General features: G+C 52.3%; 51 protein-coding genes (2 of these 51 cut by a window edge). 31 read left to right on the top strand and 20 right to left on the bottom strand.

What is annotated here, in order from left to right; translation table 11 throughout:
• Together GO013_RS02830 and GO013_RS02835 are read right to left on the bottom strand one after the other, a co-directional pair.
• Window positions 1–1,233, bottom strand: partial view of a sigma-54 dependent transcriptional regulator gene (locus GO013_RS02830; protein ID WP_163808535.1) — the 5' portion only. 162 nt of this gene lie to the left of the window's left edge; only the first 1,233 of its 1,395 coding nucleotides appear in the window; its start codon is at window positions 1,231–1,233; its stop codon lies beyond the left edge, outside the window.
• A complete protein-coding gene (locus tag GO013_RS02835; RefSeq protein WP_163808536.1) occupies window positions 1,233–3,659 on the bottom strand; it encodes a DUF3365 domain-containing protein in 2,427 nt (808 codons plus the stop codon). The genes GO013_RS02830 and GO013_RS02835 overlap by 1 nt, the downstream gene beginning before the upstream one ends.
• 269 nt (window positions 3,660–3,928) lie before the next feature.
• Between GO013_RS02835 and GO013_RS02840 the strand changes: the two genes are divergently transcribed.
• The 7 genes from GO013_RS02840 to GO013_RS02865 all read left to right on the top strand — a co-directional run bounded on the left by GO013_RS02840 (window position 3,929) and on the right by GO013_RS02865 (window position 10,339).
• Window positions 3,929–5,569 (top strand): putative sulfate exporter family transporter, encoded by a 1,641-nt coding sequence (locus GO013_RS02840; protein ID WP_163808537.1) that lies wholly within the window; start codon window positions 3,929–3,931, stop codon window positions 5,567–5,569.
• A 15-nt stretch (window positions 5,570–5,584) separates the two neighbouring features.
• A complete protein-coding gene (locus tag GO013_RS16970) occupies window positions 5,585–5,749 on the top strand; it encodes a hypothetical protein (protein ID WP_203529350.1) in 165 nt (54 codons plus the stop codon).
• Window positions 5,750–5,830: 81 nt separating this feature from the next.
• Window positions 5,831–6,274 (top strand): universal stress protein, encoded by a 444-nt coding sequence (locus GO013_RS02845; RefSeq protein ID WP_163808538.1) that lies wholly within the window; start codon window positions 5,831–5,833, stop codon window positions 6,272–6,274.
• On the top strand, window positions 6,271–6,879 hold the full coding sequence (locus GO013_RS02850; protein ID WP_163808539.1) for a hypothetical protein: 609 nt from the start codon (window positions 6,271–6,273) through the stop codon (window positions 6,877–6,879). The genes GO013_RS02845 and GO013_RS02850 overlap by 4 nt, the downstream gene beginning before the upstream one ends.
• Before the next feature lie 8 nt (window positions 6,880–6,887).
• Entirely contained in the window at window positions 6,888–7,184 is a 297-nt protein-coding gene (locus GO013_RS02855) for a hypothetical protein (RefSeq protein ID WP_163808540.1), read from the top strand.
• 292 nt (window positions 7,185–7,476) lie between these two features.
• The gene (locus GO013_RS02860; RefSeq protein WP_163808541.1) at window positions 7,477–8,517 is read left to right on the top strand and encodes a linear amide C-N hydrolase; all 1,041 of its coding nucleotides are present in this window, start codon (window positions 7,477–7,479) and stop codon (window positions 8,515–8,517) included.
• 169 nt (window positions 8,518–8,686) lie between these two features.
• Window positions 8,687–10,339: an FG-GAP-like repeat-containing protein gene (locus GO013_RS02865; RefSeq protein ID WP_163808542.1), complete on the top strand. Its 1,653-nt coding sequence runs from the start codon at window positions 8,687–8,689 to the stop codon at window positions 10,337–10,339.
• Window positions 10,340–10,446: 107 nt separating this feature from the next.
• On the opposite strand, the gene GO013_RS02870 is transcribed toward GO013_RS02865, so the two are convergent.
• Complete coding sequence (locus GO013_RS02870) at window positions 10,447–10,923, bottom strand: methylglyoxal synthase (protein WP_163808543.1); 477 nt, start codon at window positions 10,921–10,923, stop codon at window positions 10,447–10,449.
• 364 nt (window positions 10,924–11,287) lie between these two features.
• Here GO013_RS02870 and GO013_RS02875 point away from each other — a divergent pair, with 364 nt between their 5' ends.
• From GO013_RS02875 to rsgA, 4 genes are all read left to right on the top strand, one after another.
• The gene (locus tag GO013_RS02875; protein ID WP_163808544.1) at window positions 11,288–12,115 is read left to right on the top strand and encodes a class I SAM-dependent methyltransferase; all 828 of its coding nucleotides are present in this window, start codon (window positions 11,288–11,290) and stop codon (window positions 12,113–12,115) included.
• A 157-nt stretch (window positions 12,116–12,272) separates the two neighbouring features.
• The gene (locus GO013_RS02880) at window positions 12,273–12,749 is read left to right on the top strand and encodes a MarR family transcriptional regulator (protein ID WP_163808545.1); all 477 of its coding nucleotides are present in this window, start codon (window positions 12,273–12,275) and stop codon (window positions 12,747–12,749) included.
• Window positions 12,750–12,912: 163 nt separating this feature from the next.
• Window positions 12,913–13,533: a class I SAM-dependent methyltransferase gene (locus tag GO013_RS02885; protein WP_163808546.1), complete on the top strand. Its 621-nt coding sequence runs from the start codon at window positions 12,913–12,915 to the stop codon at window positions 13,531–13,533.
• A gap of 336 nt (window positions 13,534–13,869) precedes the next feature.
• Entirely contained in the window at window positions 13,870–14,976 is a 1,107-nt protein-coding gene (gene rsgA, locus GO013_RS02890; RefSeq protein WP_239057713.1) for a ribosome small subunit-dependent GTPase A, read from the top strand.
• 83 nt (window positions 14,977–15,059) lie between these two features.
• Here rsgA and acs read toward each other — a convergent pair whose 3' ends face one another.
• Window positions 15,060–17,021, bottom strand: a complete 1,962-nt coding sequence (gene acs / locus GO013_RS02895) for an acetate--CoA ligase (RefSeq protein WP_163808547.1) — start codon at window positions 17,019–17,021, stop codon at window positions 15,060–15,062.
• A 103-nt stretch (window positions 17,022–17,124) separates the two neighbouring features.
• The gene (locus tag GO013_RS02900) at window positions 17,125–17,997 is read right to left on the bottom strand and encodes a LytTR family DNA-binding domain-containing protein (protein WP_163808548.1); all 873 of its coding nucleotides are present in this window, start codon (window positions 17,995–17,997) and stop codon (window positions 17,125–17,127) included.
• A 286-nt stretch (window positions 17,998–18,283) separates the two neighbouring features.
• Between GO013_RS02900 and GO013_RS02905 the strand changes: the two genes are divergently transcribed.
• Together GO013_RS02905 and GO013_RS02910 are read left to right on the top strand one after the other, a co-directional pair.
• A complete protein-coding gene (locus tag GO013_RS02905; protein WP_163808549.1) occupies window positions 18,284–19,270 on the top strand; it encodes a glycosyltransferase family 4 protein in 987 nt (328 codons plus the stop codon).
• Window positions 19,271–19,277: 7 nt separating this feature from the next.
• Window positions 19,278–20,096, top strand: coding sequence for a TatD family hydrolase (locus tag GO013_RS02910; protein ID WP_163808550.1), 819 nt, complete (start codon window positions 19,278–19,280; stop codon window positions 20,094–20,096).
• Window positions 20,097–20,298: 202 nt separating this feature from the next.
• On the opposite strand, the gene GO013_RS02915 is transcribed toward GO013_RS02910, so the two are convergent.
• Window positions 20,299–21,255 carry a LysR family transcriptional regulator gene (locus GO013_RS02915; RefSeq protein ID WP_163808632.1) on the bottom strand — a complete coding sequence of 319 codons (957 nt, stop codon included), beginning with the start codon at window positions 21,253–21,255 and terminating at the stop codon, window positions 20,299–20,301.
• Window positions 21,256–21,383: 128 nt separating this feature from the next.
• Between GO013_RS02915 and GO013_RS02920 the strand changes: the two genes are divergently transcribed.
• A complete protein-coding gene (locus GO013_RS02920; RefSeq protein ID WP_163808551.1) occupies window positions 21,384–22,094 on the top strand; it encodes a 5'-methylthioadenosine/adenosylhomocysteine nucleosidase in 711 nt (236 codons plus the stop codon).
• Window positions 22,091–22,570: an S-ribosylhomocysteine lyase gene (locus GO013_RS02925; RefSeq protein WP_163808552.1), complete on the top strand. Its 480-nt coding sequence runs from the start codon at window positions 22,091–22,093 to the stop codon at window positions 22,568–22,570. The genes GO013_RS02920 and GO013_RS02925 overlap by 4 nt, the downstream gene beginning before the upstream one ends.
• A 100-nt stretch (window positions 22,571–22,670) precedes the next feature.
• Here GO013_RS02925 and GO013_RS02930 read toward each other — a convergent pair whose 3' ends face one another.
• The 14 genes from GO013_RS02930 to GO013_RS02995 form a co-directional block, all read right to left on the bottom strand.
• Window positions 22,671–23,261 carry a DUF4125 family protein gene (locus GO013_RS02930; RefSeq protein WP_163808553.1) on the bottom strand — a complete coding sequence of 197 codons (591 nt, stop codon included), beginning with the start codon at window positions 23,259–23,261 and terminating at the stop codon, window positions 22,671–22,673.
• A gap of 661 nt (window positions 23,262–23,922) precedes the next feature.
• Complete coding sequence (locus GO013_RS02935; protein ID WP_163808554.1) at window positions 23,923–25,191, bottom strand: DUF362 domain-containing protein; 1,269 nt, start codon at window positions 25,189–25,191, stop codon at window positions 23,923–23,925.
• 18 nt (window positions 25,192–25,209) lie between these two features.
• On the bottom strand, window positions 25,210–26,676 hold the full coding sequence (locus GO013_RS02940; RefSeq protein ID WP_163808555.1) for a DASS family sodium-coupled anion symporter: 1,467 nt from the start codon (window positions 26,674–26,676) through the stop codon (window positions 25,210–25,212).
• 207 nt (window positions 26,677–26,883) lie between these two features.
• Window positions 26,884–28,029: a (Fe-S)-binding protein gene (locus GO013_RS17495; protein ID WP_163808556.1), complete on the bottom strand. Its 1,146-nt coding sequence runs from the start codon at window positions 28,027–28,029 to the stop codon at window positions 26,884–26,886.
• A 1-nt stretch (window position 28,030) separates the two neighbouring features.
• Window positions 28,031–29,404: an FAD-linked oxidase C-terminal domain-containing protein gene (locus tag GO013_RS02950; RefSeq protein WP_163808557.1), complete on the bottom strand. Its 1,374-nt coding sequence runs from the start codon at window positions 29,402–29,404 to the stop codon at window positions 28,031–28,033.
• A gap of 173 nt (window positions 29,405–29,577) precedes the next feature.
• A complete protein-coding gene (gene sucD, locus GO013_RS02955; protein ID WP_163808558.1) occupies window positions 29,578–30,465 on the bottom strand; it encodes a succinate--CoA ligase subunit alpha in 888 nt (295 codons plus the stop codon).
• Window positions 30,462–31,634: an ADP-forming succinate--CoA ligase subunit beta gene (gene sucC, locus GO013_RS02960; protein ID WP_163808559.1), complete on the bottom strand. Its 1,173-nt coding sequence runs from the start codon at window positions 31,632–31,634 to the stop codon at window positions 30,462–30,464. Before sucC ends, sucD begins: the two co-directional genes overlap by 4 nt.
• 68 nt (window positions 31,635–31,702) lie before the next feature.
• The gene (locus tag GO013_RS02965; RefSeq protein WP_163808560.1) at window positions 31,703–32,254 is read right to left on the bottom strand and encodes a 2-oxoacid:acceptor oxidoreductase family protein; all 552 of its coding nucleotides are present in this window, start codon (window positions 32,252–32,254) and stop codon (window positions 31,703–31,705) included.
• A gap of 5 nt (window positions 32,255–32,259) precedes the next feature.
• Window positions 32,260–33,060 carry a 2-oxoacid:ferredoxin oxidoreductase subunit beta gene (locus tag GO013_RS02970; protein ID WP_163808561.1) on the bottom strand — a complete coding sequence of 267 codons (801 nt, stop codon included), beginning with the start codon at window positions 33,058–33,060 and terminating at the stop codon, window positions 32,260–32,262.
• 2 nt (window positions 33,061–33,062) lie between these two features.
• The gene (locus GO013_RS02975; RefSeq protein ID WP_163808562.1) at window positions 33,063–34,220 is read right to left on the bottom strand and encodes a 2-oxoacid:acceptor oxidoreductase subunit alpha; all 1,158 of its coding nucleotides are present in this window, start codon (window positions 34,218–34,220) and stop codon (window positions 33,063–33,065) included.
• Window positions 34,217–34,438 (bottom strand): 4Fe-4S binding protein, encoded by a 222-nt coding sequence (locus GO013_RS02980; protein WP_163808563.1) that lies wholly within the window; start codon window positions 34,436–34,438, stop codon window positions 34,217–34,219. Before GO013_RS02980 ends, GO013_RS02975 begins: the two co-directional genes overlap by 4 nt.
• A 572-nt stretch (window positions 34,439–35,010) precedes the next feature.
• Window positions 35,011–35,754, bottom strand: a complete 744-nt coding sequence (locus GO013_RS02985; RefSeq protein ID WP_163808564.1) for a FadR/GntR family transcriptional regulator — start codon at window positions 35,752–35,754, stop codon at window positions 35,011–35,013.
• Window positions 35,755–35,947: 193 nt separating this feature from the next.
• Complete coding sequence (locus tag GO013_RS02990; RefSeq protein WP_163808565.1) at window positions 35,948–36,310, bottom strand: diacylglycerol kinase; 363 nt, start codon at window positions 36,308–36,310, stop codon at window positions 35,948–35,950.
• Between the two features lie 66 nt (window positions 36,311–36,376).
• A complete protein-coding gene (locus GO013_RS02995; protein WP_163808566.1) occupies window positions 36,377–38,020 on the bottom strand; it encodes a sulfatase-like hydrolase/transferase in 1,644 nt (547 codons plus the stop codon).
• 357 nt (window positions 38,021–38,377) lie between these two features.
• Between GO013_RS02995 and GO013_RS03000 the strand changes: the two genes are divergently transcribed.
• The 16 genes from GO013_RS03000 to GO013_RS03075 form a co-directional block, all read left to right on the top strand.
• On the top strand, window positions 38,378–39,823 hold the full coding sequence (locus GO013_RS03000) for an amidohydrolase family protein (protein ID WP_163808567.1): 1,446 nt from the start codon (window positions 38,378–38,380) through the stop codon (window positions 39,821–39,823).
• A 690-nt stretch (window positions 39,824–40,513) separates the two neighbouring features.
• Window positions 40,514–41,233, top strand: a complete 720-nt coding sequence (locus GO013_RS03005) for a TetR/AcrR family transcriptional regulator (protein WP_163808568.1) — start codon at window positions 40,514–40,516, stop codon at window positions 41,231–41,233.
• A 131-nt stretch (window positions 41,234–41,364) separates the two neighbouring features.
• The gene (locus GO013_RS03010; RefSeq protein ID WP_163808569.1) at window positions 41,365–41,985 is read left to right on the top strand and encodes an MBL fold metallo-hydrolase; all 621 of its coding nucleotides are present in this window, start codon (window positions 41,365–41,367) and stop codon (window positions 41,983–41,985) included.
• A 507-nt stretch (window positions 41,986–42,492) separates the two neighbouring features.
• The gene (gene caiT / locus GO013_RS03015) at window positions 42,493–44,007 is read left to right on the top strand and encodes an L-carnitine/gamma-butyrobetaine antiporter (protein ID WP_163808570.1); all 1,515 of its coding nucleotides are present in this window, start codon (window positions 42,493–42,495) and stop codon (window positions 44,005–44,007) included.
• 61 nt (window positions 44,008–44,068) lie between these two features.
• Window positions 44,069–45,202, top strand: a complete 1,134-nt coding sequence (caiA, locus tag GO013_RS03020; RefSeq protein ID WP_163808571.1) for a crotonobetainyl-CoA dehydrogenase — start codon at window positions 44,069–44,071, stop codon at window positions 45,200–45,202.
• A gap of 39 nt (window positions 45,203–45,241) precedes the next feature.
• The gene (gene caiB / locus GO013_RS03025; protein WP_163808572.1) at window positions 45,242–46,477 is read left to right on the top strand and encodes an L-carnitine CoA-transferase; all 1,236 of its coding nucleotides are present in this window, start codon (window positions 45,242–45,244) and stop codon (window positions 46,475–46,477) included.
• 194 nt (window positions 46,478–46,671) lie between these two features.
• Complete coding sequence (caiC, locus tag GO013_RS03030; protein ID WP_163808573.1) at window positions 46,672–48,264, top strand: crotonobetaine/carnitine-CoA ligase; 1,593 nt, start codon at window positions 46,672–46,674, stop codon at window positions 48,262–48,264.
• Window positions 48,265–48,390: 126 nt separating this feature from the next.
• Complete coding sequence (locus GO013_RS03035; protein WP_163808574.1) at window positions 48,391–49,242, top strand: MaoC/PaaZ C-terminal domain-containing protein; 852 nt, start codon at window positions 48,391–48,393, stop codon at window positions 49,240–49,242.
• 115 nt (window positions 49,243–49,357) lie between these two features.
• Window positions 49,358–50,131, top strand: a complete 774-nt coding sequence (fixA, locus tag GO013_RS03040; protein ID WP_163808575.1) for a putative electron transfer flavoprotein FixA — start codon at window positions 49,358–49,360, stop codon at window positions 50,129–50,131.
• An 11-nt stretch (window positions 50,132–50,142) separates the two neighbouring features.
• Window positions 50,143–51,087, top strand: coding sequence for an FAD-binding protein (locus GO013_RS03045; protein ID WP_163808576.1), 945 nt, complete (start codon window positions 50,143–50,145; stop codon window positions 51,085–51,087).
• A gap of 762 nt (window positions 51,088–51,849) precedes the next feature.
• Window positions 51,850–53,469, top strand: a complete 1,620-nt coding sequence (locus GO013_RS03050; RefSeq protein WP_163808577.1) for a sodium:solute symporter family protein — start codon at window positions 51,850–51,852, stop codon at window positions 53,467–53,469.
• A 134-nt stretch (window positions 53,470–53,603) separates the two neighbouring features.
• Window positions 53,604–54,887, top strand: coding sequence for an FAD-dependent oxidoreductase FixC (gene fixC, locus GO013_RS03055; RefSeq protein ID WP_163808578.1), 1,284 nt, complete (start codon window positions 53,604–53,606; stop codon window positions 54,885–54,887).
• The gene (locus tag GO013_RS03060; protein WP_163808579.1) at window positions 54,884–55,171 is read left to right on the top strand and encodes a 4Fe-4S dicluster domain-containing protein; all 288 of its coding nucleotides are present in this window, start codon (window positions 54,884–54,886) and stop codon (window positions 55,169–55,171) included. The genes fixC and GO013_RS03060 overlap by 4 nt, the downstream gene beginning before the upstream one ends.
• A 259-nt stretch (window positions 55,172–55,430) precedes the next feature.
• Entirely contained in the window at window positions 55,431–55,742 is a 312-nt protein-coding gene (locus GO013_RS03065) for a YhdT family protein (RefSeq protein WP_163808580.1), read from the top strand.
• Window positions 55,743–57,209 (top strand): sodium/pantothenate symporter, encoded by a 1,467-nt coding sequence (gene panF, locus GO013_RS03070; RefSeq protein WP_163808581.1) that lies wholly within the window; start codon window positions 55,743–55,745, stop codon window positions 57,207–57,209.
• A gap of 97 nt (window positions 57,210–57,306) precedes the next feature.
• Window positions 57,307–57,671: the 5' end (the start) of an SGNH/GDSL hydrolase family protein gene (locus GO013_RS03075; RefSeq protein ID WP_163808582.1), read on the top strand. 385 nt of this gene lie beyond the right edge of the window; the window shows 365 of its 750 coding nt (coding positions 1–365); the start codon lies at window positions 57,307–57,309; the stop codon falls past the right edge of the window.

The following is a 57,671-nucleotide window of genomic DNA, read 5'->3' on the forward strand; positions in this document are numbered from 1 at the left end:
GGCATCCTTGTACGGGGTCAATCCCGATGTTTCTTCACCCGGCACACCATCAAGCCCTTCCACCAAACGAAGGTGCACCAACTCCAGGGATTCGCTGGAAGAAAAAACCGCCAAACGACGTATGAAATTTTGCAATTCCCGAACATTGCCGGGCCAGGCCTTGGTGGACAAATAGGCCACGGCATCCGGTGACATATTTTTGGGCGCGACCTTCATTTCTTCGCAGGAAATGGTCAGGAAATGCCGGGCAAGCAACGCGATGTCGTCGCTCCGATCACGCAGGGCCGGAACATTCAAGTTCAAAACGTTGAGCCGATAATACAGATCCTCGCGAAAACTGCCGTCCTTGATCTTGTCTTCGAGCGGCTGATTGGTGGAGGCGAGAATCCGCACATCCACGGGAAGAGTCGTGCTTGACCCCACAGGACGAATTTCCCCTTCTTGAAGGGCGCGTAACAACTTGGTCTGAATTCCCGGAGAAATATCACCGATTTCATCCAGTAATAACGTCCCGCCATCCGCTGACACGAAAATTCCCTTGCGATCACGGTCCGCACCCGTGAACGCGCCCTTGACATGGCCAAACAACTCGCTTTCCAACAGTTGGTCCGGGATGGCCGGACAGTTGACCGTGAGCATGGATTTTTCACGACGCCCACTCAATCGATGAATGGTCCGCGCCACCAATTCCTTGCCCGTACCGGATTCACCCCGGATCAGGACGGTGTATTCGGACTCGGCAACAGCGGCAATGCCCTCTTTGAGTCGCCGAATGGCAAGGCTGTCGCCCACCAATTCGTTGGCCCCTTTCTGCTCGGCGAGCAATTCCTGAAGACGGGCATTCTCACCGAGAAGACGGCTGCGCTCAATCCCTCGATCAACAACGTGAAACAGGTCTTTGGGGTCAACGGGCTTGGTCAAAAAATCGTATGCCCCCTTTTTAAGCGCATCCACAGCCGTGGCAACCGTACCATAAGCGGTCAACATGACCACGCTCATGTCTGGCGCGATTTCCCGCGCGCGCCGAAGCAATTCAACGCCATCCATATCCGGCATGTTCAAATCGGTCAGCATCAAGCCAAACACATCGTTTTGCAATGCGGCGAGGGCCTCGGAACCGGACAAAACCGCCATGATATGTTCGTCGGGATAATGCCGCCCCAGCAAACGGGCCAGACCTGTGGCAAAATCCTTTTCATCATCCACTATGAGTATGCCAATGGCATGTGTCATCATTCACTCCGTTCCACGTCGGTATTCACAGGCAGGCGAACGGTAAACACCGCGCCGTTGTCGTTCTCCATCTCGATGGTTCCGCCGATTTCCTGCGCCAGTCCATAGACCACGGCCAGCCCGAGTCCGGTCCCCTTGCCCACATCCTTGGTGGAGAAAAACGGATCAAACAATTTCAACATGTCTCCTTCCGGGATACCCGGACCATTGTCCGCCACCAGAATATTCAGGGTATCGGTCCTTCTGACATGATGGACTGATACAATAATATGTCCCGTCTGTTCCGCAACAGCATCCAGCGCATTTTTCAACAAATTGGCGAGAATTTGTTCAATGGGTTGCTCGTTGGTCACAATCGACGGCAGGTTAGGCGCAACGTCCGCTTCGACGGCAACCCCTTTTTTCTCGGCCTGCACACGGAAAATATTGATGGCATCGCCCACCACTTTGCCCACATCCAGATTCACTGGTTCCAATTGCTTTGGCCGGGCAAAATTCAATAAATCCTGCAACACGCTTTCCGCCTGGGATGCGTGTTTGATGATCACTTCGGCATCCGAAGCGATTTCCTGCGGGGATTCTGCACCGCGCAATAATTCAGCATAGCATTTGATAACACCCAACGGGTTATTGATCTCATGGGCAAGCCCTGCGGCAAGCTGGCCGACCGTGGCCAACTTTTCACTCTGCTGCATGGAAACAAGCATCTGTTTCTCTTGGGTAATATCACGAACGTACACAACTCCTCGCGCCTCATCCGCCACCCCTTCGGCAACAGGAAAAACACTCAGTGAAAACGACCTGCCATCAGCAGTTTGCACCTCGCGAGCCAGAGTGGAACCTTGCTCCAAAGACGATTTCAACGGACAGGTTGAAAAAACGCCACCCCGTCGAAACAGGGAAGAACACGCGGCATCGGTCACATCGCCGCCAAAAGAAAGACACAGGTCCCGAGCGGCCGCATTGGCCAGCACCACGCCACACCCGCCATCCATCAGCAAGAGCGGATCACTGATTCCTTCGACAATGGCCTGCAACATGTCCTTTTGCCGCAACAGATTGTGCAATGCCGCAAGATTTTCCATGGCAATGCCAAGCTGTTGCCCCAAGGCCCGTAACACGTTGCGGTCCTGATTCGTTATCCGAGCACCCGCATCCCAATGCAAGCACAGGATACCCTCGGACGAAGCGTCACTCGCCCACACCGGAATGTACGCCTTACCGGATTCGTAATACGGTTCGACTTCCGTGATGATCTCTTTCCAATTGGCCGGCAACTTCGGCCTGCCCGTATTCTCCGGCCAGGTATAATATGTCTGAGACGCGAGCATACAGATGAACGCCCCACTTTTGGCCCGGAAGCGTTGAACAATAAGCGGCAACGAATAATGCCACATCTGCCGCCGGGTATGACTCTTGTTCAACCCATCCAGCAACTGGACAAACAACCCCACATCCGACCGCCGTTCTTCGGCCTCCAAGGTCAATTCACCAGTACGGACCTCGACCATCTGCTCCAAATTTTCGGAATGTTGCCGCAACTGGTCATTCATCTCATGGACATGGTCTCCGAGTTCTTCCAACCCCTGCACCACCTCTTCGATCTCATCGACATTATCGAGTTTCTTCATGAATCCCAGTTCTTCGTCATCATGAAATAGCGTCCGAAACTTGCCGCTCAAACGATGCAGATTCGTCATGATAAGTCGATTGAAAAACATCTGGACCAGGGCGTAAAAAAGCAACATGCCGCCGCCATACAATGCGGCGTATCCAATCGTGGCCTCACGGATTTTCCCGACAGCCCCATCCACCGGCACGCCCACCACCACCAGCCCGGCAATATCGCCCAGGGTGTGCCCGAATCCACGTTCGGAGCCGTACCGTTCCAGCAGGATCGGCGGGGAGTCTTCCGGCACGCCATGACACATCAGACAGGATTGTTTGAACTCCACGGGCCGTGCCTTGACGAAAAAATCCGTGTTGTTGATCTTACGATACCCTTCCCAATACTCGGAACCGGGATTATGTTTGAAATAGGTCAGAATCTCCCGCTCATCATCATTGATTTCAAACAGAGGGTTCCGGGCATTATCCGCCACCCGACGATAATAGTATTCGGAATGACGCAGGTTGAGCCGGTCCATGATCGCCCGAGAGATATAAGACGACGACATGGCCTCGATCACGAATTCCCCTTCAGGGAGCGTCTGATACATTTTGGGTCGAAGGATCTCCCGAACATATCCCTGCACACTGGAGACCTGATTGAGTACGAGATCCGCTTTGTCCCTGACCTGCGTATCCAGCAATGAGCTTAGATGGAAATAGAGACTTGAGGCAAAAAACAGGCCAAGCAGCAAGACGATGCTCCCCAACCCCACAAGAAATTTTGCCTGAAGATTCTTTGGTCCGAACTTCCCCATATATCACTCCGGGCCTCAGGCCCATGTCATCCACGTTTTCCCTCCCACAACAGGCAGGTCGCTGAATCGTAGCGCACTTTTCATCTTTTGAACAACCCGGATCATCACGCGACACAAAGTGCATACCCCACGATCACAACTGCAAACTCTGGTTGGCATTTTTCACCAGAGACCTAAACAAAAATCATATAAAATCAAGCAGTTCGCATTTGGCACAACCTTTGCCTTAAGACGACCAAACCCAAAAAAACTCAAAGGAGAGGTTTGGTATGGCTCAAGCAACTGTCGGACGTCCCGACAACACCCCCGTATGGATCATCAGTGGTCTACTGCTGGCATACGGTGTTCTCGTTTCTTCAGGAGCACTGACTGGTCTTCTGACCACATTCAAGGTTCATAAGGCAATGGACCTGATGCAAACGATGGCTTTTGTCGGTGGCGGACTCGGAATCGCGACCGCAATGCTCCGTAAAGCTCGCTGGAATAAACCCCTGAACAACTTTGATACCTTTGTTCTGGAAACCATTCCCGGAATCCTGTTCATCGTGGCCCTGGCCATGGGCATCCGCTGGTTTGCGGAGCCGATGGTCAAGATCATGAGTTCCGCATTGGTCCCGGTCCTCGGTTTCAAAATCTACAAAGTCCTGAACCTGAACTACGTTGTTCTCGGTATCCTTGTCGGTATCATCATCACCAATAGCTGGGGTATCCCCAAATTTGCGGCATCCGGTGTCAAAACGGCCCGTTTTGTCCTGAAGATGGGTGTCATCCTGCTGGGTGCCCGGTACTCCTTCGCCGAACTGGCAAAGCTGGGCATGGTCTCCATCTGGATGATCGGCTTCTTTGTCCTCGGCACCGTGTTCTTCGTCCTCTTCCTGGGCAAAATCTTCAAGCAACCCAAAACCATGACAGGCGTGTTATCCGCCGGTATGGGCGTGTGCGGTGTCTCCGCCACTGTCGCTTGTGCCCCGGTCGTCAAGGCCAAATGCTCCGAGATGGCCTACACCATCGGAACCATCCTCGGTTTTGGTATCCTGTGCATGTTCGCCTTCCCGACCATCGGTAAGATGGCCGGCATGAACGCAACCCAATTCGGCGCATGGGCCGGAACCGGCATCCTGAACTCTGCTCAAGTCGCCGCAGCCTGCCTCGCCTTTAACGCCGTTGACATCAAAACCCTGAAAGTCGGTGAGATCTTCAACATCACCCGCGTTCTGTTCCTGCCCGTGATCGTTCTGGTGCTCGCCACCTGGTTCGGCAAACAGTCCGGCCAGAAATTGAGCTTCAAGGAAGTTGTCATCGACAAGTTCCCCATCTTCATCATCGGCTTCCTGATTCTGTTCTTCATGTCCTCCATGGGCCTGTTCTCCCCTGCCGGTCACTACAAGGGCAAATACCTCGACTTCAGCTATAACGAACGCACTGAAGTCACACCAGAAGAACTGACACTTCTCACAGGCGTCGCTGCCGCAGGTATTCCAGGACTCAACCCGCTGGAAGCAGCTGCCCTGAATGACCTTGTCAAACAGCATCAGATCGCCGGTAACTTCGATGATCGTGCCGACAAGGATACCTTCGACACCACGGCCCGTGAACGTATGGCCGGTCTGGAATCCATGATCGCCCGAGCCAAGGGTGGTGAGCTGACCATTTCCAAGGACGTCAAGTCCGCTGTCACTCACGCCTTGAAACAGGTTCACAAGAAGTCCAAGACCATCGTCACGCTGACCAATGCCATGATCTGGTTCTTTGCCTACGGCCTGATTGGTTTGGGTATGCAGATCACCCGCAAGTCGCTGGCACAGGCTGGTGGCTGGCCGCTGGTCATGGGTGGTATCTCCGGCGTAGCCAAGGCGACCTTGTCTTTCATCGTCGTCATGTACTTCGTCAAAGACGTCGTCCTTCACTAAAAGGAGCAATAAGAAATGGCTGAAGATATCAAATGCACTGTCGATAAAGACGACCAGGCGGAAAACGAAGAACGCGCATTGTCCGTTTTCGCATCCGAAAAAAGTGAAGACCTGACCGCCCTCGTGCTCGTCATGGTCGTGACCTTCCTGGTCCTGCTGTTCACCAAGTGGATGGCTTAACGTAAGACTCCATAAACCTCGCCGTATCAGGAGGGGGACCCGCGTCCCCCTCCCATACGGAGATCAACACGGTACTTTGTCATGAAGCATATACTTCTCGCAACACACGGCACCCCCGGCGCACGCAAGGCTGAAGTCCTGGCCCGTCAATGGGCCGAGAACTACGGCGCACGCGTCACGGTTCTTTCAATCATCAATGAAGCGTGGGGCGACATGACCTGCGACGACTGGTTGAATACCTCGACCACACGCAATGCGTTCGGTTCATACGTCGCCAGTGAAATCGCCAAGGAAATCGATGCGGTCTGGAACCGTGTTCGCTCCGACTTCGACGGAGTCGAAATCGACTTTCTGAGCAAGGGCGGCACGCTTGAAGACGTGCTCGTCGAAGCGGCAACCACAGTCAATGCCGATGTCGTGATAATGGGAGCCTGGCAAAAAGAGCAGGCCCCCGGCTTCAGAGACCGTTTTGAAAACAAGCGTCTGCACCCGCAGATGCCATGCCCACTGGTGGTGGCACCATGACTTTATCAGAGACCATAGATCGTCGAAAGCGCGTCCACGCGGACGTGGAAGAACTGCCCAGACCAGGTGTCTGGATGGAAACCAACTTGCCGTGGAATACCGCTTTCTGGGACGACCTCAAGGCAAAGACCCTGATGCGCCTCAACCCGCATTGGCATATTGAAAAAAACAAGAACATGACGGGATTCCCTGTCGAAGACGTGCTTGTCGAAGCCGAATTCAAGACTGCGCCCGAACTCATCGTCACCGACGAATCATTTCAGGCAACATTCCCGGAAATCGGTCTGACTCTGTCCGCCAGGAAAAGTGAAAACGGGGCCAATACCGCACTCTCTTTCACCATGGACGAGATTGAAAACAGCCCGTTCTCAACAGAAGATGCCGGACGCACCATGCAGTATTGGCTGCCCAGTCTGCGTGAATACTATCGCCTGCACGAATCCAACTCTTTCAAGCACCGCGCCTGGCGATTCTTCATGGACAAGATCATGCTGACCATGAATCCCACCCAACGCAGAATCAGCGGATTCATGTTCAAACTCACGGTGCTGGAATGCCTGTTCATCGTCATTCTCGGCGTGGGCTGGTTCTATTACGGAGCTTAGGAGGAACCATGTTCAAGAATTTCATCCATCATTTTTGTGTCGGTCTGGGCGCACTCGGCTACCTGCTCGCTGTCCCGATCCTGCTCTATCAATATCTCGGGCTGATCAATGACTGGCCCTACCTCTTTCTGAGCACGGTCCACGATGCCGCCGGAGACTGGTGGCTGGACGTCAACTGGCAGGCCCCGGCCCTCTGGATAGCTGTCGGGGTCATCATACTGGCCGCCGCAACCCACGGTTTCATCCGTCGTCACGACACACGCGGCTACAGAGAAGCCGAAGTCCAAAGCGCATCGGGCTTCTGATTTTCCAGTTTGAAAGAATGGCCTCCTCCTTCTTTTGAACACTCCATACCTCATTGCCCTGAGGGTGGCCCCCCGGAAAAGTTGCGGTATCCTCAACCCCAAAACCGCAACTTTTCCGGAGCCTTTCCCTATACCCGCATTTTCATGACAACATCGCACATTCCCCGCACATCAGGTGCGACTTTCTGCGTCTCTTGACTTTCTGAACTGGGCATCGCCCCATACCCCTATTGCCTCTCCCTCCAAGACATTGTATATTCCTGCGAAATTACCCACAATACAAGGAATATTCATGCGACCAAAAGCTCTTCTCTTCTCACTGCTTCTGCTGCTAATCGTCCTGCTCCAGGTCTCCCCGGCGCAGTCCTGCACACGCTTCATTTACACGGCTGGAAACGATCAGGTCCTGACCGGACGCTCCATGGATTGGCTGGAAGATCTGAAAAGTGATTTCTGGATTTTTTCACGGGGAATGCAGCGTGACGGCGGTGTCGGCAAGGATTCGATACAATGGACAGCCAAATACGGCAGCGTCATCATTTCAGGCTATGACGCGGCTTCGGCTGATGGCATGAACGAAAAAGGGCTGGTCGCCAATCTGCTCTATCTGGCCGAATCCGATTATGGACACCGCAACGGCAAACCGGGACTGTCCGTCGCGGCCTGGGTTCAGTATGTGCTCGACAACTATGCGACCGTCAACGAAGCTGTTGCCGACCTCCGCACCGAACCATTTCGCCTCGTGGCCGCGCATCTGCCAAACGGGTCCGCGCCAACGCTGCATCTGGCCATATCCGACCCAACCGACGATTCCGCCATCTTCGAATACATCGACGGCACCCTGACCATTCATCATGGCAAGAAATTCAAGGTCATGACCAACTCTCCGATCTACGAGCGGCAACTTGCCCTGGATGATTATTGGCAGGAAATCGGTGGACTGACCATGCTGCCCGGCACCAATCGGGCCAGCGACCGCTATGTCCGTGCCAGTTTCTATGTCGATGCGTTGCCCAAATTCAAAGATACCCGCATGGCTGTTTCCGCTGCATTCAGCGTCATCCGCAATGTGTCTGTCCCGCTTGGCATCACCACACCAGGACATCCAAATATTTCCACCACCATCTGGCGGTCTGTTTTCGATCAAAAGAATCGAATCTACTATTATGAATCCGCAATCTCTCCCAACATTTTCTGGGTCGAGCTGAAAAACATCGATTTCAGCGCATCACAACCGCCCAGAAAACTGAGCCTGAAAAAACACCCCGTCTTTGCCGGTGACGTTTCCGGAAAATTTCTCCCGGCCACCCCGTTCACCTGGTTGGCTCCCTAAAACAACGACATCCCATGGCGAGTCCCGGCCATCCGGTTCGGGACTCGGACTTCATTCTTACCGTAAACCAGTCAACAAACAACGCATCCCCCCTTGTCGGCATGGGAAAGGCAGTGTAGACAGACAATCATCTCTTCGATTTTCTGTCACCCACTCCCCGGAGGAACTCATGCGTCGCCTCAGTCTCCAGATCGTCCTTGCCTTGATCCTCACAGGTTTATTGCCTTCATGGGCCTGTGCCCAAGACTCCCCGGTCATCCCGTATCAAACCACGCCTAATTTTTCCACGGACCCTTTTTTTGAAGGACAGGAAGGGGGTGATTTCGGCACCGGCCTGGCATTGGCCGATATCAACGGTGACGGCTTCAAGGACATGGTCGTTTCCAGCGGCAACGACAAGGCCCTGCAACACGTCACCGTCTATTTGAACCGTCAGGATGGGACCTTTCCCGAAACACCCGACTGGTTGTCCGGTGACACCGACCATCACGGCACACTGGCTGTCGGCGATATCGACGGCGATGGAGACAATGATGTCGCTGTCTCGGTTTTTCTCGGCAAAGATCTCGAATATGAAAAAGGCGGAATCAAGGTCTACGTCAATCACAACGGCACGTTGGAAAGCCTACCGTCATTCACGGACACAGGTTACCCATCCTTTGGTTGTGCTCTCGGTGATATCGATGGTGACGGCGACCTCGATCTGGCCGTGGCCTGTGGCGAACCCATTCCCGAAGTGGAAAGCTTTGCCACGCAAGAATGTTCCAAACGGGCCAAACAACGATTCTCCCGCACTCGAAGCAAAAAACGCACAAACAATCCACAGCCCCCGTTCAAGGTCCGCAATCGTATTTATCTCAATACCAATGGGACATACTCGACACAACGCGACACCATCTGGCGAACCTGGGATGCCTTTGTGGCCATGGCCGTCACGTATGGCGATGTCAACGGGGATGGACTGATGGACGTGCTTTTTGATTCCGCGCCGATCCGGCTCTATCTGGGCCGACAGGGAATGACCCCGGACACCACACCGAGCTGGACCTCCGAGGACCAGAATTACTACGGCAATGGCCTTGATTTTGCCCCCACCATCCACACGGAACCGGCACAACCGGACACGGTGCCGACCATTGCAAGTTCATCCAATTGCTACATGGGCAAAGGACGCGGCGGGTTCTCGCTCTATCGATTCCTGTCCCCATTCGTCATTCAATACGAACCCCGAACCAGTTGGCCAATCTGGACTTCGAAACACGGAGGATGGGGTTCGGCCATCCGCCTGGCCGACCTGAACCAGGACGGCAACCTCGATCTCATCACGCACCGTTGGAACCCTCCGGGACGAAATGAACTTGCGGGAACCCTGCTGGTCTATCTCGGCAACGGGTCCACCTACCCCGAGACCTGTGACTGGACATCGTCCGAACAATACACGTCCATCATTGAAGCCATTGATCTGGCCGATCTGGATAAAAAGGCGGTGGCACAGGGTGTCTATGAAGCCTCTGTCGATGACAGTCACTGGGGAAAAGGACAGGATGGACAATCCGTTTTCTACGTCGGGCCACAGATCATTGAAGCAATCACCTCGGTCAAACGGTGGAGTCAGGCCAGCGGATGGCGCGAATTGCGCCCCGGCACGGACTACACCACTGTTCCCGGACGGAACTGGGTCTCCTTTGCCACACCGCTTCATCTGGGCAACAAGGTCCAGATCGTTTTCACGACTTCCCCGGAACTGGATATCGTCTACACCAACTGGAATTGCGATCTCGGAAACTTCATCTACAGGTATCACCGCGCTTCAAATCGATAGGACAAAAAAAAGGCTGGGAAAATCATTTCCCGGCCTTCCTTCCTGCATGATCTCTCTTGGACAGACTCCACAAAGACCAACAACAGTCAAAAATCACGCGACAGCGGCTACCACTCTTTCACATTCCGATCCGCATATTCGAAGTACTCGCCTCGCTTGATGCTGAATTCGTGATCGAAAAAGGCCGATGAAATAAGAAATTCGGCGGACGACCGATTGCTGGCCGTCGGGATATTGTACAAAACAGCCAAACGCAACAACGCCTTCACATCCACATCATGCGGCTGTGGTTCCATGGGATCCCAAAAAAAGATGAGGATATCGACCTCGCCCCCCGCGATCAATGCACCAAGTTGCTGATCGCCGCCCAACGGACCGGATTTCAACCGCCGGACCTTCTTGAATGTCACGCCATCCTTTTTCGATGATCGCTCCTTGAACAGCGTCTCGACCATCCGTCCGGTGGTTCCTGTGGCAATCAAATGATGTTCCACCATCATGGTCCGATTGCAATCAATGAAATCCAACAGCTCACCTTTACAATTATCATGCGCCACAACAGCGATATTTTTCACTTTTTTCATGGTATCTCCCATATCTATTCAGATCAACGGTTCTCGACCGCCGCACATATTCTGCACCTTTCATACCGGCAGCTCAAGGACCATTTTCCCCCACCGACCTCGACGTGCCCACCGAGAATGGGCACCTCTTTATCGAAAAAGCGTCATCCCCATACCAGAAAAAAGCTTTGTGCGCACCAGACACTTGACATTATATGAGGATGAATGTCATTTTCAATTAAACAAATTAATCCCCTGTTTCATGGACAGAATCAGCCGGTATTTCGAACTGTTGTCTTCGACGCTGTCTCAAAATGAAAACGCTCTTTCAGGACGAAACAGCTTCGCAAAAACCTAACAGGGGAAAACAGTCCAAGGAGCTTTGATGCACACGATATCAACAGACGGCATTTCAGACGCAGTTGCGGACACCTTGTTTATCACGCTGTATATGCGATGCCTCGAAACACAACGGTCCGACCGGATTATCAACGACCCAGAGGCGTGCCGCATGGTCGAAACGCTGAAGTATGATTTCTCCGTCTACGACGCAGCCACCCGAAGCCAGATCGGCACCTGCATCCGAGTCAGGACATTTGATACCATCACCACAGAGTTCATTGAAACACACGCCGATCCGGTGATCGTCAACCTCGGATGCGGTCTGGATACTCGATCCAACAGGATCGGACTGGATAAAGGCGTGTATTACAATATAGATCTCCCGGAAGTCATGGAACTGCGAGACATCCTGCTCCCGCCCGATGATAAAAATATTTCCATCCACACATCCCTCTTTGACATGACCTGGATGCGAGATATCAGAAACGTCCACCCAGACGCCGATATCCTGGTGCTCTCCGAGGGGGTTCTGATGTATTTCACGGAAGCGGAAATTCGTCCTGTCCTTGAAGAAATTGCCCGGATCCTCTCCCCCGGCGAACTGGTCTTTGACGCATGCACGGACTTCGGCTGCAAAATGTCATCCCGTCACGACACCATCAAGCACACAAACGCCCGCTTTCAATGGGGACTCAATGACAACACCCTGCCGGAGCAATGGGCACCCAATATCCACCTGCACGATGTGTCCTATTACATGCATCAGGAAAAACACCGCTGGGACACGGTATCGAAATGCATGGCCTATATCCCGGCTTTTGCCAAGGCATTCAAAATGCTTCACTACACCATAGCTCCGGCCCGGGCCTGAGCACATCCGCCCACCACACGAAGCAGGGCCTGCTCCGCCGTCACTTAACCACGACACACAGCCTCGAAACACACGTTTCGGGGCTTTCACCCATTCCCCGCCCAACCGCTCACCGATTTTGCTTGACTTTATAGTTTAGAACCTTTACTAAAGTTTCATGACCAGCAAGGAAAATTCTATCAAGGCACTGACCGGCAGGCTGCGACGTATCATCACCAAACACGCCAGGATCGAAGAACTCCCGATCCGTACAGGCACAAACGTCGGCCTGACAGCCAAGGAAGTCCACTGCCTGAACGCCATCGGCGAACAGGAAGGTGCCAATGTCAAACAGATCGGCGACATGCTAGACGTGACCAAAAGTGCGGCCTCGCAAATGATCGGAAAACTTGAAAAAAAAGGGTTCACGCGAAAAGGAAAAGCCGTGGGTAATGACAAGGAAATCCTGGTTTCTCTCACCGATGCCGGATGGGAGGCGTTTCAGGCGCACAAGGAATTTCATGAACGCCATTTCACAACGCTTGTAGATAGACTGGAAGCCTTTCCAGACACACAAATTGCGGTGGCCGCCGCCATTCTCGCCACCGTGGAGACCACGGTGGACGAACGGATTGCGGAATTGTTTACTGACTAATTTTTTCCCGACTCATGGCTGAGCCCCCCCTCTCCAAATCAAAAAACCACACTGATCTTTTTTTTGGCTTAAAAGGTTAAATCTCTAAACCATAATTTTGCCTCCACTCAACGCCATGCACAATGCGCTTCCGGAAAAAACGGCCCTCAAACCAAGGATTCTCATGTCTCATCACTCCCAGGCCGCACCGACCAGACATAAAGGTCCCGGTCCCACCAGTTTCTGGATACAATCCGCCGACGCCGTCTTCAATCACCTGCCCCTGCACACCGGCATGACCTTCATGGACGCCGGATGCGGTGCCGGGGAATATACCCTCCATGCCGCCCGAATGCTCGGTCCTACGGGACACGTCATTGCCCTGGACACCGTGGAGTCATCGGTCGCATGGTTGAACACCACCCAACATGAACCGGGCATGGCGCCGATACAGGGTCACATCTGCGACATCACCACGCCGTTGCCATTCGACGCACAGAGTGTGGACATCGTCCTGCTCGGAACCGTCCTCCACATCAAGGCTGTCCGAAACCGAGCCACCGCCATGTTTGCCGAATTCAACCGCGTTCTCCGGCCAAACGGCACACTGGCTGTCCTTGAATGCAAAAAGGAAGAAGCAGACTTCGGCCCCCCGCTCCATTCCCGACTGTCCATACAAGACGTGCAGGCCATGGCCGCTCCAGTCGGCTTTCACACGGCCTCGACACATCGTTTCACCCACACCTATCTGCTCTGTCTATCGCCGGATGACAGCACAAAATGCTCGACTCCACACGGCAATTGACATGTGACAAGTTATCGGGCAGTGCTTATTTTTTTACCGCAAACAAGGAGCGTTGATGTCCGTTCGGTTCCAGGATCTTGCAATTGAAGTTGCTGAAAATCAGGGCCATTGACAGGAGCAAACCATTTCCTCTTCGCCGTCCTTTCAGGACTGCATCAAGGCCCTTTCGGCCTGCCTTCTCGTGGTTTTCCCAACCCCGCTCTCATTCAGTGCCCACTTTTTCCGCAACACCCTCACCACTCTGTCTCTGTTTGAAGCCCTTGGCACCGCCAACGGCCCATATCAATGACCACATGACCGATTCCGTGAATCGGTCTCAACGCATGGTGAAAAACAATGACCAAACCTGAAAAACCAATGAACCAATTGTCACACAACGACCCAAAAAACCGACTGGGATGGACTGACACTCTCGAACATCGAGTGACCGCACTCCCTATCTCGCCGCACACAATAGCCCGCGTCATCAGCGTCCAACGCGGACAATTCCTTGTCTCGGACGGTGTCCGGGAATGGCTATGCACGCCTGCGGGCCGCCTGAAGCGCGCCGCCAACCGGGACTATCCCGTGACCGGAGACTGGGTTACCATCGAAGCAACCATCGTCACCGGAGTCATTCCCCGAACCAACTTCCTGTCTCGCGGTGCTGCCGGATCACGAGGCCATCGGACCGATACCGCACTCCGGGAGCAGGCCATTGCCGCCAACATCGACACAGTCTTCATCGTGTGCGGGCTTGATCGGGACTTCAACACCCGTCGGCTCGAACGGTATCTGACCTTGGTCCACAATCAGGGCATTCCACCCGTGGTGGTCCTGACCAAAGCGGACCTGCATGACGATCCGACCCCATTCCTTGAAGAAGCCGAGGCCATTGCCTTTGGTGTGCCCGTGGTCATGACATCCATACAGGACGGCCGGGGAAAGACCGAATTGGAACACTGGCTCGAAGCAGGAAAGACCGTGGCCATGATCGGCTCGTCCGGTGCCGGAAAATCCACCCTTGCCAATTTGTTGCACGGAACGGATATTCAGGCCACCGGAGCGATCAGTGACAGTGTCGGCAAAGGCCGTCACACCACCACGGTCCGAGAGCTGCTTCGGATGCCACAGGGCGGGATGCTCATGGACAATCCGGGCATCCGTGAAATCGCCTTTCACGAAGAAGGCGACGGCCTGACCAGCACCTTTGCCGATATCCAGGCTCTGGCCGAATCCTGCCGCTTTGCCGATTGCTCGCATGAGCATGAACCCGGATGCGCGGTGCTTCACGCCGTCCAGACCGGGGAACTCAGTCAGGATCGGCTGGACAGTTATCACAAGATGGCCAAAGAAATGGAGTATATTGCCTCGCGACGCACCAAAAGCGCGGACCGCGTTGAAAAGGAACGATGGAAAAACGTGGCCCTGCACATCAAGAATCTCAAAAAACGCAACCGATAATCACCCATAAAAACACGCGCCACAGACAGACAACCTGTGGCGCGTGTTCACGAAAATGAATCCCGAAAAAAAGCGATTATGAATCAGGGATTTTCCTGCTCGCCCCCCTCCGTATTCGGAGCCTGAAAGCTTTCATCTTCCAATCCGGTCAAATCCCCGATGTCATGGCCGGTCTCCTCGGCCTTGAGCACGCGCCGCATGATCTTGCCTGAGCGGGTCTTGGGCAGGGCCTCACGGAATTCGATGGATTTTATCACGGCCACCGGGCCAAGTTCGTTACGGATGGTCCGTTTGAGGTCCTTGATGAGATCATCGTCAGGTTCAAACCCGCCATTGAGCTGCACAAACGCCTTGGCAGCCTCGCCCTTGATCTTGTCCGGCACCCCGATCACCGCACATTCGGACACGGCCCCGTGCATCCCGAAAGCGGCTTCAAGCTCTGCCGATCCGATACGATGTCCGGCGATGTTGATGACATCGTCAGCCCGGCCCTGAATCCAGATGTAGCCATCTTCATCCTTCTTTGCGACGTCACCCGCATAGTACACGCCGGGAACTTTCTCCCAACACGCCTTGAAGGCATCGTCATCATTCCAATATCCAGTCATCATGGCAGGCCAGGGTTTGGTCACCACCAACAATCCCCCCTTGCCAGGCGGGACCGGCTTCCCGTGCCGGTCAACAACATCACACTCCACCCCGGGCAATGGCTTGGTGACAGAGCCGGGCTTGAGCAGGGAAATGGGCAACGGCGCGATCATGAACATGCCGGTTTCCGTCTGCCACCAGGTGTCCAGCACCGGGCATTCGGACCGCCCGATATTCTTGTACAACCATGTCCAGGCCTCGGGAGCAATGGGCTCACCCACGGTCCCGAGCAAACGCAAACTCGAAAGATCATGTTGCTTGGGATACTGGGTGCCGAACCGCATGAGCATCCGAATCATGGTCGGCGCGGAATAAAAAATGGTAACTCCGTATTTGGCCACGATGGCCCAGAGTCGATCGGCCTGCGGATAATTGGGATGTCCCTCGTACATGACCGAGGTGGTCCCGGCCATGAGCGGCCCGTAGATACCGGCACTGTGGCCGGTCACCCACCCGGGATCAGCGGTACACCAGAAAATATCGGTTGGCTTGATGTCAAAAACCGTTGTCAGCGTCCGGTTGACACCCACCATGTACCCGGCATGGGAATGGACAATCCCCTTGGGTTTTCCTGTGGTCCCGGAGGTGTACATCAGAAAAAGCGGATCATCCGCGTCCATGACCTCGGTGGGAGCTTCATTGCGCTCCTGACGGACCAAATCCTCGTACTGAAAATCCCGTCCGTCCACCATGTCCACACTCAGGTTGCACCGCCGGACCACCACCATGGAATCGACACAATCCGCGCAGGCACCGATCAAAGCTTCATCCGCAGTTTCCTTGAGACTGACGATCCGTCCGTTGCGATAGAATCCATCCGCCGTGATAACCAGCTTGGCATGGGCGTCATTGATGCGCTGCCGCAAGGCCTTGGCCGAAAAACCGGCGAAGACCACGGAATGAATCGCCCCGATCTTGGCGATCGCCAACATGGAAATCACGGTTTCAGGCAAGGGCGGCATGTAGATGACGACTCGGTCACCTTTGCGAATGCCTAATGAGCGCAGGGCATTAGCAAACCGATTCACTTCACGGTACAATTCGAAATACGTATATTTGCGCTGGTCGCCGGGTTCGCCTTCCCAGATCAGGGCAAGCTTGTTCTTGTTGGCGGTCTCGATGTGTCGATCCAAGGCGTTGTACACGATATTGCACCGCGCACCGGGAAACCAGCGATAGAATGGTGCGTCCTTGTCGTCGAGCACCTGATCCCACTTCTTGAACCAATCCAGATCATCGGCGGCTTCTTCCCAATATCCCATGAAATCCATCTGAGAGAATCGACGCGCCGCGTCCAATTCCTGGGGATTGACATTGGCCTCGATAACCAATTGCGGAAGCGGGCGAAACACGCGCTCTTCCTGCAACAAGCTGTCTACTGTTCCTGGCTGGTCCATATTTCCTCCTCGCCGTCAACGGTTCGGCGAGTCTCTTTCATAACAATTTATCCCGGCAAATCCCGCGTTATTCGGTCAGCGGTTGCCCGAGCACGTTCAACGGTTACAATCCGATGATCTTCTTCAACTCCGCGATTCGCCGGCGGCTGATGGGCAACTCGATCCGGGTCCGGCCTGCCGTGCGCAGCATGAAGTTTGACCCCGGCATACTCGCGATTTCGGTCACCATGTCGAGATTCACCAAATACTTGCGATGCACCCGGAAAAACCGGTGCGGTCCCAGTCGATCTTCCAGATTCTTGAGGCGATGGGATGAAAGAAATTTCTGATTCGCCGTGTGGATATAGGAATAATCCTCAAAGGCCTCCACAAAAATGATCTGATCATACGGAATGAGAATGGTCCGCCCATCCTGACTCACGGCGAGCTTATCGATCTCCGGCCTGCGATTGGCGGTCTGATCCCACGCGGTTTTCAATGCGGCCAAAAAGGAATCCTGCTCTTCTTCGGGCAAGGGCAGCTTCACGGTCTGTTCCGTGTTTTCATCGCGGGATTCAGTCGCGGCATCCATCTGTGGTTGGGGCGGAGGAACTTCCCGAAACCGGGACTTGAAGGTCTGAAGCCGGTCCATGGTCCGGGCCATACGCCCTGGCGCAGGCGGCCAAAGCAGGTAGTCCGTGGCTCCCAACTCAAAAGCGGCATACGCCTGATTTTCCGTATCGGAAATAAACACCAGAGCGGGTTTGTTCTTGCGACCTCCCAACATCTGGGCCATCTCGATACCACTGGTGCCCCCCGACAAATCGATGCCGAGAAAAAACACGCCATATGGAATGGCTTCAAGCAGTTCCATGGCCTCGAGAGCGGTCACGGCCTCGCCCAAAACCTGAATAAACGCGACCTCTTCCAACGCATCCCGCAGGGCGGTGCGAACGTCCGGGTCCGGATGTATGAGCAAAGCTTTTAACGTCGGCATGGGATATCATCGACCTTTGTTCCAATACATTATGAAGAATACTTCACTGATAAGCCTACCCATAAACGTGTTGTTTCGCAAGGTTGAGGTCGTCCATCCCCTGCTGTCACACAATCCCGGCCCATATGTCACACTCCCGAAACCCACGCAGCTCGCAGTAGGGATACCGTCTCCACACTTCATTGAAAAATCGTCTTCCTCCGTCGCGGAGTGGGCACTCCTCTCCATGCCCGCTCCGCACCCTCTCCTTGCCAAAACCGACGGTTTGTGATCTCAATTGAACATCATGAAGACATGTATTTTTCTGCCCCCGGTCAACAAACCGACCGGCGGCGTCACCGTGTTGCGGCAGGTTGCCGATATTCTCCATCAGGCTGGGAAAGACGTCCGCCTTGTTGCGCGCGAAACCAGTGGTTGGCGACCGGACGGACTGGCCGATGCCGCGCCAGTGATTGAATGGGCCGACCTGCATCTGACGTCTGATGACATCTGGATGATTCCCGAAGGGTGGGTCAATGCACTGGCTCCGGGACTGGAAGCCAAGGCGCACTGTCTCAACTACGTCCAGAACTGGGCCTATCTGTTTTCGGCCCTGCCCGAAGGGGTGGACTGGCACAACCTGCCCGTGGAATTTCTCGCGGTCTCTGATCCCGTGTCCCACTACATCAAGAAAACGACCTTCAAGGATGCCCCGATCATTCGCCCGGGCATCGACCGCTCGATTTTCTATCCGCCAGACAAAAAGCCCACCCGCCGTTTTACGGTGGCGTTCATGCCGCGCAAAAACAAGGCACTGATCCAGCAGATCAAGGCCATTGTCGAGCACCGTATCGGACCGAATGCCATCAACTGGCTGCCCATTCAGGGCATGTCCACCCATCAGGTGGCCGACGCCCTGCGGTCCGCCCACATTTTCCTGGCAACAGGGTTTCCCGAAGGCTGTCCGCTCCCGCCTCTTGAGGCCATGGCCTGCGGGTGCCTGCCCGTGGGGTTCACCGGATTCGGCGGCTGGGACTACATGCGCCATATCCAATCGTCCCCCCGATTTACCCCGTGGATCGATCTGCGTGAAGTGGATTGGGCCGGAAACGGATTCTGGTGCGCGGACGGTGATGTGCTGGATGCCGCGCTCTGTCTGGAAGATGCGCTTGACATGCTCAAAAAAAACGATCTTTATCTAGCAGCGGCCCTGGAATCCGGGCAGGAAACAGCCGATGCCTACAGCTCTGACACCCAAAAACTCGCCGTCCTCGAAGCGTGGGACGCATTCTAAACACACCATGTCCAAAAAAAACCGACCTGAACCGGAATCCCTGGCACTTGCCGCCGGGGGCGTGGATTCGCACGCGCACCTTGACCTCGAAGATTTTGACGAAGACCGGGACGAGCTGCTCGCCCGGGCCTCGGCCTCGGGCATCAGCCAGATACTCAATGTCTTTCTCGGACCGGACGCCTATGAACGAAACCGGTCCCTCTTTGACACGCACCCGCAGGTTTCCTTCCTGCTCGGCGTACACCCCAACAACGCCCCGGACCTGACCGACGATGCGCTCGAACGGATGCGGCACCACTTCAGCACCGATTCACGGCTCAAGGGGGTCGGGGAAATCGGCCTTGATTATTATTGGGATGATGTCCCGCCCGACGTCCAGAAAGTCGCGTTCATCAAACAGATTGACTTGGCCCGAGAACTGTCCCTGCCCATTGTCATTCATTCCAGAGATGCCAATGACGATACGGCCACCATCCTTGAATCACACGGATTCAAAGACTACCCGGTGCTCTGGCACTGCTTTGGTGCGGACATCGAATTCGCTGAACGTCTTGTGGGCAACGGCTGGCATATTTCGATCCCCGGCCCGGTGACGTATCGAAAAAAATCCGAAGCGGTCCAGGCGGCCGTGGCCCGTATCCCACTCGACCGGCTCATGGTCGAAACAGATTGCCCGTACCTGACCCCGGAACCATGGCGCGGCAAACGCAACCATTCATCGCTGGTGGTCTTCACGGCCCAACGTATCGCCCAGATCAAAGGCCGCTCACTTGAAAATATCTGGCACATCACTGGCGACAACGCCCGACGCTTCTTTTCCCTGTAAATATTCTTCAGGGCCTGTCTCCATCAGGCCCCTTTTTTTCTCATTCGCCCACGTCCTCACCCGACCACTTCGCCGCAGGCGACACAGGGTTTCCAAAGGGGGCCCGCCCCTTTGGCTGCCAGAGGCGAAATCACCTGAAAATCCCGCCAAAGGCGGCTTCCACTTCTCCCTTTTTCCTACCTTCTTTCACCAAAGACTGCCATCAAGCGGGCACATCCCTATCAATCAATTTCAACTGAGAAATGGAGCCGAGTTCGTGACGCATGTGCTCCTTGAAACAGCGTTCAGTGAGGGTTTCGGCCTTGTTTCTGAATTGCACACAGGCAATGGTATTTTCCAATTTTCTGTCCGAACCGGTGATCGGCACGATGGTCTTGTCGGCGATCTGATCACTGACAAGATGACTCACGATGACACCAATCCCCATGTCCTGTTCGATGGCCGCTATGATGGCTCCGGCGTTGTCGGCCACGAAAACCATGTCCAACGAGGACGGCGCCGTGTCAAAATGGAGCTTGAACCAACTGCGAAACAGGGCAATATCCTTTTTGTACCCGATATACTGCAACTGAATCAGCTCGTCGTATCCGGCCCCGAGCACATGCGCGTTGTAATAGGTCTGGGAACAGGCACAAACAAACTGCTCCTTGACGATGGGATGTATGGTGTAGGTTGTCTCGCCACCAGGGGTGTTGGTAAAAATCGGCAAAATGTCGATGTAGGCGAAATCCAATTCGGCCTGAGATACCTTTTCGAACAACACATTCGGATCACCCAGCTCCAAATAGAATGAAACATTGGGATACTGCCGACGAAACGAAGCCATGATTCCGGGCAGATACGTCTTGCCAAACTCTGACGGCGCACCGATTCGCAACTCTCCGGACGGCATCTCGAAACTCTCGTTGATGTCGCGAACCCCGTTCTCCAACTGCATCATAAAGGCACTCACAATGGCGTACAGCTTGTGCGCCGCCGCCGTGGGAATCAGCTTCCGGTTCACCCGGGTGAAAAGTGCCACCTGCACCTCGTTTTCCAGCTTCTTTATATGCTGACTGACACCGGATTGCGTGATGTGCAACGCCTTCGCCGCCCTCGTGGTGCTCTGCTCGGTGTACACATGATAAAAAACCTTGAGTCGGTTGAAATCCGGCAGCATCACACCCTCTCCTGTTCGATTGAATGACATTTTAACTAATCAATTCCAGCAAAATTAATAATTTTACTAATTAATAAATTTCCCGATAGAGTGCAACCAGACCACGAGGTCTTCACAAGGAGTTTTACGTGAAAATAGGAATCATAGCGGCAATGGATGAGGAACTCCGGTTCCTGCATCAGGAATTGACCAATTCGAAAATCGTCAGAATTGGTCAATTCACCTTTCATAGTGGACAGATACGAGATGTTGACGTTGTCGTGACCCAATGTGGCATTGGCAAGGTCAACGCAGCGGTCGGGGCAACATTGTTATTGGAAAACTTCAAACCGGATTCGCTCATCAACATCGGTGTGGCTGGCGGATTCGCTCAAAATATCGAAATCGGGGACGTGGTTCTTTCTTCGGAAGCGCGACATTACGACGCGGACGCCACGGCCTTTGAATATGAAATAGGTCAAATCCCGAAAATGCCAGCCAAATACACGGCTGATGACGCACTGCTTCACATCGCCGAAAGCGTGGACATGCGATCGGACAACGTGGCCGTGCATCAGGGAGTCATTCTTTCGGGAGACGCTTTTGTCCATACTCCATCACAGATAGCCTATCTGGCCAAGAAATTTCCCGATGCCCTGGCCGTGGAAATGGAAGGGGCGGCCATCGCGCAAACCGGATTTCTGTTCAGGGTTCCCTTTATCCTCATCCGAGCCATCTCGGACAAGATTCGGGAGTCCGAAAACCAGATTACCTACGCAGACAGCCTGCATAAAGCGGCCAAAAGTTCCGTCAAAATGACTTTGGGCATTCTTGAAACAATCCATACGAGGGCAGCATGAAAAAAATAGCAAGTTTCACCATCGATCACACCAAACTGCACCGCGGTGTCTATGTTTCCCGCACGGATCTGGCGGGGACTGCCGTGGTCACGACATTTGACCTGCGCATGAAGGAACCGAACAGGGAACCGGCTCTGGCTCCAGAAGCCGCTCACGCCATCGAGCATATCGGGGCCACCTTTCTGCGCAACCATCCGCATTACAAGGATCAGGTCATCTACTTCGGTCCCATGGGATGCCTGACCGGATTTTACCTCGTGCTCAGCACTAAATGCTCGTCACGCGAGATACTCCCACTCATTCAGGAAGTCTTCCAGCATGTTGCAGCATTTGACGGCGACATTCCCGGAGCAAGCCCGGTGGAATGCGGCAATTATCGTTTCATGGATCTGAATGGAGCGCGACAGGAAGCCGCCCGATACAGTGAGGAAGTACTGTCCGCCATTCAGGACGAAAATCTCGTGTATCCCGAATAACGACCGTCATGTCCGGGTGGAAACTCTTTCAGGGCTTCCACCCGCTTTCTATCATGTTCTGGTAGTCCATGCGTTGAACACAGCTACCGCCAAGGGCACCCTACTGGTGCCGACTCACGCGCCTTTTCAATTTCGCCAACGATGCCACGCCGATTTTTTTCGTTATGTTCTCAAATCGAAGCAGGGCCAGGTTTTCCCCTTTTTCCCGCGCTTCATGAACACGATCGGCATACAGCGACACCGTTTTTGGTGAAAACGTCTTTAACTCGGCGCATTGATTCCGACGAAACAGCCCTGGATTTTCCGGGCTGAACCAAGGATACGCCTTTGAAGCGTCACTCATCCAGTGCGCTTCGACATCAACGATTTTTCCGATGGTTTCCATATCCCCGGAAACCGGTGGAGTCAGGTCATCCATACGCGCATTTTTTTCCACCAACAAATTCCGACCATCCTGTTTCGCGGCTTTCAAATCAGCCAGATACGATTCCAGAAACTCGGTCTGCATGACGGAAAAAAGCATCCATCGCATCTTGCGGAATGTCTTGCGACGTTCCAGACACATGGATGATCCATCAGTCGCGGAAGCAGCTCGAAACATGACCAATTCATGATCGATAATCTCCCGAATCAGCCGCTCACGGACCTTTTCCCTGGGCGGCGTTCTTTCGAACACGCCAAAAGCAAACATTGCAAAGCCCTCTCTATTCGAGATTTTCATGTGCTGACACGCAGTTCTATCCACGCGCCAATTTCAAGACCTTGAGGAAACCGACTTCGTTGAGGTCAATCAGTATCCTTCCACATTTTTCGGAAAAACAATTTTTCCATTTCCTCGTCCGGCGACTCTATTCCAATGCCACGAGTTCTCCCGAGGTATACCCACAGGTTCAGCACGCGCCTGATCTGTCGATGCACCACATCAGCTTTTTTTGCGTCGGACACTTCGCCGAACACCGCCCCTGTACAACCTCAAAAGTTATAGGTCAAACCAATATGAAAAAAAATGTACCCAAATAAACTCTATTTAAAAACGCATGAAAACACAGACGTATGGATAGGGAAAATGGAGAGATGAAATGAAGCAGGGAAAAAGCACGCTGCGCCACCATTTTTAGATGGCCACCCAAAAATCAAGCGGCCCATACACGTGAGCCATGCCGGACATCAGTCCGGCATGGCTCCCAAGTACACACGGCGTCAAGTCGCCTAGGGAAGTGTTATGACATCACTTATGAGAATCTTGACTCCGCTCCTTGGTCAGACACTGATCGTCTCAGTGAACGCCTGTCCCCCCTCACATCAATCGGAAGGAATCCTCCCGAATCAAATAAGGACAGGCGTGATATCATTTATTCTGCGCCAAGCCTCAATTGAAGCCTGCCGTCCGCGTCAAACGTCACTTCCTGGGGCGATCCAACGATGTCGAATCGTTCCTTGCCGGACAATTCCGGAATCAGTGCCTCGCTGACATAACAATCGGTCAGGTACAGTGTATTGGGGACACACACCATTCGCACCTCATCGAGTGGTGTATTGCGCAGACAATGCATCATGGTTTTCAATGTCTCTTCCTCGGTGTCCAGGAACAGCGGCAGGAAGGCCCGGGCCACGAAAGTCGTGGTCAGACAGTTCAGGTACGTGGCCTTGCGATCAATCTTGTCCACCAATTTCCTGGTGGTGAAATCAGCAAGTCCGATACCCGTGGCATTGCCGTGCGATGCCTCGGACAGATCCAGAACAGACACGTAATGAATAACGGGAGCAACTGGTTCGGCCCCGCCCTGAATACGCAGTCTACCGACAATGTTCGTATCCAGCCCTGTTCCACTATAGTTTTTGCCCATCTCCTCGACGACCAACGCGTCCAGGTGTTCGACGGGCAATGAAGGCATCAGGGATTTCGAATAGCGCAACAACTCGCGTTCGCGTTCGATGATATCCTTGGCCAAAATCCCTTCGATCTTGGCGGTTTCTTCGTAGGCATTCTCGATAAGAGCAAGGCCGCCCACAACCGGCATCTTCGCGATAATGGCGCTCGCGACTTCTTCCAATAATGGGGATAGCCGTTCGGACTTTCCTTCGGCATGAAACTGGGTTGCACCCGCAGGTCCGCCGAGTCCCACAACGAGTTTCTTGGCCAGACCGCTTTCCACCGTTCCCTTGAACGACGTATGCGTCTTGACGCGATTGATGGGCATGATGGCATCCACTTCAAAAGCGGACTCCAGCATGAAGACCTTCCAGCCATTTTCGGTGGTGCCGACTTCGCGCCCCTTGTCGCAGGTAATGACCCGCGCGCCGAGACGTTCTTCGGTGATACCAAGGCTGTCGAGCACCTCCTTCTGACCGGCGGCCGAGCCACCGCCATGACTGCCCATGGCGGCCAGCAGTACCGGGGTTGCCCCCTTGTCCTTGACGAATTGCACGGCTATTTCAAGAATCGTCAGAATATTCTGTATACCCCGACTTCCGGCCGTGATGCCCACGGTCATGCCGGGTTTGATCGTCTGTTCCAATTTTGCCAGCTCGGCTTTCACTGTGCCGGGCACGTCCTCGACTCGATCCCGCTCAAAATTCTGGCGAATTCGAACCATGCGAGGAAATACGTGTGATGTCATGTCTCACTCCTCAAGATGTTAATACAATCCGATCATCGGGAACCAGATCAACGCGGTCGCGGCCCACAATGCCCATGCCATGAGGCCGACCAGCACTGATGATTTGAGCTGTTCCGTCACCGTGTAATACCCGGCACCAAACATGATGATGTTGCCCATGGTATTGAATGGGAAGAACAACGCATACCCCATGAGAATTGCCTGTGGCAAAACAAACGCCACAACCGGAAAATTGAACGCTGTCGCCATACCAATATAAATGGGAATCATGACACCGGCCATGGCCGTGGTGGTTGACCAAATCATGTGACTGAAGATGGTAAAGCCCATCAGGCCGATCATCAACGGCAGCATACCGACACCATCCAGCCCCAAAGACTGCATCCCGGTCGTGATAACCCAAGCAAAGGCCTCGGTTTTGATCAATGTATTGGACAAGGTGATAACACCGCCGAAATACACGAACAATTCCCAGGGAATCTTCTTTTCTGCCTGTTTCCAGCTCAAGACACCAATACTCGGAGCCAAAATCAGACCACTGACCAAAAATGCCAACATGGCGGAACTCATCTTGTGCCAGGCATCAGTGGACCACAGGACCAAAGCGAGAATGAAATACAGCAACGCCTTGATTTCTTCCCTGCTCAAGGGACCCATTTTCTTCAATTCCCTGTCAACATACTCAATACCGCCGGGAATGGTCGTCATTTCCGGTTTGAAAAGAACCCGCAACAATAACGGAGTACCGATCAAGACAAGAATCGTGGTGGGCAGGGCTGCCAAGGTCCAATAGCCCCATGTGGTGCCGATGGCGGTGGTGCCAAGGGCGGCCGCGATCAAAGCGATGGAAATGGGATTGGGAATAGTTGCGGTCTGAAAACCACCAGCCGTGATATTGGATGCAAAGGTGTTTGACAGGAACAACGCTTTACCAAAATTACTTTTTCCCTTCTCAACCTGATACGCCTGGGCCACACCCTCGACGATCGGCAGCATGGCTGCGGTCCGCGCCGTATTGGACGGGGTCAGCGGAGAAATCAACAGGTTGGCAAACATGGGTGTCAAAATCGCACCCAATGGAGTTTTTCCGAACCGCTTCATCATGACAAGCGCAAGCCGCTGGGCGATCCCCGTCTCGGTCATGGCCGTCGAAATGATGAACCCGGTTACCAGCAACCACAATGCCGGTGAACCGAATCCGGAAATGGCAAATTTGGCCGATCGTATGAGGTGCCCCGCTTCGTTGACTGCGCCGGTCGGATTACCAACCCACAAATACAGAATAGGAACGAGCATCATGGTACTGGTCGCAATACTCATGCTCAACGTGATCCAGACAACAACCGCACCGGAAAAAATGGTCAGCAACTTGTGTTGCGTTATCGTCATGGTTTCCGGTGTTGGCAAAAGCCACACACAGAGCGCCACAGCGATCGCAATGATCGTGCCGTATTTTTTCCCGAAATCTTCAAATTTGTTTGCCATTGAAATCTTCCTTTTCTAGACGTGAACAGAAATCGAGCTGAGACCGAACCCATCGACTGCACCTGGATAAATCCGGGCAACGGCATGGAAATCCATATTTTTTTGATTGGACACCTGACCAGATGGTTGGCCACACCCGCCATGGTCTGAAAATGATCGATCGGGACAAAAAGCCCTCATGAATTCAGGCTCTTCTATCCAACCGCATCATTCCACAACATCAAGCCAATGGTAGACGGTTGTTCCTTCCGGAGCAGCCGCCGCGAGTTGAATGGTGCATCCACTACAACTTGTCAGGATGTACTCAGTGTTCTTGGGAAACCCGGCCAAACAGGAATCAGCCAGTTGCCGCGACAAATCGGGGTTCGTAATCTGGGTAATGCCACCCATTCCGCAACACTGCCCCTCTCCCTTGCGCAATCCAGACAAACCGGATTCCAACAAAGGCAGATCGTGATCCGTCCCCCAGTGACAGGGTTGATGATAGCCGTAGCTCTCAGGCTTGGCATCCGTGATCTCCCACTGGGCATCAGCCAGCAAGACACTCAACGGCGTCAAACTTTCCCGCCAGGCCACAGTGTCCGCCTCGGACAACAACGGTTGCCCATACTGGGACAAGGCATGATGACAGGAGGCACAGAACACGGCGATACGGGGACGGCCCAGTTTCTTCCAGACGTCCACGTTGTTCTGCTGCATGGAATCCATGGTGTCGTACAGGCCCGCTGAATGCATGGTGCCACCGCAGCACCCGAAATCAGATGTATCCAGCACAGTATATCCGAACAATCCCAACAAATTGTTCGTCTTGCTCGTCCACTGCGGCCGAATATTCTTGGCCGTGCAGCCCGGGAAAACCACGACGGGTTTGGAATCAACTTGAATTCCGGGGATCTTGAATAATCTGGCCCACGGCTTCTTGACCGGCTCATTGACCATGGCCTTGGCCGAATCCAGCGAGGGTTTCAACGCTGACGGCGCAACCCATCCCGGAACCAAGGAGGCCATCATGCCAAGGGACGGCCAGAGCGGGCCCATGTGTTTGATCCACAGGGACCAAAAGTGTTGGGTCCAATTCGGATGCGCGTGCCGCATGTCGGCCAGCAGATCCGCCGTGGACAATTTCCGAGCGCACGCGGTCCGACATTTGTCGCATCCCACGCACAACCGGGCCAATTCCTTGACGTGATCCCAATCCAGATCCGACGGATTCACGCCGGGCGCGGCATAGTCCTCATGCAACGGCTCCAAAAGCAGCCGTTTCGCCTTGGGGGAATATTCCTCACGTTTGAACTGCGCGTACACGGGACAAACCCGGAGACATTCACCGCATTGTGTGCAACCACGTTTCACATCAATACCCCTTGTTCGGGTTGAGAATTCCGTTGGGATCGAACAACCCGCGCACCTTGAGCATCAGTTCATGTTCATCCTTGCCAAGCTGCAACCCCACATTCTTGAGGCATCCAACACCGTGTTCTCCGGACAAACTCCCACCGAACTCCAGCACGGCCTCATCCATTTCGTGATGGGCTTTCCGTGTCCGTTTGGCGTCGTCTGGATCAGAGGCATCGTAATGCAAATTCGCGTGAATATTTCCGTCTCCGGCATGGCCAAAGGCGATCAACCGTTTGCCATTTTGGGCAGCTAGGCTCTCGAATCGGCGGACCGCCTGAAGGATCTGTCCACGAGGCACAGCCATATCGCCACCGATACGGTCCGGTCCGAGGACATATGAAGCAGAGGACACGCTGCGACGGTAGCCCCACAACTCGTTTTCCTCGTCCGAAGTTGTGCCCATCATGCGCCAGAGGGCGTCATCAATCTGATTGGACAGTTGTTCGATATTCATAGAGACGGTTTCCGCACTGCCATCCACCTGAAAAAGCAACAGGGAATTCACGGAATCAGGCCACGGATGGCCACCAGTCTGTTTGAGGATATCGAGTACGGTCTCGTTCATGAATTCGACGGCACACGGCAGGATACCAGCGGCAAAGACCTTGCCCATGGATTGCAGGGCCGCGTCCAGACTTTCATAGCCGACCAGAAGCGAAGCCGTGCCTTCGGATTTCGGAATGAGTTTGAGATACAATTTGGTCAAGATGCCCAACGACCCTTCCGAGCCAACCATGAACCGGGTCATGTCCAGCCCCACGACATCCTTTTGAGTCCGCCCACCAAAGGACAGGATTTTCCCGCCAGGGACCACCACGTCGCATCCAAGCACATAGTCCCGTGTCACGCCATATTTCACAGCGCGCAAACCACCTGCACAGGTCACCACATTTCCGCCCACACTCGTCGCCTTGCTACTGGCCGGATCGGGTGGGTAAAACAGGTTGTGCTTTTCACATTCCTGCTGAAAGGCAACCGTATTGACGCCGGGTTCGATCGTGGCCACGAAATCGGTTTCCGAAATATCCAGAATCCGATCCATGCCAAGCATGGACACCACGATGCCGGGTACCGTGGGAACACAGCCACCAGAAAGGCTTGTGCCCCGGCCTCGAGGATGAACCGGAATGCGTTCCGCATCGGCCCATCGCATGAATTCAGACACCTGCTCCACACAGGTGGGGCGGACAACCGCCAGGACTTCGCCTCGAATATTACTGGCGTCGGATTCATACACCCGCAGCGAAGGTTTGTCGTATTTTACACCGTCCTGAAACAACTCATCCAAAAATTGCTTATGGTCGGCAGTGAGTTCTGTCGTATATGTCATTCTCTTTCCTTACTCGTATCCGTCCATGCACTCCGCTCCGTGGGAGCCGGCCCTGATGCTGTTCAACACACAAGGGCCGGGCTTCCCTGGGGGGGGTGATGGTTTATGGTCTTTTCTACTTGGGGGTGACGATATATCTCCATTACGAGGGAATAGTCCCACGCCATGTCTGATTATGCTGAATTTTTTCCCTGAAGGTGGTTGGCCACGGTTTCTCCAAGAAGTCCGAGCTGTTCCACCACCACGACACCGGCATCCCGCATGGCCGCGATCTTGTCTTCGCCACGGCCTTTGGACCCGCTGATAATGGCACCGGCATGGCCCATGCGTTTCCCGGCAGGCGCGGTCAGTCCGGCAATGAAACCGAACACGGGTTTGGGATAGTTGGTCTCCTTGATGTAGGCAGCGGCTTTTTCTTCATTGTCGCCACCGATCTCACCCAACATACACACGGCTTCGGTATCAGGATCATTGCGGAACATCTCCAGCAAATCAATGAACTTGAGACCCGGAACAGGGTCGCCACCCATGCCGATACAGGTACTCTGCCCCAAACCGGCCGTTGTCAACTGGTGCACGGCCTCGTAGGTCAGGGTGCCGGACCGGCTGATGAGTCCGACATGACCGGGACGGTGAATGTAATCGGGCATGATACCGATCTTGCTCTTGCCGGGGCTGATAACGCCGGGACAATTGGGACCGATGAGCCTGGCCCCTTTACTCTTCAGGAACGCCTTGCAGCGAACCATGTCGAGCACGGGGATATGTTCGGTAATCAGAATGATGGTCTTGATTCCGGCTTCAGCGGCTTCACACGCGGAATCCGCAGAGGCCAAGGCCGGAACAAATATGATGCTTGTGTCGGCTCCGGTGGCATCAACCGCTTCCTGAACGGTGTTGAAAACAGGGACACCGAGGACTTCCTGTCCCCCTTTGCCCGGAGTAACTCCGGCAACAACTTTGGTCCCATAGTCCAGCATTTTCTGGCCATGGAAAGACCCTTCGCGACCAGTCAATCCCTGGACCACGACCTTGGTATTTTCATCAATGAGGATACTCATTCGTTTGTCCCCTGTGTGAGTTTTGCAATGGACGCCGCAGCTTCGGACATGGTGTTTGCCAGCACGAAATCAAGACCGCTATCCCGCAGGATTTGTTTGCCTTCCTCAACGTTTGTGCCTTCCATCCGCACGACGGTCGGCAGTGTGAAATGGGTCTGTTTGGCGGCTTCGACAATACCGGCGGCAACAATGTCGCACCGAAGAATGCCACCAAAGATATTGATGAGAATACCACGAACATTGGGATCGGAAAGCATGACCTCGAAGCCCTTGGTCACCATCTCGACACTGGCACCGCCTCCGGCATCCAGGAAGTTGGCGGGTTCGGCTCCAGCCTGCTTGATCGCATCCATCGTCGCCATGGCCAGCCCGGCACCGTTCACCATGGTCCCTACATATCCGTCGAGCTTGACATAATTGACGCCGAGTTCAGCGGCTTTCCGCTCCAGCGGGTCCTGTTCTTCGGGATCTTCCAGAGCCTTGACGTCCGGTTGCCGTTTGAGGCCGCTTTCGTCAAAATTCAACTTGGCGTCCAGCACGATCAGATCACCATCTTCGGTCACGGCCAGCGGATTGATTTCAACCTGAGTCGCGTCCTTTTTCACACACAACTCGATCAATTTGAGGATGAGCTTCACGCCCTGACCGATCTGCTTCGGCGTCAGCTCACAACCGAACAGCAACTGCCGGGCCTGAAACGGCCAGAGATGATGGTTGCCGTCAAGCGGCGTGGTAAGAATCCGTTCCGGATGATTTTCCGCAACGTCTTCAATGTCCATGCCACCATCCGGGGAAGCCATGACCGTCAGGCATTCGGCTCCGCGATCAAGGACAATGGCCAGATACAGTTCACGCGCAATGGCCGTTCCCTGCTCCACCCAGACGCTGTGGACCTTTTTGCCTTCCGGGCCGGTCTGCTTGGTCACCAACTGCATCCCGAGGATGTCGTTGGCTGCGGCCTTGACCTCGTCCATGGTCTTGCAAACCTTGACGCCACCGCCTTTTCCCCGACCACCGGCATGGATCTGGGCTTTGACCACCCGGACCGGGCCGGACAAGCCCTTTGCCACATCCAGAGCTTGGTCAACCGTCTCGGCCCTGCCACCGTCAGGGACAGGAATACCTGTGTCCTTGAACAGCTTTTTCGCTTGATATTCATGAATATTCATTGTGTCTCCTTACGTCAAAACGCGGCACAAAAAACGCGGATGCACACTCGCACATCCGCGCAACACATTTATGCCTTGCTCATGTATGCCTGGGCGAGATTTTCACCCAATTGCAGTGCTTTCTGGTTGGAGGGAAAGAAGGCTTCCTTGAACCGACCGCGAACGACCTTTTCCAAAGAATCCAGTTTGACCACTCCGGTCAATGTGGCCAGTGCTCCGAGCACACAGATGTTGAACGCCACGGGTTTTCCCAATGTCTCGATTGTGGAATGATACATGGGCAATCCGATCTGTTCGGCATCGACCTTGGGGTCGGCCGTGACCAATGACGAATCATACAAAGCCATTCCACCCGGTCGAATGAGCGGAAGGTATTTGCTGGCCGCTTCCTCGGTCAGGGCAACCAGATAATTCGGCTGCAAGACCTTGGGAAAATAAATCTCCGAATCAGAGATGATGACATCGGACCGGGTGGCTCCACCACGGGCTTCCGGGCCATACGACTGCGACTGAACCGCGGTCAGCCCTTCTTCCAATGCTGCGGCTTCTGCGAAGATGATGGCCATGGTAATGACCCCTTGTCCGCCAGAGCCGGATAACAGAAAACGATATCTTTCCATGACTGTTACTCCTCGTTCGCCTGAGCAATGACGTTGGCGTATTCTTCGCAATATTCGGGACGCTCTTCATCGACAAAGATACCGCGAGGAATCAACTCCGGGTTCTCTTCGAGCTTCTTGGACCCAAGCGGAGCCGTGTTATCGCGATAGGATTTCAACAAATCGATCGCACCGCCCATCTTGTTCTTGCGCCCGAAATACGTGGGACACTGGACCATGACTTCCACAGCGGAAAAGCCCTTGTGATTGATGGCCTTCTTCAGGATCTTCGCCATTTCCTTGACGTGGAACGCCGTGGTCCGGGCGACGAAAGAGGCACCGGCACCCTTGGCCAGGGACACGGTGTCAAAATCATTGTCAATGCTACCGTATGGCGCGGTGGTGGCAAGAATGCCACGACCGGACAACGGCGAATATTGACCACCTGTCATACCGTAGATGCGGTTGTTCAACACGATCGCGGTCAAGTCGATATTCCGACGACACGCGTGGATGAAGTGGTTGCCGCCAATAGCCATGGCATCGCCATCCCCCATGGGAACGATGACGTTGAGTTCAGGCTTGGACATCTTGATGCCCGTTGCACACGGCAGGGCGCGACCATGCATGGTGTGCATGGTATGAAAGTTGACGTATCCGGAAATACGCGCGGAACACCCGATACCGGAAATCATGCACATGGAGCGGGGATCGAGTCCCAACTCGTCAACCACGTGCAGCAAGCTGTTCAGGACAACACCATGTCCGCATCCCGGACACCAAATGTGTGGGAAAAAACGTTCGCGGATGAGATCTGTATACGCCATTGTTATATCCCCTTCCCTTCGATAACTCGCATGATTTTCCCGATATCCGTCGGTGTCACAAGCGTTCCATCCAAACGGTTGACGAGATAGACTCGATCAGGATCCTTCACAGCCTGTTTCACTTGCGACAAGACCTGTCCCATGTTCAGTTCGACCACGTAAACATTCTTGGCATTGGCGGTCTTTTCACGGACCAGATCCTTGGGAAACGGCCAGATGGTCTGCAATTCCAGCAGGCCGATCTTGTGGCCTTTCTGCCGCCGTGATTCGACAAGATGTCGAGCACTTCGAGCGCATGAACCATACGAAACAAGCACTTCCTCGGCATCGTCCAGATAGAATTCCTTCCACATGGCCAGCTCATTGACGCGGGTTTCGATCTTGTCCACCAGATGATGCACAAGCTTATCGACCTGCTGAGGCTGCTCGGTGGGGAAGCCCCAAATGTCGTGAAATAACCCGGTCACATGAAAACGGTGTTCTTCACCGTAATCGGACATGGGAAGACGACCATCTTCGCGAGCCAGATAGGGGTGATAGTTGACACCGGGCTTCACATCGGTCTTGAGCCGTTCGACAACCGACAACTCCCCGGCTTCGGGAATGGTGAGGGATTCACGCATATGACCCATGACTTCGTCGAACAACAGGATGACCGGTGTTCTGTAAGTCTCTGCGATGTTGAAAGCCTGAACCGTGATGCTGAACATGTCCTGAATGGTCGAGGCGGTCAGGGCAACGATGGAATGTTCTCCGTGAGTGCCCCACCGGGCCTGATTGACATCGGCCTGCCCCACCTTGGTGGCCAGACCAGTGGACGGCCCCGCACGCTGGACATCAACGATGACACAGGGGATTTCTGCCATGGCCGCATATCCGATGGCTTCCTGCTTAAGAGAAAAGCCCGGTCCGCTGGTGGCGGTCATGGCCTTTCTGCCAGCCAACGAGGCACCGCAGACAGCGCACATGGAGGCAATCTCATCTTCCATTTGAATGAACGCACCACCGATCTTGGGAAGCTGAATGGCAAGATGCTCCGCAATTTCCGTCGAGGGGGTAATGGGGTATCCTGCAAAAAATTTGACGCCAGCATACAGAGCGCCACGAACACAGGCTTCGTTCCCCTGCACAAACCGAACATTTCGTGTTTCTTGACTCATGAGGCCACCTCTTCAGTCGCTTTTACGCTTTTCTTCGGGGGCTTGTTGACGACAATAGCCAGATCAGGACAGTACAATTCGCACATTCCACATGCGATGCATTTTTCCTGATCCACTACCGCTTTCTCTTCAACGAGTGAAAGCGCTTCTTTGGGACAGAAAGCGACGCATATTCCGCATCCCTTGCACCATGTCGTGTTGATGATGACTGGATCCATGCCTTTCTCCAGATTGTGATTCCTGCAATACAGGGGAATCGTTTGATGTATCTGCAAACACACTGAGGTTTGCCATGCCACGATCGATTGTCACAACAACCGATCCAACAATCGGCCAAGGAGGGAATGAGGCACTGTGGGACAACTCAATGTCCACGTTTTGTCTCGGATTCACCCTGTCCGTTTGTCTGTTTGTATGACAAACAGACAAACGGGGCAAGGAAGATTTTAAAAATAGACGAAGAAAAAAATAATAATAAAATATTTCAATAGTTTAGCTTTTTCATTTTTACAGCTCTACCAATACCCAAGGAACTGTTTTGCAAATTTCACGACAAAACACTGACTCACAACGGCATGAGGAGACGTGTGACGATTCATTTCACCAAGCAAAAAAAGAGATTGAAAGACAGAAAAAAACGATCAGCATCCACACACACTCCATGTGTCACGCTGATCGTTCTCAAAAAAAGGACAAGGAAGACGACATTCCGCAAAAGAAAAGGCGCTTCAAGCGCGCCTTCATATGAATATATCCGTCAATTTCGAAAGGGAAATACAGAAGAATATTTTTAGGTATCGCTTTGAAAAAGGATGGGCTCCAGTTCGATCCCTTGACGCGACGCACTGTTGTGCAAATGCTCGTGAACCGCTTCGCGTGCTTCGAAAGGCTGCTTGGCCACAATGGCTTCGTATATTTTCTTATGCTCCTGAAACACGAGCTTTGATCGTTCATAGTCCTGATTGGACAAGGCACGGGCATCCTGCACCCCTTTCAGCAATCGGGCCGAAAGAAACCGGATGAAACTCATGATATATTCATTGCCAGCGGCCTCGGCAAGAATGGCATGAAAGGCGTAATCAGGGATCAGGCCACTCTCTTTGTCAACAATGGCCTGACTCAACTCATCAAGATGGGCTGCCATCTTTGCCAGATGTTCGTCGGTCCGCCTGACCGCAGCAAGAGCGGCACTTTCACCTTCCATGATAAGCCTGAATTCAATGATATCAGCCTTATTCTCATCGGAGGCAAAGACGCTGGGCAGGGTAAAAATCTTCCGTGAATATTCATCACATACAACAGGACCACTACCCCGCTTCGACTTGAGAATTCCTTCGAACTTGAGACGCGCCAGCGCTTCTCTCACCACGGTCCGGCTCACGCTGAATGTCTTCGCCAAAGCCGTTTCCGAAGGAAGCACATCGCCAGGCTTGAAATCGCCTTCCTGGATTTGTCGCGCAATGATGCTCGCCAGTTCTTCGGGAAGGGATGGCCATCGTCCAAGCCCCTCTGAATTCAAGTGTGTTATGCTCATGGCATACGCTTAACGCTGATGATATCGATAATCAAGAAAAAGAAACAACTATTGATAATTCTATAAACTCGCGTCTCGTTTTATCCTGTTGCACGATGTTTCATGCCGCAGCCCAACGGACGCTCCATATCAAAAAGAAGGTCACACGCAAATCATTTCGCCGTTTTCCGCGATCCAGAACCACTTTGCGGTCCTACATCCCCCAAACCACACAGCCCCAGACACCGACGGCCCAGAGGATGGCCACAAGCACCCCAACTGACCCGAGATCTTTCGCAGCCCCTGACAGAACGTGCTTTTCCGGGCCAATGCGATCAACAACGGCTTCGATCGCCGTATTGAAAATCTCTGCGACAAGCACGCCGATAAGACTGCCCACAAGCAGCAGTGTTTCAACCATGCTCACATCAAGCCACAAAGCCACCGGAACCAGAATCACACACACCAGCAACTCTTCCTGAAAGGGTTTCTGCTTCAAGGCAAACCCGAATCCCTGGACGGAATAGGTGAACGCATTGAAAATGCGGCGCATGCGCGCCTTCAAAAATGACGTCATGACTCTCCTGTTTTTTTAGCATCAACTATGCCGGTACTCGGACTGTCTCTTCTCTCTCGCCAGAGGCTATCGAACCATATCCTTATATGAATGGCCATGAATAACGCGTGCGGTATCGCCTTCCTTGCTCAAGAGCGTATGCAACCCATCGAGTTTCTCGGAACGAATTCGTGCGAGTTTCGCAATGGTCCCGGACAGTGAACACGTCGAATACGGGCGGTGAATGATTCCCTCCAAAGCGGTCGCGATGTTCGCATGACTCTCCCTATATGCCGGAGACATCCAAAAAAGCATGGGGACTTCCACCATATTCTTGGTCGGATTCTTCTCGGAACACCCACGCATGTATCGCGAGTCATAGACGTCCTGTCCATGATCGGAAAAGTACAGGACAAAGGATGTGTCCGGTACGTTTTTCACCGCTTCCACCACCCGGTGCAGAACAAAATCAGTATATGCAAGGCTGTTGTCATAATGATTGATATGCTCAATGGCCTCGTCATCAGCCCATTCCTTCAGGGCCACCCCTTCACGCGAGTCCGGGGCAAAGATCATTCTTTCTCGTGGATACCGCAAGGCATAGGTCAGATGAGACCCCAAAAGATGCAAAAAAACGGCTTTCTTCGGTGCGGGATCAGCCAAGGCCTTTTCAAGATGCGGGAGCAATTCGCCATCATAGGTCGCGCTTTTCCCTTCCTTGCGGGAGAGGTTGATATAGTGACGAGCAGACGCCCGCGCAGTCATGGTCTCCAGAATATTCCCGGACCCTTTGGGGGCCGTCTGATTGGACAACCAAAATGTCTTGAAGCCGCACGCATTGAAAAGGTCAATGATGGACGGTTGAAAATCGTTCTGTTCAAGGGCACCCAAACGGAGCACCTGCTTGAGAGAAGGAATGGTATGTGTTGCGGGGCTGGTGACGTCGTCAAAGACAAGCCAGTCATCTTTTTCTGCATATGGGGTGGTATCCCGTGCATATCCATAGATTCCCATATGATTTCTATTGGCGGACTCGCCGACCACGATCACGCAGGTCAACGGACTGTCGTCGGTCTCAAGCGTCCCGAAAATACCTACGGGCACGACTTTTTCATGGGCGGCCCTCCGCGATTCCTTGACGTATCTGTCCAGGCTCCACACCACCATATATCCAGGATGTGAGCCAAGGAACCGCTTACCCTGCTCCACTGCGGTCTTGGCGACAAAGCCGGAGACAACCAGCAAAATGGTCCCGATGACAATCACGCCTTTTTTCCCGAACAACACCTCCCGCTTGATCACCCGAAGAAACAGCAGGACGGGAATCACACAGCTGAAAAGCACTCCCATGACCTTCAGCAGGCTGACCTGATCGACAAAAAACTCGGACGATTCCGGCCCGGTCGTCTCGATCATGGAAAAAATTGCATACGTCGAGATACCAGACTGATATGTCAAAATATGAAAGGTGTTGCACAAACTGGCCACCATAAGGGCCACAAAAGCCGGAACGGTAAACCACTTATAGGCGCGGCGACTCAAAAAAACAGCCGGCACCGCAAGCAATGCATCAATCAACACGGCACGGAACGTATCGGCAAGCGCAAAACCGCGAAACGTTACCCCATAAAGCAAAAGACCATTAAACACATCCAGGCTGATAAAAAGAAGCCATGTCCCGACAAAACCAGCAAAGTTCAGCCGGTTCAGTATTTTTTTCAACCATGCCATCCGCACATTCTCCCACGTATCTCGTTCACAAAGAAATACCTCAACAGCCAACAAAACGTTTGAGTATATATTCAAACATTCAAGGTCAACGTCTTTGCAGTTTTCTCCCTGCATTCATTTCATACAAATAGTGGTCTTTAATTCTCCCTTGCCATGCCCCCACACAAACGGTGACACGAAACGCCCTTCTCTGTCCCTGAACAAAAAAAGGCCAAGAACCTCACTCTATGGATTGTGAATATTCCATTTTTTGATATATATAGACACATTGTCATAACAACATACGAATTTGGACATCGCGTCTTCCGTGACACAGGAAGTCTTGACATCCAATACATCTGAAAAGGAGCAATGACGATGAAGGGAAAAACACCTCAGGACCAACAGGATTCGCACGCCAACTCACGAAGGGACTTTCTCAAAACGGCATCAGCCGCAGCCGTTGCCGTTGGCATCGGAGTGGGAATGGCACACACCACACACGCAGCAATGCCCGCTTCTCCATTGATGACAAAGGACGAGGAGGGACATGAGACCCTTCTCATTAAAAATGTCAATATTTTCGACGGAACGCACGACCAGTTAAAAAAAGGCATGAGCGTTCTTATCAAAGGGAACACCATCGTCGAAATCAGCACCAATTTCACAGTTCCTCACAATACGAAGATCATTGACGGGGGTGGCAGGACCTTGACGCCAGGATTTATCGATATCCACACCCATCTGCAATTCAATGTCGGTCCCCATGAATTCATGGCAGCTCCAGCCGACTATCACGGGGCGCTTGCCTTATGGGAAGCAAACAACACACTCATGCGCGGATTCACCACCATGCGTGATGTCGGCGGTTCTGTCTGGGGTGTCAAAAGAGCCATTGATGAAGGCTATTTTCCCGGTCCACGCCTCTACTCAAGCGGATCGGTTATCGGCATGACCGCAGGGCATGGAGACTACAGAACCACCAACACCTTTCCCCGACAACTGGGAGGGGCTTCGGAGACAGAAATTGAACGACTCGGCATGACGTACTTTGCCGATGGCGTACCGGAAGTCCTTTCCGCCAGCCGGACCGTCATGCGTAGCGGTGCGGCATTCATCAAAATGTTTGTAGGCGGTGCAGTGTCCGGTCTGTATGATCCACTTGATGTCGCGGAATATTCGCTGGAAGAAATCAAGGCGGCAGCCCATGAAGCGGATCGATGGAACACCTATCTCGCTGTTCACACCTACACGGACAAAGCGACCATGACCTCCATTGAAGCCGGGGCAAAAACGCTTGAACACTGCAATCTGATCGGTGAAAAGACCGTCAAACACGCGGTTAAAAACGGATGTTACATCAGTGCTCAGACAGGTGTCTATCTCAGCCCTGCCCCGGAATCATTCACACCGGCTCAGGTTGCTCGCCAACAACAGGCTGCGGAAGGATTGGACAATCTGCTCACGCTTTGCCAAAAGCACAAAGCCAAGGTCGCTTTTGGATGTGATTTACTCGCTTCCCTTGCATCAAAAGAAACGCAATGCACTGAATTCGTTAACCGAACAAAATGGTTTTCAAACGTGGAAATTCTGAAACAGGCCACCTCTGTCAACGGGGAAATTCTTGCCTTGAGTGGGCCGCGCAACCCCTATCCCGGCAAACTCGGCGTTATTGAAAAAGGCGCGCTGGCAGACGTACTGCTTATCAATGGTAATCCACTCAAGGACCTGGACCTCCTGTTAAATCCGGATGAAAATATTGCCGTGATAGTCAAGGACGGCAAGGTCTACAAGGACACGCTCAGTCAGCACAGCATAGGATAAAACAGCCATGGCTCCCCCCTTGCTAAACAGGATATGGCACACAAACCTCACACAACCATATTCATACATAGAGGGGCCGAACTCCAGTTCGGCCCCTCTCCTTTCTACAATGTCCCCTCTCATTCCCGAATTTCCCCCGACGTAGAAAAGCCCTCCATCAGAAAAAAAGAACGCATTGTATGTCATTGCCCCGCTCAACAGGACACCTCTCAAAAAAAAGTAAAAGAGAAGAGACACCTTCACAGGGCCCTCAAATCAACGGATTTCCTCTTATTTGGAAACAAACATTCGCCCCAGCAGATTAAAACAAGGACACAGAATACAGTCTCTCAAAACAAAAAAGGAAAAAACGACGAACTCAGAAACTAAAACGAATAAACGATATTCAGCCATTTCAATCGGGCGTGCCAATACATACCCTCAAGAGGAAAATGGCTTCAGTAAACCGACGACAGGAAGATCTTGTTATATATAGACAAAATGTTGTAATCATCGTGTTTTGATTTTTTTTTGTACTTTGTAAAAAAAAAGATCTTGATTATTTTTCAAAAAAAAGCTTTAATGATCTTTGAGAATAGGAAAATCCATGTACCAGATGATTTCGTGGTCAAAATCTTCCCTTTTTTTTGCCCACGACTGGTATACGTCCCCCCCCCTTCTACATTGAAGGGAACAAGCACAAGACAGACTATGACCAAAGAGATGAAAACGTCCAAAGACCGAGCAAAATTGAAACAGCAAAGAATCATCAAATTCTTCATTGATTCTGCCAACGAAATAATCAAACAGGATGGCGTTGGCGCAGTCACAATTCGCAAGGCCGCAGATCTTGCTGGATACACCAGCGCGACACTGTACAACTACTTCGACAACCTGCAACACTTGGTCTTTCTCGCGACCATGACATACCTTGAAGAGTATAATGCAGCCCTTCCTCGCTATTTGAAAGGGTCGAAAAACTCCATTGAACGATATATGCTGGTCTGCAAATGTTTTGCGGAATTCTCCTTCTCTGATCCTGAGATTTACGAATTACTGTTCTTCACCCATAGCGATGAAAAACTCGAAGAATATACCAAACAATATTATGACCTTTTCCCTGAAAGAATCGTTAAGGACTGGCCTGCGCCACTCAACAAGATTTATGTGCTCAATAGCATCTACTCCCGCAGCTACATGATGCTGGACGACTGTATTCAAGAAGGATTCATTACGCCCGAAAAGGCACAGGATTTCAACGACGTCAATCTCCGCATATACAAAACCATTCTTCAAGATGTGCAGGAAGGCGAACTTACCAAGAAAGAAGCCATTTCCAAGACGATGAAATATTATTTTCAACTCATGGAATATTATATGGAACCGGACGCCTTACCTCTCTTGAAACAAGTCAAACAAAAACTGCAATAAACGTTTTTTCACGGATCATCCGTCACACAGTCAAACGCATCATATGAACAAAAAGGCATCATGCACAACCGTGCAAAAATATCCGTGGGCAACCAAGCCTTCCCACTAATCCATACCCATAAAATAAAGCGATGCAGATCAGAAAATTTATTCTCAGTCCATTTCAAACCAACGGATACCTGCTTTCAAAGAACGGACAAGCAATTTTCATCGATCCAGGAGATAACCCGACTGAGGCCATCTCCATCATACAACACGAAGGATTGACGCTAACCCATATTCTCATCACGCATATGCACAGCGACCATTTCTATGGAGCGGCCACACTCGCCAAGGCAACTCATGCCGAAATTTTGGCGAGCGCAGACGATGCCTTCATGGTCGAAACAGAAATTCGTGAAGCACCCCAATGGGGCTTTTCTCCGCTTGATGAACCTTTTTCCTTCACCTCCATCCAGCCCGGCGAGCTCGAATTCCTCGGCGAAAAATGCCAAATACTCGCCACCCCCGGGCACTCTCCAGGAAGTCTGACCTTCCACTTTACGGATAAAGGCATTGCATTTGTCGGGGACCTCATTTTTTATCGCAACATCGGCCGAACCGACTTTGAAGGCGGCGATCTGTCCACCCTGCTCAATTCTGTCAACACCCAAATATTCACTATGCCGGACGCAACGATTCTCTACCCCGGCCATGCCAACGCAACCAACGTGGCAGATGAAAAGGCGCACAATCCGCATTTTCGCCGATAGAACCCATACCATCCAATGCCTCAAGATAGGGGCAACACTCAAAAAGAAGCCTGTACGTAAAACATCACATCGTACGGGCTTCTTTTATTAGAATAGAGTCTGCCCCTTTTTTCCTTTACGTCCTCTCTCTTTTTCTATTTTCCCCCCTCTTCCATCTGTCAAAATGCCACAATTTTCTCTAAAAAAATCATTTTCTCTGTCAAAAAAGAAAAAAGAGCAATTTAATTAATTTCTCAACTTATTGTAATATATGATATATTAATATTTTCAATTTTATGATCATGGTTTTTTTTTAAAAACGATTGCAAAACAATCGCGGTTGTGCAAAAAATCACTTCCAACAAACAAACGCGATTAGCAATCTTTATGCGATCATATTATTGGCATTCAAAAAAGACCATAAACGCGTTTGAGGCAATTGAGGGAGCACACAAAATGCGCTCAGGGGGGTTGAGCAGTTTTCAACTGACTCAACAGTATTTTTTCTAATAACGTGGAGTGTTTCGGATGGAACCAAACAAGACAAAAAAAGTGAAGATAGACCCAAAAGTCTTTTTCCCTTCACTGACTATTGTGGGAATCCTGAGCTACCTGACTGTCAGGGATTTGGATGCGGCCAACAAAGTCATCAACACACTGTTCAGCTACGTCACCAACACGTGGGGTTGGGCGTTTGAATGGTACATGATCATCATGTTGATCGGTTGGCTGTGGATGGTTTTCGGACCGTGGAAAAACAACAAACTGGGCGAAGAAGAACCAGAATTCAGCACAGCCAGCTGGGTCTTTTTACTCTTCGCGTCTTCGACGTCTGCCGCAGTTCTTTTCTGGGGGTCATATGAAGCATATTGCTACGTTTCCACACCGCCCTTCGGCTTTGAACCATTTTCCGTTACTGCCAAGGAATATGGACTGGCATACAGTCTCTTCCATTGGGGACCACTACCCTGGGCCGGATACGGATTCTTTACCGTCGCTTTCGGGTATTTTCTCTTTGTAAAAAAAATCAACGTCATGCGCCCAAGTGGAACGCTTGCTCCGATCATTGGCGAAAAAAACTGCAAGGGAATACTCGGGGCCATCATCGACAATATGTATATTGTCGGTCTGATTCTCGCCATGGGAACCAGCCTCGGTTTGTCCACCCCATTGGTCACGGAATGCATCGAATGGCTTTTTGGAATCCCGCACACCCTGCAACTTGATGCCACAATCATTGCCTGCTGGATTCTCCTGAACGCCATCTGCGTTGCCTTTGGCCTGTCCAAAGGTGTCAAAATGGCTTCTGACCTCAGAAGTTACCTGTCCATCTTTGTCCTTCTGTGGATCTTGTGCCTCGGTGGAACCACGTTCATCTTCAACTACTTCACTGACTCCGTCGGTATCATGTTGAGCAACTTCACCCGGATGCTCTTCTACACCGATCCCATCAGGGGTGGAGGTTTCCCGCAGGGTTGGACTGTCTTTTACTGGGCATGGTGGGTCATTTACGGAATTCAGACCTGCCTCTTCCTCGCACGTATCTCTCGTGGCCGCACGGTTCGACAGGTCTGCGTTGGCATGGTCAGCGGACTGACCGCCACCACCTGGTTCATGTGGACCGTCTTGAGTGGCAACACCATGGACCTCATCCATCGCGGTGTCATCAACATGCCGGAACTGGTCGCCAAATATGGTGCTCCACGAGCCGTTATCGAAACGTGGGCAGCATTGCCTTTCAGTACAGCCACAATGGTCATTTTCTTTGTGCTGTGCTTCATCGCAACCGTTACCCTTATCAACGCCTGTTCTTACACGTTGGCAATGTCAACATGCACAGAGGCTGATGGCTACAGCGAACCCCCTGTTTGGGTCCGTGTCGGTTGGTCGGTTCTCGTCGGAATCATCGGCGTCACCCTGCTTGCCCTTGGAGGACTCAAGCCTCTCCAGACGGCAATCATCGCAGGTGGCTGCCCGCTCTTCTTCGTCAACCTGATGATCATCTGGTCCTTCATCAAGGATGCACGAGCTAACAACTGGTAAAAAATCTGAAGGGGGAAGCCTCGACAGCTTCCCCCTTTTAAAAAGTAAAGGAGATTCACTCATGGATTTCAGACTGACAGATGAACAAGAATTATTCGTCGCGGGCGTCCGCGATCTGATGGAAAGCGAAAACTGGGAACAGTACTTCGTTGAGTGCGACAACAACCACGAATACCCCGAACGTTGGGTCAAGGCACTTGCCGAATTGGGCGTTGACACAATGCTCCTGCCCGAAGAGCACGACGGTATGGGCATGGATATGGTCACCCTGACCGCCATTTGGGAAGAACTCGGACGCCACGGTGCCCCGACCTATGTTCTCTATCAACTGCCCGGCTTCAACACGATCCTGCGTCACGGTACCCAGGAACAGATCGACACGATTTTCGCATTTCGCGGGACCGGCAAACAGATGTGGAACTCCGCCATCACCGAACCCAGCGCAGGTTCCGACGTTGGCAGCCTGAAGACCAATTACACCCGTAAAGACGGCAAGGTCTACCTCAACGGTCAAAAATGCTTCATCACAAGCTCCCTTCATGCCCCGTATCTCGTGGTCATGGCTCGTGATTCCGCATCCGAAAAGCCCATCTTCACTGAGTGGTTCGTTGACATGAGCAAAGAAGGCGTCAAGCTGAACCCGCTCGACAAGCTCGGCCTGCGCATGGACAGCTGCTGTGAAATCGTATTCGACAATGTTGAACTGGAAGAAAAAGACATGTTCGGCACCGAAGGCAACGGCTTCAACCGCGTCAAAGCCGAATTTGACGATGAACGGTTCCTGGTCGCCTGCACCAACTACGGTGTCGCTCTGTGCGCTTACGAAGATGCGGCAAAATACGCGAATCAGCGTGTCCAGTTTGGTGAAACCATTGGCCGCACTCAGCTCATTCAGGAAAAATTCGCTCACATGGCTATCAAGCTGAACAGCATGAAAAACATGCTGTTTGAAACCGCATGGAAAACCGATCAGGGCACTGCCACTTCCGGTGATTCCGCCATGTGCAAATACTTCTGCGCAAATGCCTCTTTCGAAGTCATTGACACCTCCATGCAGGTTCTCGGCGGCATCGGCGTGACCGGCCATCGTGTCGCTCGCTTCTGGCGTGACCTCCGCATCGACCGTCTCTCCGGCGGCTCTGATGAAATGCAGATCCTCACACTTGGCCGTGCTGAATTGAAAAAATACCGCTAAAGTCAAAACGATCAAAACTGAAATAATCAGGTTAGATACATGTCCAATAAAATAAATACACCCAAATTCGGCCCACTGACAGGCGTCCGCGTCATCTTCTCGGCTATCGAGATCGCTGGTCCCTTCTCAGCACAAATGCTGGCTGAATGGGGTGCGGAAGTCATCTGGGTTGAACACACGGCATACGCGGACACGATTCGCGTCCAGCCGAATTACCCGGAACTGTCTCGCCGCAACCTGCACGCCATGTCCTTGAATATCTTCTCCGATGAGGGCAAAGAGACCTTCCTGAAACTCATCGAAAGTGCCGACGTGCTGATCGAAGCAAGCAAAGGCCCCGCTTTCGCACGTCGCGGCCTTCCCGATGACTTGCTCTGGGAACACAATCCCAAACTGGTTGTTGGCCATCTGTCCGGTTTCGGTCAGTACGGAGATGACAAGTTCACCAATCTGGCTGCCTACAACACCATTGCCCAAGCCTTCAGCGGTTACCTCATCCAGAACGGCGATGTGGATCAGCCCATGCCGGCATTCCCCTACACCGGGGATTACCTCGCCGGATACGCTGTCACCAGTTCCGTGCTGGCTGCTCTGTACAATGCAGAAAAGACAGGCAAAGGCGAAAGCATTGATATCGCCATGTACGAAGTCCTGCTCAACGCCGGTCAGTACTACATGATGGACCACTTCAATGGTGGCGAAATGTGCCCCCGCCAGACCCGGGGCAAGGACCCGATCTGGGTCGGTTGCGGAACATACATTTGCAACGACGGCTACATGGTCATGGAACTTGTCGGCGCAGCTCAAATCGAAAAGATGTTCGCAAAACTCGGCATGAGCGACAAGCTCAACACCGAAGAATACCCGACTGGCACCCAGCTCATCTCCCGGGAAAGCCCCTCCGGTCCCGACGTTGAAAAAGGACTGGAAGCATTCATGGCAGAGCGGACCGTTGAAGAAGCCCTGGCCGAACTGGCTGATGTCAAAATCGCTGGTGCAAAGGTCCTGGCTGTCGATGAATTGGAAACCAACCCGCAATACATTGCCCGTGAATCCATCGTCGAATGGGACAGTATGTCCGGTCGCAAGATCAAGGGACCGAACATCATGCCCAAATTCAAGAAAAACCCCTGCAAGATCTGGCGTGCAATGCCTTCGCACGGCATGGACACCACCGCGATCTTGAAGGATCTGGGCTATTCCGATGACGCCATCAAAAAGCTGGCTGACAACGGCACGGTCAAATTGGGCGATGCCACCCCAAAAGACAACTAGTCGCTGAATACCTAAAAAAAACGGACTGTTCAAAAACGAATGAGTAGCATTCATCTCCAGAAAATTGTCGCAGGAACTCCACTCTCCATGAAATGCGATCGCTTTTTGGACCTCATTCAAAAAACCGTTTTTGAACAGTCCGTAAACAACAATTCTTCTTTGGATGCAACACATTCAAATAAAGGGATATGACAGTGGATATCGTTGGTGAAAAAAATATAGGCGCATTGTGGGACGAACTGGCTCAAGTCCATGCTGCAAAGACTGCACTCATTTTTGAAAACGCCTGTGGCGACACATGCGAGTTCACCTATGCCGAGCTCAATGACGACATCAATCGTGCGGCCAATCTGTTCCTTGAACTGAACATCCGAAAAGGCGACAAGGTCGCGGTTCAAGTTCACAATAGTCCAGAATTCCTGACAAGCTGGTTCGGTCTCGCCAAGATTGGCGCCATCATGATCCCGATCAATGTTCATTACCGCCATGAAGAATGTGCGCATATCCTCAAAAAATGTGCTCCCAAGGCATTGATCATTGAAGAACAATTTTTACAAATACATCAGGAAATTCAGCAACAGCAGGACATAACAATCCTGCACACGCTTATTGCTCGAACAGACCACGACACAGCGCATCCGAAAACACTCAACTACAACGCGATGCTCCGTAAGCAAACTACAACGCTCAAGGAACACGTTTTTGTCAGTTGTGATGATCCGGCAGAAATAATTTTCACCTCTGGAACGACAACACACCCAAAAGGTGTCGTCATCACGCATTACAACCTCTGTTTTGCAGGCCGCTATACATCCTGGCAGGTAGGGATTGACTCTGACGACAGATACCTGACGATGATGCCTGCATGTCACATCGACTTTCAATGTACTGCTGCCATGCCCACATTCGCTGTCGGTGCGACTTTCATCATGCTTGAGAAATACAGTGCCCGAAAATTCTGGCGACAGGTCTGCCTGCATCGGGCCACCCTGACGGAATGTATTCCTCTCATGATCCGTACCCAAATGCTGCAACCCCAAAAAGCATGGGAAAAAAACCATTGCCTGCGGGACGTCCTTTTCTATCTTACGCTCTCCGATCAGGAAAAAAATGCCTTTATGGAACGGTTCAATGTTTCGCTCTTCACGTCATATGGCATGACTGAAACCATTGTCGGCATTCTCGGTGACCGGCCTGGCGACCGGCGGAAATGGCCATCCATCGGAAGGACAGGTATTTGCTATGACGTCGAAATTCAGGACAAACACGGCAACGAAATTCCGCCAAACGAAATCGGCGAAATTGCCATCAAGGGCATTCCCGGAAAAACCCTTTTCAAAGAGTATTATGAAGAGCCGGAAGCCACGGCAGAAACACTGACGTCCGATGGCTGGCTGAAAACCGGAGACAAAGGGTACACAGACAAAGATGGGTACTTCTATTTTGTCGATCGCAAACTCAATCTGATCAAACGCTCGGGCGAAAATATCGCCAGCACCGAGATTGAAAATCTTCTGGTGAGTCACCCGCTTATCATGGACGCCGCAGTTGTCGGCATCCCGGATACCATGTGCGACGAGACAGTCAAAGCCTTCATCATCGTCAAAGACGGTGAATCCGTGACAGAAAAAGAAATACTCCAATTCTGCTCCGAAAGAATTGCAAAATTCAAAGTACCATCGGCGATTGAAATCCGAAAAACTTTCCCAAGGACATGCGTTGGCAAGGTCCAAAAAAGCATTCTCAGAAAAGAATCAGTCCATCAAAATTCACCCTGTGGCGACTAAAGACAATCACACACGATGAGGCTGACAAAATACATAAAGAGATGGCCCCGAAGACCCTAAATACTAATCACGATTAGTAAATAAAATCTGATTACAACTTAATCAACAGTTAAAAGGAGAATGAACATGGCATTAAAACTCGACATGGTCGGCAAGTGGTATGGTCCCTTTGAACGGGAATATGACTTCAGGGAGCTCAGCATTTTTGCACTGGGTTGCGGTGCTGCTGCTGATGGCCAGACGGATCTGGAATACGTGTATGAAAAAGACATGAAAATTCTGCCCATGTTTGCGGCCATGCCTATCGTCGATAGTGAAGTCACCAAAACCATTGACTATGGATTTGAATGGGGTGGCTCTCTGCACTGGGGCTTTGACCTGAACATCCACCAACCCATGACCGCGCTGTCCGGCAAGCTGAGCACAAAAGTCCTGCTGAAAGCGCTCTATGATCGTGGCGAAGGTCGTGGCTGCCTTGCCCAACACATTGGCGAAACATACGACGAAAATGGCACCAAGCTCTTCACCAACGAAAGCTGGGACTGCGCCTTGTACGACGGCGGCTGGGGCGGCGAAAAAGCTCCTCGTGATATCGTTGAAATCCCCGAGCGTGAGCCTGACTTCGAGGTCTCCGAAAAAGTTCCCTTGAACCAGTCCTTGTTGTACCGCCTCAATGGTGACTTTCACCCACAGCACATTGACTGGAAATATGCACAGAAATTCGGTCATCCAAAACCGAACCTCCATGCAGTCAGCACAGCCGGTTTTGCCTGCCGTCATATCATCAAGACCCTGTTCCCAGGTGAGCCTGAACGCCTGACCCGCTTCAAGACTCGAATCACCAAGTCCCTGTACCCAGGCTGCACCATTAAAACCCAGATGTGGAAATGGGATGATAATTCCATCCACTTCCGTGTGATTGATGCCGATCACCCGGAAACTGTCTACTTGAACTACGCACTGGCTGAATGGAAATAAGACTTCTTACGAGAAGTTGAGATGAGCTGAAAAGAGAAGGGAAAGCTCTCGTGCCAGGTATAATCCCCGGCAGTTTCCCTTCTCTTCTGCAAAGATCAAAACAGGAAGGATACACATGAAAATCATCGTTGGTTGCAAATTAGTCCCTGAAGAACAGGATATCACTGTTCAAAAAGATGGCACGCTCGACTTGAGCAAAGCCACCCCAAAAATCAGTCAATTTGACCTCAACGCCATTGAGGCCGCGGTCGAAATCAAGGCTGAAATCGCTGACAGCACGATCACTGCCCTGAGCGTTGGTGGCAAATACCTTGATAACACCAAGGCCCGCAAGGACATCCTGTCCCGTGGACCGGACGAATTGACATCGGTCATCGACGAGAATCTCGAAACGGCACTGCCCCACCAGACAGCCCGTATCATGGCTGCCGCGGCCCAAAAAAATGGATTCGATCTGATTATCTGCGGTGATGGCTCCGGCGATCTGTACGCACAACAGGTCGGCATCCGTCTCGGTGCAGAACTCGAAGTCTCCACCCTCAATGGTGTCACGAAAATTGTTTCTGTCAGCAATGACTTGCTGGTCGTTGAACGCGCTCTGGAAACTGAAGTCGAGACGCTGGAAGTATCCCTGCCCGCAGTGATCTCCGTATCCCCAGACATCAACGTGCCCACCATTCCCGGAATGAAATCCATTTTGAAAGCGGGCAAGAAACCCGTCAATGCCATGACCCTTTCCGACCTCGGTCTTGCTGACGATCCCGCACTGGTGGAACTTGTCGAAATCAAGGCTGCCCAAAAGAAAGATCGGAAAAATATCATCATCGAAGGCGATGGCGAAGACAAGATCGCAGAATTTGTCAGCCACTTGCGCACAATCATGAATTAGGGAGAAGGAAAATGAGTAAAATTTCCAACATATGGGTCTTTAGTGACGCAGAATCCCGTCTGCCCGAAGTCATCGCAGGCGGCGCAGAGCTGGGAGAAAAAGTCTCTGCATTTGTCATCGGTTCCCAGGACCAGGCAACACAAGCGTTTTCATACGGCGCAGATGCCGTTTATCACCTTGGAGAAATGGACTCCGCACGCATCGTGGAAGCATACGCCGACACCATGGCGAAGGTCATTGAAGAGGGCGACAAGCCCGCCATGATCCTGCTGCCCGGCACCAAACGCTGCAAAGCCTTGGCCTCACTGCTGGGTGTCAAGCTCAATGCAGGAGTTGTCACCGAAGCATCTGAAATCACTTCGGATGGGAATGCAGTCCAAGCCAAACACATGGTGTACGGTGGTCTCGCCCTTGGTGACGAAAAAATCGCGTCCCCGATTTCCATCGTGGTCTTCGGTGGAGGCGTCTTCCAGCCGGCTGAAGCTGATGCATCCAAAACCGGCGAAGCCGTTTCCGTGGATTTCATCGAGCCCAAGACATCCATCAAATGCATTGAGCGTCAGCCCAAACAAGGCAGCAGCGTTGACTTGAACAAGGCCAAACGGATTGTTGCAGTGGGTCGCGGAATCGCCAAACAGGAAGACATCAAGCTGGCAGAGGGTCTCTGCTCCGCCATCGAAGCCGAATTGGGATGCTCCCGCCCCATCGCAGAAAGCGAAAAATGGATGGAGCGTGAACGGTACATCGGTATCTCCGGAGTCATGCCAAAACCGGAACTGTATCTGGCACTGGGCATCTCCGGTCAGGTTCAGCACATGGTTGGAGCAAACGGCGCACAGTACATTGTCGCAGTCAACAAAGACAAGAATGCTCCGATTTTCGACTATGCCGACTACGGTATCGTTGGCGATCTGTACACCATTGTCCCGGCAATTGTAGACGCATTCAAGGGATAATCAAATAGTTCAACAGACCACGGGGGTCTTCGATAACAACGGCCCCTTGTTCACACAAATGGAGTTCTCAGAATAAAAAAACATGACGAGTCAAAACGTCTCCATGATTTGATCAATCGGTACACCTGTCATCCTCCACATCAAACGTGACAGGTGTACCGAAATATCATGGCCTATCATGGCACAGCCTGGCGCCATTCAGGAATGTCATGTACCAGACAAACAAATGACACGACATGAACAATATTGCACTCGGCCAACCCCTTATCCTCCACAGATATGCCTGCACAATTTGATGCAGGTGGGCCCAAAAGCAAACAAAACCTGAGTTCATTGTGGACTGGAACAGAACGGGAACGTTCACAAAGGTTCTTCATTATCACACAAACGTACTTTTATGCGGTGATAATGAAGAACCTGCCCCAAAATCACCATGAATTATATCGAAAACAATCAACTATTTTCCAAAAAACCAAAAGACGCGGTAACGCGGGAAAACATACATATTCTTTTTGAGGAATAAATACTGAAATTCGAAAGTTAAAATCACATGTTCTTGCGGTCCCGCCGTTCTTAAGCATACAGAAGGCCAAATTTTAACTGCAAGATACAAGCAATAAGGACGAAGTATGGGCGAAATTATATTTTCCATCTCCATAGGAGCATGTCTTGTGACTGTTGGACTGTTCATGAACTGGAAGCTCTCAAAAGAATATCGAAAACTTCTACGAGAAAAAACCGAATCCAAATCGGAATAATATTATGAACATCTATACTATCGGCGTTCTTTGCTGCATCTTGATCTATATTATCATCGGGTTTTACGCTGGCCGGAAAATAGAAAATGTCGAAGACTACTATGTCTGCGGACGCAATGCCCCGACCATCATGATCGCAGGGACCATGTTTGCTTCCATGCTCAGCACGAACGGCTTCATGGGGGATACCGCGTATTGTTTTACCGGGAATATAACAACCATGATCCTGATTAATGCTCTCTGCGCTTGCGGATACGTTGTCGGACCACTGCTCTTCGGTCGATATCTGCGTCGTGCAAAAGTCAACACCATGCCTTCATATTTCTGGCGTCGTTTCAACAGCAAAAGAATTCGACGATTTGCCGGCATAACAACAGTTATTTCACTGTCTGCCTATCTTCTGAGCGTCATTCAGGGCACGGGAATTCTCATGGAAACCCTGACCGGATATGACAAAACTATCTGCCTGCTCATCGCATGGTTCTGCATCACCTTTTTCACCATTTATTCCGGGTCTCGGGGTGTCGTCATCACCGACACACTCATGTGCATCTTCTTTCTCGCCGCAACCATTATCGCCGGACCATTCGTGTTCAACGCAAGCGGCGGTCTCGGAAATCTGATAACGACCCTCGCGACCTCGCCAGACACACCGGCGGGACTTCTGGATTACCATGGCAACACAGGCGGCAAATCGCCAATGGACATGATCATGTATGCCATCACCATCGGATGCGTCTGGATGCTGGCTGTCAGCGTCAGCCCATGGCAGGCCGGGCGCAACATGATGGCAAAAAGCGAACACGTCATCTTCCGTTCCGGTGCCATCTCGGCCTTTCTGACTGTCTTCTTCCTGTTGTACCTGTACCTGATCGCAATCAGCATCATTCCGTTACACCCCAATATCGACAAACCGGAAAAAATTCTCATATGGGCGGCCTTTGAAATCATGCCGCAATTGATCGGCGTTGTCCTGTTGACAGGTATCATGACAGCAGGACTTTCCTCGGCATCAACTTTTCTTTCTGTCGTCAGCTTCAGTATCTCCAGTGATGTCATGGACATTAATTTCAAGGATGAAAAAGCCCAATTGGAATTCACACGATTTGCCGTCCTGGTTGTTGGATTGATGGCCTTGGGACTGGCCTGTCTGGAGCTGTCATCCATCCGCATCATCACTTGGTTTGCCAGCACCATCATCGCCTCATCATGGGGAGTGGTGGCCATTGCCAGCGTGTGGAGCAAGAAACTCACGGAACGCGGAGCCTACTATTCGATGGTCGGCGGATTCTTTTGCTACCTGATCGCTAAAATTCTGAAGGAAGTGGCGGGACTCCCCCTCAACAATCTACTCGATCCCTTCTTTATCGGGATTGCCCTGAGCGCCGTATTGGCAATTCTGGGATCACGAGGACAAAAACGCACTCCCGAAGAAGCGGCTTTCCACACCAAATTGCATGAGGTGCCAGCGTCCGAAATCGTCATCAGCGATTACAAGAAAGATACAATATACGGTTGGGGCCTGGTGGGAGCTGGAATTCTCATCTCCTCCATATTCATAATTTATTGGGCAATCCCCTACAATACAATCAAGGGAATCGACCTGCTGTCTTTCCTTAATTAAAAGCATAGAATAGCCTTAACAGGCTAAATTTACTGGGAATAATTTGTATCCTTTTACTCATGACGGAGAAAAGGACGTCTTTCACTCAACCCAAAAACATCTCTAAGGCCTCTGGCCGTATATGAGGTACCATTATGTCTGTAGATTTTGATGTAATCATTGTTGGCGCAGGCCTCGCAGGATGCACCAGTGCATACCTGCTGGCTCAAGCCGGTCTGGAAACGCTGGTCATTGAACGTGGCAACTTCCCTGGTGCCAAGAACATGACTGGCGGCAGACTGTACGGTCACAGCCTGGAAAAGATCTTCCCCAATTTCGCGGAAGAAGCCCCGGTTGAACGGTGCATTGTTCATGAAAAAATTTCCTTTATGGACGGCGAAGACAGCACCACTTTGGAATATGCTTCGCCCAAATCCGAAGATCCGGCAGACCGTTCCTATTCGGTCCTCCGTTCTAAATTCGATCAATGGCTTGCTGACAAGGCCGAATCTGCCGGTGCCAGCATCGTGCCCGGTATCCGGGTCGATGACCTCATCGTCCGCGACGGCAAAGTCTGCGGCGTGGTTGCCTCGGGTGAAGAAATGGAAGCCCACACGGTCATCCTGGCCGACGGCGTCAATTCCATTCTGGCCGAGAAACTCGGTATGGAAACCAAAGTCTCTCCACATACCGGAGCGGTAGGCGTCAAGGAAGTCATCCAGCTCTCCAAGCAACAAATCAATGACCGCTTCGGCTGCACGGATGATGACGGTGCGGCATGGCTCTTCGCGGGCACCCCGTCCAATGGGCACATGGGTGGCGGCTTCATTTATACCAACGAAGACACCTTGTCCCTCGGTCTGGTCTTCGGCCTGCACAACATTGATAAGACAGATAAAAGTGTTCCTCAAATGTTGGAAGACTTCAAGGACCACCCCACCGTCAAACCCCTTCTTGAAGGTGGAAAACTGATCGAATACTCTGCCCACGTTGTTCCTGAAGGCGGCTACGACATGATTCCGAAACTGGTCGGTGACGGCGTGCTCGTGGCAGGCGATGCCGCAGGCCTGTGCCTGAATGTCGGATTCACCGTTCGAGGTATGGATCTGGCCATTGCGTCCGGCGAAGCTGCGGCAAAAGCGGTGATCGCTGCCAAAAACAACGGAGACTTCAGCGAAAGCGGACTGTCCTCCTACAAAACGGAACTTGAAAACAGTTTTGTAATGAAAGATATGAAGCTGTATCAAAAGCTTCCCCGATTTCTCGACAACCCCCGTATGTACAACGAATACCCAAACATGGTGACCGGAATCATGAAAGATATCTTCACCATCAACGGAACATCCGTTCCCTTGCGGAAAATCATTACACCTCACTTGAAACAGGTTGGATTCATGAACCTGCTTAAAGACGGCTTCAAAGGAGCGAAAGCGATATGAGTAATCCAGTCAATGTAGACGTCAAACTCGGCGTCAATAAATTCTTTGTCGACGAGGGAAATCCTCACATCGAACTGGTGGAAACGCCAAATGAAGAGGAATTCGCCAAACTCGAAGCAGCATGTCCCGCCGGTCTGTATAAAAGAGATGACAACGGCACCATGCATTTCGATTGTGCGGGTTGTCTGGAATGTGGCACCTGCCGGATTCTGTGTGGTAAGACCATCCTGAAAAAATGGGAATATCCCAATGGAACATTCGGGGTTGAATTCCGCCACGGTTAAGTCGTTGAACGGCATTACGACAGAGTCAATCCCATCTTCAAAAGAATAGACAAACTTCCCATCCCCTTGGTAAGTCCAGACCCCTGTTCGGCATCATGACAAAAGGACTCCTTTATGCCATTGACATCCGGACAAAACTCCTAAAACTTGGGCTTCCCGGTGCCGACAGTGAAACCAGCACTGTCGGCGCCATCAAGGGCTTTGAAAAAAGGGCCTGAGAATACATCATCCCCCAATTCCGTTTACAAGGGAACGCATCATGAACAAACAATCACAGGACCCACGATTCAAACAGGCCAACAAAGAGGCCCTGCTCGCATTGGGTGTCTACGCCCTGTACTTTGTCTGGTGGTATGTGTGCGCGTATGGCCTGGGGGACGGCAACCCCGACGACTATGTGTATGTCTTTGGAATGCCGGAATGGTTTTTCTACAGTTGCATTGTCGGCTATCCCCTCATCACCATCCTGCTCTGGGTTGTTGTCCGCTGTTGTTTCAAGGACATGCCTCTCGACTCGGAACCACCTCACGACAGCCACCCTTCCAACTCCACCACGAGGGAGCATCGTTAAATGCCAACCAATCTTTCCACCATAATCCCGGTTATCATCTATCTGGCACTCTCCTTTGCCGTGGCCATCTGGGCTCGGAAAAAATCCGAGGCCTCCCAGTCTTCACAAGGATTCATTGAAGATTATTTCATTGGAGGACGCTCCTTGGGAGGCTTTGTCCTCGCCATGACCATCATCGCGAGCTACACCAGCGCGAGCAGCTTTGTCGGCGGCCCGGGTGTGGCCTATCGCCTCGGTCTCAGCTGGGTCCTGCTTGCCATGATTCAGGTTCCCACGACATTCCTGACCCTCGGCATCCTCGGCAAACGATTTGCCATCATGGCCCGCAAGACGCAGTCCGTGACCATCACTGACTATCTGCGCGCCCGGTATGACAGCGACGCCGTGGTCATCCTCTGTTCCATCGCCCTCATCGTCTTTTTCATGGCCGCCATGCTGGCGCAGTTCATCGGCGGGGCGCGACTTTTTCAATCCGTAACCGGATATCCCTACATCATTGGCCTGGTTCTTTTCGGGGCCAGCGTGGTTCTCTACACGGCTGTAGGCGGCTTCCGGGCGGTGGTCCTGACCGATGCCATTCAGGGCATTGTCATGATCGTGGCCGTTGTGGTCGTGCTGTTGGCTGTTATCAAAGCCGGTGGCGGCATGGAGCACTGCATCACCACCCTCAAAGAAATTGACCCGGGGCTTATCACGCCAACCGGACCCAAAAACGCCGTTCCACAACCCTTTACCCTCTCCTTCTGGGTACTCGTCGGTATCGGAATCCTCGGACTTCCCCAGACCACACAACGATGCATGGCGTACAAGGATTCCCAGGCCATGCACAACGCCATGGTCATCGGAACGCTGCTTATCGGCTTCATGATCCTGTGCGCCCACTTGGCTGGAACACTCGGACGAGCGGTTTATCCGAACCTCGCGGCGGGCGATCTGGCCATGCCAAGCCTCATCGTCGAACTGCTTTCCCCGGTCTGGGCGGGCATCTTCATTGCCGGACCACTGGCCGCCATCATGTCAACGGTTGACTCCATGCTCCTGCTTGTCTCCGCCGCCATCATCAAGGATCTGTATATTCATTACAGACTCAAAGGCGATGCCTCACGGATGACGCTTGTCAGCCTGAAAAAAGCGAGCCTCATCTGCACGGTTGTCATCGGATTTCTGGTCTTTATCGCAGCGATCGAACCGCCTGACCTGCTGGTCTGGATCAACCTGTTCGCCTTTGGCGGACTGGAAGCCGTGTTCCTGTGCCCAATCGTCATTGGTCTCTATTGGGAAAAAGGCAACGCGACCGGGGCCATCGCCTCAATCCTGCTTGGCACGTCCACCTTTGTCATTCTGACCATCATGAAACCGGCCATGGGCGGCATCCATGCCATTGTCCCCACCACGCTGGTTGCCCTGATTGCCTTTGTTGCCGGCTCACTTCTTGGACGAACGCCCAGTCTTTCCAAAGGGCATTGATCCGTCCAAAGACAAAAGGCACTGGTCGGCATATTCCTTTTCAACACTGAACATCGGACACTTCACCGTCGTCACGACTCCATTTCGAGGCTTGAAAATGAAGACCCTTTTAACATTTGGTGACAGTTTTTCAGACAATGGTTTTTCAAACGGGTGTGGGTATAACAGACTGAGCAATGGCCCGGTCTGGGTCGAATATCTGGCTCAGATGCTGGGCGCATCCCTGGAAGATCGGGCATGGTGCGGCGCCACATCTGGCCACGGCAATGCCTCTGGTCCAAAAGACTGGTCAGGTCTGGCCTGGCAGGTTGACACCTATTCTCCGACGAATAGCGAAACCAACAGACTCTGCACGCTCCTGATCGGCATAAACGATGTGTATGACGGAACCGGCACGGCCAAAGACAGTGTCGCCAACATCATAAGAGCGATAGAAACTCTCAACGACAAGGGGATTCATCG

The sequence above is a fragment of the Pseudodesulfovibrio sp. JC047 genome, from assembly GCF_010468615.1.
GTDB lineage: Bacteria > Desulfobacterota > Desulfovibrionia > Desulfovibrionales > Desulfovibrionaceae > Pseudodesulfovibrio.

Bases quoted from the DNA above. Each gene is read 5' to 3' on its own strand.
- GO013_RS02835 (WP_163808536.1), bottom strand. From the start codon at position 3,659: ATGGGGAAGTTCGGACCAAAGAATCTTCAGGCAAAATTTCTTGTGGGG.
- GO013_RS02840 (WP_163808537.1), top strand. From the start codon at position 3,929: ATGGCTCAAGCAACTGTCGGACGTCCCGACAACACCCCCGTATGGATC.
- GO013_RS16970 (WP_203529350.1), top strand. From the start codon at position 5,585: ATGGCTGAAGATATCAAATGCACTGTCGATAAAGACGACCAGGCGGAA.
- GO013_RS02845 (WP_163808538.1), top strand. From the start codon at position 5,831: ATGAAGCATATACTTCTCGCAACACACGGCACCCCCGGCGCACGCAAG.
- GO013_RS02850 (WP_163808539.1), top strand. From the start codon at position 6,271: ATGACTTTATCAGAGACCATAGATCGTCGAAAGCGCGTCCACGCGGAC.
- GO013_RS02855 (WP_163808540.1), top strand. From the start codon at position 6,888: ATGTTCAAGAATTTCATCCATCATTTTTGTGTCGGTCTGGGCGCACTC.
- GO013_RS02860 (WP_163808541.1), top strand. From the start codon at position 7,477: ATGCGACCAAAAGCTCTTCTCTTCTCACTGCTTCTGCTGCTAATCGTC.
- GO013_RS02865 (WP_163808542.1), top strand. From the start codon at position 8,687: ATGCGTCGCCTCAGTCTCCAGATCGTCCTTGCCTTGATCCTCACAGGT.
- GO013_RS02870 (WP_163808543.1), bottom strand. From the start codon at position 10,923: ATGAAAAAAGTGAAAAATATCGCTGTTGTGGCGCATGATAATTGTAAA.
- GO013_RS02875 (WP_163808544.1), top strand. From the start codon at position 11,288: ATGCACACGATATCAACAGACGGCATTTCAGACGCAGTTGCGGACACC.
- GO013_RS02880 (WP_163808545.1), top strand. From the start codon at position 12,273: ATGACCAGCAAGGAAAATTCTATCAAGGCACTGACCGGCAGGCTGCGA.
- GO013_RS02885 (WP_163808546.1), top strand. From the start codon at position 12,913: ATGTCTCATCACTCCCAGGCCGCACCGACCAGACATAAAGGTCCCGGT.
- rsgA (WP_239057713.1), top strand. From the start codon at position 13,870: ATGACCAAACCTGAAAAACCAATGAACCAATTGTCACACAACGACCCA.
- acs (WP_163808547.1), bottom strand. From the start codon at position 17,021: ATGGACCAGCCAGGAACAGTAGACAGCTTGTTGCAGGAAGAGCGCGTG.
- GO013_RS02900 (WP_163808548.1), bottom strand. From the start codon at position 17,997: ATGCCGACGTTAAAAGCTTTGCTCATACATCCGGACCCGGACGTTCGC.
- GO013_RS02905 (WP_163808549.1), top strand. From the start codon at position 18,284: ATGAAGACATGTATTTTTCTGCCCCCGGTCAACAAACCGACCGGCGGC.
- GO013_RS02910 (WP_163808550.1), top strand. From the start codon at position 19,278: ATGTCCAAAAAAAACCGACCTGAACCGGAATCCCTGGCACTTGCCGCC.
- GO013_RS02915 (WP_163808632.1), bottom strand. From the start codon at position 21,255: ATGCTGCCGGATTTCAACCGACTCAAGGTTTTTTATCATGTGTACACC.
- GO013_RS02925 (WP_163808552.1), top strand. From the start codon at position 22,091: ATGAAAAAAATAGCAAGTTTCACCATCGATCACACCAAACTGCACCGC.
- GO013_RS02930 (WP_163808553.1), bottom strand. From the start codon at position 23,261: ATGTTTGCTTTTGGCGTGTTCGAAAGAACGCCGCCCAGGGAAAAGGTC.
- GO013_RS02935 (WP_163808554.1), bottom strand. From the start codon at position 25,191: ATGACATCACACGTATTTCCTCGCATGGTTCGAATTCGCCAGAATTTT.
- GO013_RS02940 (WP_163808555.1), bottom strand. From the start codon at position 26,676: ATGGCAAACAAATTTGAAGATTTCGGGAAAAAATACGGCACGATCATT.
- GO013_RS02950 (WP_163808557.1), bottom strand. From the start codon at position 29,404: ATGACATATACGACAGAACTCACTGCCGACCATAAGCAATTTTTGGAT.
- sucD (WP_163808558.1), bottom strand. From the start codon at position 30,465: ATGAGTATCCTCATTGATGAAAATACCAAGGTCGTGGTCCAGGGATTG.
- sucC (WP_163808559.1), bottom strand. From the start codon at position 31,634: ATGAATATTCATGAATATCAAGCGAAAAAGCTGTTCAAGGACACAGGT.
- GO013_RS02965 (WP_163808560.1), bottom strand. From the start codon at position 32,254: ATGGAAAGATATCGTTTTCTGTTATCCGGCTCTGGCGGACAAGGGGTC.
- GO013_RS02970 (WP_163808561.1), bottom strand. From the start codon at position 33,060: ATGGCGTATACAGATCTCATCCGCGAACGTTTTTTCCCACACATTTGG.
- GO013_RS02975 (WP_163808562.1), bottom strand. From the start codon at position 34,220: ATGAGTCAAGAAACACGAAATGTTCGGTTTGTGCAGGGGAACGAAGCC.
- GO013_RS02980 (WP_163808563.1), bottom strand. From the start codon at position 34,438: ATGGATCCAGTCATCATCAACACGACATGGTGCAAGGGATGCGGAATA.
- GO013_RS02985 (WP_163808564.1), bottom strand. From the start codon at position 35,754: ATGAGCATAACACACTTGAATTCAGAGGGGCTTGGACGATGGCCATCC.
- GO013_RS02990 (WP_163808565.1), bottom strand. From the start codon at position 36,310: ATGACGTCATTTTTGAAGGCGCGCATGCGCCGCATTTTCAATGCGTTC.
- GO013_RS02995 (WP_163808566.1), bottom strand. From the start codon at position 38,020: ATGGCATGGTTGAAAAAAATACTGAACCGGCTGAACTTTGCTGGTTTT.
- GO013_RS03000 (WP_163808567.1), top strand. From the start codon at position 38,378: ATGAAGGGAAAAACACCTCAGGACCAACAGGATTCGCACGCCAACTCA.
- GO013_RS03005 (WP_163808568.1), top strand. From the start codon at position 40,514: ATGACCAAAGAGATGAAAACGTCCAAAGACCGAGCAAAATTGAAACAG.
- GO013_RS03010 (WP_163808569.1), top strand. From the start codon at position 41,365: ATGCAGATCAGAAAATTTATTCTCAGTCCATTTCAAACCAACGGATAC.
- caiT (WP_163808570.1), top strand. From the start codon at position 42,493: ATGGAACCAAACAAGACAAAAAAAGTGAAGATAGACCCAAAAGTCTTT.
- caiA (WP_163808571.1), top strand. From the start codon at position 44,069: ATGGATTTCAGACTGACAGATGAACAAGAATTATTCGTCGCGGGCGTC.
- caiB (WP_163808572.1), top strand. From the start codon at position 45,242: ATGTCCAATAAAATAAATACACCCAAATTCGGCCCACTGACAGGCGTC.
- GO013_RS03035 (WP_163808574.1), top strand. From the start codon at position 48,391: ATGGCATTAAAACTCGACATGGTCGGCAAGTGGTATGGTCCCTTTGAA.
- fixA (WP_163808575.1), top strand. From the start codon at position 49,358: ATGAAAATCATCGTTGGTTGCAAATTAGTCCCTGAAGAACAGGATATC.
- GO013_RS03045 (WP_163808576.1), top strand. From the start codon at position 50,143: ATGAGTAAAATTTCCAACATATGGGTCTTTAGTGACGCAGAATCCCGT.
- GO013_RS03050 (WP_163808577.1), top strand. From the start codon at position 51,850: ATGAACATCTATACTATCGGCGTTCTTTGCTGCATCTTGATCTATATT.
- fixC (WP_163808578.1), top strand. From the start codon at position 53,604: ATGTCTGTAGATTTTGATGTAATCATTGTTGGCGCAGGCCTCGCAGGA.
- GO013_RS03060 (WP_163808579.1), top strand. From the start codon at position 54,884: ATGAGTAATCCAGTCAATGTAGACGTCAAACTCGGCGTCAATAAATTC.
- GO013_RS03065 (WP_163808580.1), top strand. From the start codon at position 55,431: ATGAACAAACAATCACAGGACCCACGATTCAAACAGGCCAACAAAGAG.
- panF (WP_163808581.1), top strand. From the start codon at position 55,743: ATGCCAACCAATCTTTCCACCATAATCCCGGTTATCATCTATCTGGCA.